A 57,671-nucleotide genomic window follows, 5' to 3' on the forward strand; every position below is an offset into this window, starting at 1 on the left:
TCGTGGCGATTTTCCTGATGCGCAGTGTTGCTCGCAATTTGGACTCTTGATATGGCAACTAAGCAATCTCACCGCTGGTGGATTCCCCTGCTGGGCTGGCTGGTGGCCTGCCTGCTGTTCTTCCCAATTTTCTGGATGTTCATTACCAGCTTCAAAACCGAGGTGGCGGCGGTCGCCACGCCGCCCCAGCTGTTCTTTCGGCCCACCCTGGAGAACTATGTGGCGGTGCAGACCCGCGCCTCTTACTTCAACTTTGCCTGGAACAGCGTGGTGATCTCCCTGGGGGCGACGATTCTGTCGCTGCTGCTGGCGATTCCGGCGGCCTACGCCATGTCGTTTTTTCCCACCAAGCGCACCAAGGGCACGCTGCTGTGGATGCTCTCGACCAAAATGCTGCCCGCCGTGGGTGTGCTGGTGCCGATCTACATTTTGGCGAGGGAAACGGGGCTGCTCGACACCCGCATCGGTTTGATCATCATTTACACCTTAATTAACTTGCCGATTGTGGTGTGGATGATCTACAGCTTTTTCAAAGAAGTGCCGAAGGAAATTCTCGAAGCCGATCGCATGGATGGCGCTTCCACCTATCAGGAACTGGTCCATGTGCTGCTGCCTCTGGCCCTGCCGGGGATTTTCTCCACTGCCCTGCTCTCGATTATTTTGTCGTGGAATGAAGCCTTCTGGAGCCTCAATTTAACCACCTTTGATGCGGCTCCACTGACGGCGTTTATTGCGTCATTTTCTAGCCCTCAGGGTTTGTTTTGGGCCAAGCTGTCGGCCGCTTCTAGCATGGCGATCGCCCCCATTTTGATCTTCGGTTGGGTCAGCCAGCGGCAGCTGGTGCGAGGTCTCACCTTTGGGGCCGTTAAGTAACCGATCCGCCGTAGGGTGGGCACTGCCCACCAACCAAAACCGTAGGTTGGGTTAAAGCGCCAGCGTAACCCAACAGGCCCAATTCAAAGTTGGGTTTCACTCCGTTCTACCCAACCTACTAGAGTGCAGTGTTTAAATTTTTCACTTAGTAAGGTGAGCCAGCCATGTCAACCGTCACGTTAAGAGACATTCATAAAACCTACGTCGATAACGAAGTTATCAAAGGCGTCAATCTCGATATTCATGACAAAGAATTTGTCGTCTTTGTCGGCCCCTCCGGCTGCGGTAAATCGACCCTGCTGCGCATGATCGCCGGGCTCGAAGACATCACCTCCGGCGACCTGCTCGTCGATGGCGAGCGCATGAACGATGTGCCGCCTGACCAGCGGGGGCTGGCCATGGTGTTCCAAACCTACGCCCTGTACCCGCACATGACCGTGGCCGAGAACATGGCCTTTAGCCTGCGCCTGGCCGGGGTGTCAAAAGAGCGGCGAATGGAGCGGGCGCGGGATGTGGCGCGAATTTTGCAGCTCGAACCGCTGCTCGATCGCAAGCCAGGTAAGCTCTCCGGTGGTCAACGGCAGCGGGTGGCGATCGGTCGTGCATTAGTTCGTAACCCGAAGGTATTCCTGTTTGACGAGCCGCTGTCAAACCTGGACGCCTCCTTGCGGGTGCAGATGCGCATTGAGCTGGCGGGGCTGCACGAAAGCCTGCAATCCACCATGATCTATGTCACCCACGACCAGGTCGAAGCCATGACCTTGGCCGACAAGATCGTGGTGCTCCAGGGCGGCGTGGTCGAGCAGGTGGGGTCGCCGCTGGAGCTGTACCACCATCCCCGCAACCTGTTTGTAGCCGGGTTCATCGGCTCACCCAAGATGAACTTTTTGGCGGTGCAGACCACCGGGGTGCAGGACGGCGGCACCACCGTGCGCCTGCCGGGCGATGCCACCGTCACCATTCCGGTGCAGCCGAGAACGCTGATGGCAGGCGATCGCGCCACCCTGGGCATTCGCCCCGAGCACCTGCGGATCGATGCCACCAACCCCACCCTGATGGGCGAAGTCCTGGTGGTGGAGCGCCTCGGTGGCGAAACCTACCTCTACGTCAAGGTCGCTGGGGGCGACACCTTTATTGTGCAGACCGATGGCGACAGTCGGGCCAAGGTACGCGATCGCGTCCCCGTCACCATCGATGGCAATCTGTGCCACCTGTTTGACGGCGCAGGCGAAGCCATTCCCAAGGCCGAGCGCCATCCCCTCAGCCTCACCCACCATCCCGAAGTCCCGCTACAAACCGAAGCCCCGCGAGAGCAGACCTATGAACAGCCCATCCAACCCCGCGAAGTCCCTCGTCAAGCTGAATGAGCGATCGCTCGGCCAGCTGAGCGATCGAGTACGCCTGCCCCGGTACGATCGCAGCACCGTCACTCCCGGCATTGTCCACATCGGCGTTGGCGGCTTTCACCGAGCCCACCAGGCGCTCTACATAGACAACTACCTGGAGCAAAACCCCGGCAGCGACTGGGGCATCTGCGGCGTCGGCCTGCTGGAGTTTGACCAGAGAATGCGCGATGCCCTGGTTTCTCAGGACTGTCTGTACACCCTGGTGGAGCGATCGCCCGCCGGGGACAACGCTCGCGTCATCGGCTCAATCACCCAATACCTGTTCGCCCCCGAAAACCGCGAGGCGGTGATTGAAACTCTAGCCGATCTCCAGTGCCGCATCGTCACCCTGACTATTACTGAAGGCGGCTATTACGTCGTCGAGGGCACGGGCGAGTTCGACGTGAATCATCCGACGATTCAGCACGATTTGCAGCATCCAAACGAACCCCACGGGGTCTACGGTTTTCTCACGGCGGCATTGGAGCGACGGCGGCAAAGGGGAATCACTCCGTTCACCGTGCTCTCCTGCGACAACATCCAGGGCAACGGCGACATGGTGGGCAGAATGCTCACTAGCTTCGCCGATCTGCAAAACCCCGATTTGAGCGGCTGGATTCGGGAAAATGTTGCCTTCCCTAACTGCATGGTCGATCGCATCACCCCCGCCACCGCCCCCGGCGACCTGCAAATGGTCGCCGACCAGTTCGACATTGACGATGCCTGGCCCGTGGTGGCCGAGCCCTTCTTGCAGTGGGTGGTCGAAGATCGCTTCAGTGCCGGACGTCCCGACTGGGAGAGCGTCGGTGTGCAGATGACCGACGACGTGCACCCCTACGAGATGATGAAGATTCGGCTGCTCAACACCAGCCACCTGCTGCTGGGCTACCTGGGGTCGCTGAAAGGCTACACCTACGCCCATGAAGCGATGGCCGACGACCAAATTCGCCAGGCGATCGAGCGGCTGATGGATGAAGTCACCCCCACCCTGCGGCCCGTGCCCGGTATCGACGTCAGCCAGTATAAGCAAACCCTGGTCGAGCGATTCTCGAACCCCAAGATTCAGGATCAGCTGGCTCGGCTGTGCCTCAACAGCTCGGCCAAGCTGCCCAAGTGGGCACTGGGTTCCCTGCGGGAACAGCTGGAGCAATCTGGCCCCATTGACCACCTGAGTCTCACCATTGCCGCCTGGTTCCGCTATCTCAACGGTAACGATGACCAGGGCCATGCGATGGCGATCGATGACCCCATGGCCGATACGCTGACAGAACGGGCCAAATTGGGCGGCACTGACCCCATGCCGCTGCTGAGCCTGACGGAGCTGTTTGGCGATCTTCCCCAATCCGCTCGATTCGTCGAGGCCGTCACCCAGTATCTGCACCAGCTCCATGAGCTGGGCACCCAGGCCACCCTGGCCAAGCTGCTTGAGGCTGTTCCCGCTCAATAAAGCTAGAACCTTTCGACAGGGGCATTGCAGTGCAATGTCCTTATATCAAATCCGAATCCCATCGCCCCGATTCGAAACAGGAGGCTTGCGTAGGGGCAAACGGTGTTTGCCCAGCCCAACCGGGGGTAACCGAGGCGAATTCAGTATTAGCTGCCCTCGGTTGATGAGGGCAAACAACCGTTTGCCCCTACAGGTTGGCCCGTCGGGAGCCAGGGGTATGGAATTCGGATCCGGTATTACTTGTCCTGATCCTATGGCGGTGGCAAAACAACCGACGAACCTGGCTTAGTCTCGCTCTAGCACTCCCGCCTGGCGAAACCCAGCCAAACTGTCTTGCCCAGTGCAGAACAGCACGGTTTTAATTTCGGCCATTAGCACCTCGGCCAGGGCCGCCACGGCCTCCTCTGACTCGCTTGCCGCCTGCAAAAACGGCATCGCCAACCCCGCCAGATCGGCTCCCAAAGCTAAGGTTTTGGCCACATCTAGCCCGTGGCGCAGCCCCCCAGAGGCGATCAGCGGCAGGGTTGGGGCCGTGCGTCGCGCCTGCACAATGCAGTCTGCCGTAGGCAAACCCCATTCCCCAAAGGTCTGCCCCAGCCGTCGCTGGTGGGCATCGATCGCCCGCTCGCTCTCCACCCTGGCCCAGGAGGTGCCCCCGGCCCCGGCCACATCCACCGCCGCGACCCCGGCCTCCACCAGCCGCCGCACCATGGGAGCCGAGATGCCGTTGCCGACCTCCTTGGCAATCACCGGCACGGGCAGCGCGGCGCAGAGCTGCTCTATTTTTTGGAACAGTCCTTTGAAATTTGTGTCGCCCCCGGTTTGCACTGCCTCCTGCAACGGGTTGAGGTGCAAGATCAGCGCGTCAGCGGCTAGCTTGTCTACCACGCGGCGGCACTGGTCGAGGCCGTAGCCGTAGTTAAGCTGCACCGCCCCCAAATTCGCCAGCAGGAGAATGTCTGGAGCCTCTGACCGAACCGCAAACGTTTCCATCACGTCAGGATTTTCGACCCCGACCCGTTGGGAGCCGACCCCCATCGCCAACCCATAGCGCTGGGCCACCACCGCCAGCCGCCGGTTGATCTGATGCGCCGCCTCGGTGCCCCCAGTCATGGACGAAATCAGCAGCGGTGCCTCCAGCCGATGCCCCAAAAACACCGTGCTCAGGTCGATATCTTGATAGTCGACCTCTGGCAGACAGCAGTGAGTAAACCGATAGTGCTCTAGCCCAGTGGTGACTTGGGCACACTGCACCGGCCCCTCCAGGCAAATGCGCAGGTGGTCGGCCTTACGGGCCTGGGTCTCGTGGGTGACGGGCAGTAGGGTCACAGGGGTTTCGCCAAATCAACGCCCCCTATCCTAGGAAAAATCGGGCCGCTTTTGGCGCGATCGCACACCAGACGTAACACCCTCAAGATCGCTTCAGCAGTTCTACCCCATCCCGCCCGTCTGGATCCTGCAAAAACACCTTCACCGCTTCATCCTTCGCCGTGGGCAGGGTTTTGCCCACAAAGTCAGGGCGCACGGGCAGTTCCCGATGGCCCCGGTCGATCAGCACCGCCAGGCGAATGGCGCTGGGCCGACCGTAGTCAATCACCGCGTTGAGAGCGGCGCGAATAGTGCGCCCGCTAAAGATCACATCGTCCACCAGTACCACCACGCGATCGCTGATGTCGAAGGGTATCTCGGTACGGGCCGGGGTGCGGGTGCTGATTTTATCCAGGTCGTCGCGGTAGAGGGTGATGTCGATCGCCCCCACCGGCAGATCTACCCCCTCCAGCCGCTGAATCTGCTGGGCCAGCAGGTGGGCCAGGGGCACGCCGCGCGTGTAAATTCCCAGCAGCACCAGACGGCTCAGGTCGCCGCCCCGCTCCACCACCTCCGACGCCAGCCGGTTGAGCGTGCGGCGCATTTCCTCCGCCGACAAAATCTCGACGACGCTGCTGCTTGTGTTCATGCCCGACCTCCTGGCAGCCGTAAAGCCCCACTATACCTGACCTACAGGGGTCACTCGTGAAACCCATTCGTGGTGGGTAGCCGGAGAAAAGCCGCAATAATTCAAAGTTCAAAATTGAAAATTCAAACCTCTAGCAGGCTGTTAAAGCGTTGGCCCATTTTGCTTAGTAGATAGCAGAACAGAAGCAAACCTGCCGCTCAGGGAGCTTGAAACGCTAACGCCCTGAAATTTTTCATTTTTAACTTTGCATTTTGAACTCCGCGTAGCGGCACTAGGCCCGATTTTTGATCGTCATTACCTGCACAATCTGCTGGGCCAGGGGGCCGGGAATCTCCAAAATTCGGTACAGGTCTTCTAAAAACGCCTGCTCCTGGGGGGTAACGGTGCGGTCAGACAGCACTAGATCGGTGGCGATCGCAAAGGCCGTCTCCCGCAGATCCTGGGGCAAAATGGCCTTGGCCTGGTCAACCATCGCCCCCGGTCCCTCGGTCTTGAGGCGCGTCAGCAGCAGATCGAACAAGTGGTGGACGGCATCTTTGGAGTAGCTGCTAAACAACGCCATGCGCGACAGCAGCATGGTCATATCCTGCCCCTCCTGATCGGCCAGGTAGCCGTCGGCGGCGATCGCCACTAGCGCAATGCTGGCCAGCGCCTCTGCGGTGCCCATGGATGACTCGGTCATGGCGATTTTTCCTGGTATCCTTGGCACAAAGCCCTGTATGCCCCTATTTTTGCCCTAAAGCCGACGCGACGCAATCCCGTTGTGAGGAGTCTTTACCTGGAATCGTGTTTCGGCTGATCCCCTGTGCCTCTGCGTGGCATCCGCCAAAATACGTAACTTTGTGATCAAACTCACCGTTAGCCGTGATAAATTCGCTAGGTTTTCAGGAACCTTCCAGAGATACTGAAATTGACTCAACTTTAGCCGAGTCATCTACAGGGAACACACAACCAACCGACAAGCCCGCAAGGGACTGTCGGTTTTTTTTGGCCTTCCCCTACTTGCCCGACGCCCGCTGGTAAAACCGCTGCATGTCCTCAAACCAGAGCTGTCGCGACTCATCCCAGGTATAGAACATGTGGCCCCCCTGAAAATGCCGCAGGGTGAGGTTTGGCTGTAGCTCCGGGTTGAGGTTCATCAAATCCCGCAGGTGCTCTGACGAAAAGTAGGGCGTCACCAGGTCGTAGATGCCGTGGGTAACGTAGACCTGGAGGTAGGGGTTGAGGGCCATGCCCACCCGCAGGTCGTCTACCGAGCCCACAAAGCCCTGGCGATACTCGCTTTCAGGCAAGAACTCCCAGGCTTTAAACACCTCAAAGCTGAGCAGGTTATAGGTCAGAGTGGTGTTTACGCCCAAAGTCGAGCGCAGGTGGCTGTTGATAGCGCCGGTAAACAGGCGATCGATGCCCTCTAGGGTAGGGTCGGTGCCTTCATGCATCAGGCGATCGGGGAAGGGGTCGATCGCAGTAACCGAGCCATCGTAAAGACCCAAAATGCGCTGCTGATGGCGCAGCAGCTCGCGGGCAAACACCACAATGTCGATGCGACCCCGGTGGCGCTGCACCACCTCCAGCGGCAGGCCAATCAGATGGGCCAGCTGACCAAAGACTCGCTGCTGGTCTTCGCCAGAGGCGGTGCTGCCCAAGGCCAACAGTGGAATCAGGGATTTGCGGGCAAAGTCGGCGGCCTTGGCCCCATGGGTAATGGGGCTATCGGTGGTATCGACCTGCCCGTGATGGACCGCCGTGGCCGCCATCGACGGAATTACCGTCGCCCAGCCGCTGAGGCTGTAGTCGTTGCCCTCTAGCAGCATAAACTCCATCACCGGCGAAATCAGAATGGCCCCGCACAGGCCGACCCCATAGTCCTGCTGAAGCTTGCGGCAAAGCTTCGCCACCCGAAAGCCACCATAGCTCTCCCCGGCAATGAAGACCGGCGACAGCCAGCGGTGGTGAGCCGAGAGGTAGCCCTGAATGAACTCGCCTAGGGCGTTGAGATCGCGATCAACCGTCCAGAATTTTTTGGCCTTTTCGTCGGGTTTGTCCGCCCCTTTGTCGGCGGGCTTATCGTCAGATTTCTCAGCTTTGTCGCCGTCCTGGGGCAAAACGCGGCTAAAGCCAGTGCCCACAGGGTCAATAAAGACTAAGTCGGTGAAGCTCAGCCAGCTTTCGTCGTTGTCGGCCACCTCTACCGGCGGGCGCGGCAGGCTGCCGTCGGCGTTAAACACCACCCGGCGCGGACCCAGCGCCCCCACATGCAGGTAGGCCGATGCCGCCCCTGGCCCGCCATTAAACACAAAGGTAATCGGTCGCTGGGCTGAGTTTTGGTCGGCAACGGTGTAGGCCACGTGAAACAGCTCGGCCACGGGCTTGTCATGTTCGTAGAGGGTTTGCCACTGGGCTGAGGCGGTGTAGGCTTGGTTACCCAGCATGTGCTCGGTGGTGTTGCCCTGACGTTGGGTGTGATCTGGCATGAAGATGCGGGGTTGAAGACTCTACTTGTTATAGCGCGGTCGGTCGCCTTCAGAATCGCGCATCCCCCTCCCCGTAGAAGCAGACACATGGCCCACTAACGATTAAATTGGATTAAGCCAAATCTGCCTTAGGAGTTACCCCACGATGAGATGGCTCCTGCTCGACATCGCCAGCGCCTTTAACAACGTCTACAGCGGCTGGATTTTGTGGAACCTATTTTTAGCCTTTGTTCCGCTGCTGCTGAGCTTTGGTCTTTTCCGCCGCCAGGCCATACCAAAGCTATGGTGGTGGGCGGCAGGGGTCGTGGTGGGCGGCTGTGGGGTGGTGGGGCTGCTGCCTCGCCTGCCCCGCGTAGGGCGAGGCCTGTTTAACCTGCTTCAGACCAGCGGCGCAGCCACCCTGCTGTGGCTGCTGGTGGTCATCGCCTTGACCGCTGCCCTTACCATCAGAATCTTTAAGAAACAGCAAACTCCCAAGGGCTGGCTCTGGTGGGTGGGGCTAGTGGTGTTCTTCGCCTTTTTGCCCAACGCTCCCTACGTGCTGACCGATGTCATTCACCTGATTCGCGGCACCAGTTCTGGGGAAATCCCGGTCTGGGTGGTGGCCCTGGTCTTTATTCCCCTACACGCAGCAGCCATTCTATTGGGGTTTGAGGCCTACGTGATCTCCATTCTCAACCTGGCTAGCTATCTCAAGCAGTGCGGTGCCAAAGCGTTGATTTTACCCATTGAGCTCACCATCCACGCCCTGTGTGCCGTAGGCATTTACCTAGGGCGATTTCTGCGACTCAACAGTTGGGATATTGTCACTGCCCCCACTAGCGTGCTTGCCGACACCCTAGATGCGCTCACGTCAAAACGGCCAGCGGCGGTTATCTTTGTCACCTTTATCATTTTGGCCAGCCTCTACTGGGTGCTAAAGCAGATCACCCTGGGGCTAAAACTGCGCATTCGCTACGCTCGTCAGGGTATTGACGTGCTCGATTAAGCCTGATCAACCTCAACCAGATGGCCCAGTGCGGACATTGCCGGTAGAAGCGGGCACATTAGCCCTAACGTTACTTCTGCCAACCATGTCTTTTAAGGCCAGCGTGCAGCATTTTCAAACTCTGGTGACCTCCTTTCACCCGGTCATAGTCATCGACACGGTAGAAGAAGAACGGGTACAGGGGTTGATTAGCGCCGCCTGCACTGACATGCAGATGGCCGTATTCGAGTGGAGCGTTGCCCAGGGGCTGATGCGATCGCCCGACAGCCCCGACCACCGCTGGCAAAACGAGTATGCGCCCCCCGGCACCAAGCGCGGTCAGGCCCTGCCCAAAACCACCGAACCCCTCGACCTGCTGCGCCACGTTCAAGAGATGAGCTTCAAGGCCGTCTTTTGGCTCAAAGACTTCGCTGAACACCTCAAAGATCCGGTAGTTGCCCGTCAGTTTCGAGAAGTATCCCAACAGTTTTCTTTCAACAGCTCAACGCTGGTTCTCAGCGGCAGCGGCTATGCTCTACCGCCAACCATTGCGCAAAACGCCGTCTATTTAGATATCAAACTGCCCGAACCTGAAGAACTCTACAAAGCTATTTCTGAGACAGTGAAGACCCTCCAAGGTCAAGTCGCAATCAACTTAAATCCGGATGATGTGCGCGCCCTGGTATCAGCTCTCCAGGGCATGACCCTACACCAAGCTCGAAAAGTCGTATCCTATGCGGCTCGGCATGACGGCAAACTCGACGTCAGTGATGTGAAGTGGGTACTGGAGCGCAAGGCCCGAGTCATTCACGAAGAGGGTCTGCTCGACTACTTCCCGCCCGAAACCAATCTGGCCGAGCTAGGTGGGTTTGAAGGGCTCAAGCGCTGGCTAACCTACGCCAAAGTGGGCTTCACACCCCAGGCTCGTGAATACAACCTGCCCGCTCCCAAAGGCATTTTGATCGTGGGCATTCAGGGCTGTGGTAAATCGTTGGCCGCCAAAACCATCGCCCGGCAGTGGAGTCTGCCCCTGCTCAAGCTCGATGCCGGCCGCCTCTACGACAAGTACATTGGCGAGTCCGACAAAAACTTCCGCCGCGCCGTCACCATGGCCGAAACCATGGCCCCCTGCATCCTGTGGATCGACGAGATCGAAAAGAGCATGGGTCAAACCAGCAGCGAATCCGATGGCGGGCTGAGCCGTCGCCTTTTCGGCTACTTTCTCACTTGGCTACAAGAAAAATCCCAGGAAATTTTTGTGGTGGCCACCGCCAACGACCTTTCAGCCATTCCGCCAGAACTGCTGCGCAAAGGTCGCTTTGATGAAATCTTCTTTGTCGATCTGCCCGAGGGTGACGAACGCCACACCATCCTGCACATTCACCTAGAGCGACGGCAGCAGGGCCTCGACAAGTTTGATCTCAAAGAGTTGGTCATTGCCACCGAAGGCTTTAGCGGGGCCGAAATTGAGCAGGCCATCATCACTGCCCACTACCGAGCACTCTGCGAAAATCGCCGCGCCGATACCACCCTGCTGCTCGAAGAAATCAAACGCACAGTTCCCCTCTCCGTTACCCGTCGAGAAGACATTCAGCGGCTGCGAACCACGGCCAAAGAGCGCTTTGTAGCAGCACGGTAGCCATCCGAAGCGTTTGTTAGCCAACCCCTAAATAATCCAGCGCCATTTGAATAGACTCGCAGTCAACCTTAAAGGGATTTTGAGATGGCCTAACAGCCCCAGATGGCAGATCAGAAAAATCTATGGTGCTCAAAAACTCTGGGGTGACCTGACCACGCACACCGCACCACTGCCCGTTTAACCCACTAATATGACGACGATGGGCCCAGCGGCTGGCCCAACCAGGGGAGTAAAGCTCGACTACCTTAACTCCGCTGCCAGGCCGATCAGAGTTTTGCAGCCCCAAGCGATTAAAGGCCATATGACTCAGGGCAGCACCGTGAACAGCTACGACAATTTTAACGTCGCGGGTGATCGACCATTTTTGAGCACAGGTTAAATCTTCAAAGTAATAGGTTTTAAAGCCCTTCTCCCCAAGGAACTGGATGACTTCGTCATTGTTACTTAAAGAGCGACTTCCACGGCGAGGGATAAAAATCTTCTCTGCCTCTAAGGGTTCAGAACCTAAAAACTCAGTCTCATTAAATAACGCCGCATGGACGTTATAAAGTTTTGAATCGATTTCAGCCACCGGCTTTTCATTAATGATTGGAGAAAACTCGGGTTTGTCTAGACTGGCGGCATCAGGTCGAGCGACCCAGATAGAGATTACCTCCCCGTAGACACTATCATCGGTGTAAATCACAGGGATCTTCAATGTCTCAAAGACTTCGCGAGCCAGGTTTGGCGCTCGTTCTTTAAGGATCACATGAACATCGATATTTTGGCCCAGACGTTTACTCAGCATTTGTTTTGCGAGTAGAGCCGGAGCGGCTATGTTTTCAATGACGTGACCAATGTTGGTGTCTAACTCTGAGCGCCCGTCAAACAAGAACTTCTCGGAGCAATCTAAGATTTGAACTCCTTTCACCATGCTATACAGCTTTTTATAAAGCTTCCAGCGCTTGGAGCCCCATTTCCGAGGGCCGGTTTGGCCAGAGGTAACATCTATCTTTAAATGTAGGGGGTGCAAATACTCCTCAGGCATAAATATTCTCTCGATCGCAGGCCGCAGCGTATCGCCCAGCGCTGTAGGGTGAGAAAAAATCATCGACGCAGGGATATTTATGGCCGGTAAAACTTCAGCTATCGACAACCCCATAAGATGTGTTTCTCTTTTTCAAAGATGCTTAAAATTTCAAAAGAAAAAAGGTTAGCTTTTGCATCCGCGAAAACTAACGCAGCTACTTAATTTACACCGACACGTAGTATAAACGCCAGTGTTTATGGAGATTGAGGTTGCATCTTCATAGCAACCTCTACTAGGTTGATGAACCTTTAGTCGAGCGACCAGCTTTGCATTGCGCCCCTATGAGCACAATGCAAAATCATCAACTGCTCCCAGGCTGCGGTCTAGGAACAGTTTGATGGCCGCTCAACAGCGTCTACATTTGGCTCACTTTGAGGGGAATGCCCGTCGAGGAGCGCCGTGAACCCGGCAGAGGCGTGGGTCTAGATTTGCCAGTGGCTTTACGGCGCAGTAAGAGATCGACCGGGGGCAACAGTAGAAACGGATCAAAGGCACCAGCCCGCAATAACAACTTAAGCGCTTGTTTGATACTTTTAGTGACTTTCCACCGACAAAAAGCCGCCTTCCAGACGTCTTTGCGAAACACTCGGTAGGCGACCCGGCGCAGTAACCGCATTTGGCGATTTGATAAATCGTTCGATTGCAGCAGATGCTCAATCCGCATGCGGTAGTGAGACCAGCCAAACCAGATGGTGGGTAAGCTGACAAAGTTACCCGGCTCTCCGGCCACTTCTACCCGTTCTAGAAGACCATTGCGAACCATTTCAGAGTCGGTGACCGTTTCAGTGACCAATCCTTCAGGCAGGGTTGCAATAGAGCCTAGGGTCGAGAGCTTCATCACAAACGCATCGGCGTCTAGAGGCTCATCGCGGGCCTCAATTTCTAGGTGGTCAAGCGCCGATCGCCGCATTAGTACCTGGGGCAACCCGCCGGGCCAAGTGGTGAACATGTTGCGCAGGTATTCGCCCCGCGCCTCAATAGTGAAACCTGGCCGCGATATGCTGTCGAGGCTCATGTGACCATCCAGTCCACGCTTCATAATTGAAGAGGTGACCGCTACGACCTCCGGATACTCACTCATCACCTGCCCCTTCATCAGCAGGTTGCCGGGCAACATTTCTTCGTCATCGAACAAAATAGAGACGTAGTCGCCCGTCGCGGCCTTCAGCGCCGTCATAAAGTTTTGAATTCTGGCTACTCGCACGGGCTGACGAATGACCCGCACGGCAGAGTAGGCGGGCTCCGCCAACAGAGTCTGGGTATCGTCGTCGCTGCAATTGTCGATGACAACAACTTCGAGTTCACCGTCAACGGTTTGGCTAAGCACGCTATCGAGCGTTTTTCTAAGCTTATTTGAGCGATTTAGAGTAGGAATAACAACAGAATACTTAAGTGACATTGATTAAAAAGCTCCAAAGCGTTAGATATTTCAATCGCGACCTGCCTAGTCTGCCTGTGCCCTCACCACAAACCAAAGTGTTAACGACTGCTTAAAAAGCCAAACCATAGTCCGCCCAGAGCATCAGCACTTTATCAAGCCAAGATTTTTTATCTCTCTGTCAGGCATCAACGGCTAACCGTGAAGTACCTCACTGGGTTAGTAACGTAAAAGTAGTTCCTCAAAATAGTCAATAGCCGATTCTTAACCAATGAAACCCTGCGCGACTTAAGCGCTCAAGTCACCAAGGTCAGGAGTCTAGAGACCTTTAATTTTACTTAGCCGCAATTTTGGCCTATCCAGTGAATTATTTCAGCAATCAAGGCAGTCAACTACATAATTCCTTCACTGTTGGCACCCCTTCTTTAAAGAAATACTCGGCTAATTTCTTCAGCTCGATGTAAGTAATCACCATGGATCAGCTCGGTGGATCCGTAGAACCATCAAGATATTTCTAGCAGGTCGGCGCTGAGCCGAAGGGCTGGCCCACCCCACAGATCGTGGCCCCTGACTGGCGACGACCTTGACAAGTGTTTATAAATGTTAAATTGATAAAGCGTTTTCACTAAGCCCCCAGATATGCCCAAATCGGACGCTTCCGCCAAGAAAACCGCTGCCTCTAGCAAAGGCCGAGCGTCCACCAATGGCAACCAGCACACCGGCCTCGCCCACCACCACGCTGCCCTTGACGACAACGTCATTCGCATTCGCGGGGCCCGGCAGCACAACCTGAAGAATCTAGATCTGGAGATTCCCCGCAACCAGCTAATTGTGTTTACGGGGGTGTCGGGATCGGGCAAGTCATCCTTAGCCTTTGACACGATTTTTGCCGAGGGCCAGCGCCGCTACGTCGAGTCGCTCAGCGCCTACGCTCGCCAGTTTCTCGGTCAGGTGGATAAGCCCGATGTAGATGCGATCGAAGGGCTGAGTCCGGCCATTTCCATTGACCAAAAATCGACCTCCCACAACCCGCGCTCGACGGTGGGCACGGTGACGGAGATCTACGACTACCTGCGCCTGCTCTACGGACGGGCGGGCGATCCCCACTGTCCGATCTGCGATCGCAGCATCTCTCCCCAGTCCATCGACCAGATGATCGATCGGATCATGGCTTTGCCCGATCGCACCCGCTTCCAGATTCTCGCCCCGGTGGTGCGGGGCAAAAAGGGCACCCACAAAAAGCTGCTCTCTAGCCTGGCCTCCGAGGGGTTTGTGCGGGTGCGGGTCAACGGCGAACTGCGCGAACTGACCGACAATATTGAACTCGACAAAAACTACAGCCACCACATCGAGGTAGTCGTCGATCGCCTGGTGAAGAAAGAGGGTCTGCAAGATCGTCTGGCGGACTCGCTGCGCACCTGTCTGAAGCGATCGGAGGGGATCGCGGTGATCGACATTCTGGCCGAGAAGCCCCAGACGGCAGAAACCCAGGACTCCGGCAGCAATGTCGTGTCTCTGAGCGCTGGGGCAGCCTCTCCAGCGGAGCATCGCCTGCCCCAGGCCGCCGAGGCCGAAGGCAGCTACGGCCAGCCTAAAGAACTGGTGTTTTCCGAAAACTTTGCCTGCCCCGAGCACGGCGCGGTGATGGAGGAGCTTTCGCCCCGGCTATTCTCCTTTAACTCGCCCTACGGGGCCTGCCCCCACTGCCACGGGCTGGGCAGCCTGCGGACGTTTTCGGCGGAGCTGGTGGTGCCAGACCCCACCCTGCCGGTCTATGCGGCGATCGCCCCCTGGTCGGAGAAAGACAACACCTACTACTTCTCCCTGCTCTACAGCGTCGGCCAGGCCTTTGGCTTTGAAATCCAGAGCCGGTGGGATCAGCTCACCCCCGAGCAGCAGCATATTATTCTCCACGGCAGCGAGGAGAAAATTTATATAGAGTCAGACTCGCGCTACCGCGATCGCAAGGGCTATCAGCGGCAGTATGAGGGGGTGCTGCCCATTCTCGACCGGCAGTACAAAGACAGCAGCTCAGAGCTGCACAAGCAAAAGCTCGAAAAATATCTGATCGACCAGCCCTGCGAGGTCTGCCAGGGCACCCGGCTCAAACCCGAATCGAACGCGGTGCGCATTGGCCCCCACTCGATCAGCGACCTCACCAACGTCTCGATTCGCGAATGCCTCAAGCGGATTCGCCAACTGGTGGGCGAAGAGGAGTCAGGCGACGGGGCCGCCACCCCCAAACTCTCAGCTCGGCAGCTGCAAATCGGGGCGCTGGTGCTGCGCGAGATCCGTGCCCGCCTGCAATTCATGATGGATGTCGGCCTCGACTACCTGACCCTGCACCGCACCGCCATGACGCTGTCGGGAGGCGAGGCCCAGCGCATTCGTTTGGCCACCCAGATTGGCTCGGGCCTCACCGGAGTGCTGTACGTGCTGGATGAGCCCAGCATTGGCCTACACCAGCGCGACAACGATCGCCTGCTCAACACCCTGCACCGCCTGCGCGACTTGGGCAATACGCTCATTGTCGTGGAGCACGACGAAGACACGATCAGAGCCGCCGATTATTTAGTCGATATTGGCCCTGGGGCCGGGGTGCATGGCGGGGCGATCGTCGCTGAGGGCGATCTCAAAACCTTGATGACCGCTAAGGATTCTCTCACCGGAGCCTATCTGTCGGGGCGGATGTCGATTCCTACCCCAGCGGAGCGGCGACCGGGGAATGGGCGATCGCTCACCCTGAAAAACGTCCACCGCAACAACCTGAAAAATCTGGATGTCGAACTGCCCCTGGGGGCGCTGGTGTGCATCACCGGGGTCTCGGGATCGGGCAAATCGACCCTGGTGAACGAGCTGCTCTACCCGGCCCTCCAGCACCACTTCGGCAGCAAGGTGCCCTTCCCCAAGCATATGGACAAGCTGGATGGGCTCAAGGCGCTGGATAAGGTGATCGTCATCGACCAGTCGCCCATCGGGCGCACGCCCCGCTCTAACCCCGCCACCTATACCGGCGTGTTCGACGTGATCCGCAACCTGTTCACCGAAACCATCGAGGCCAAGGCGCGGGGCTACAAGGCGGGGCAGTTCTCCTTCAACGTCAAGGGCGGGCGCTGCGAGGCCTGCGGCGGACAGGGAGTGAATGTGATCGAGATGAACTTTTTGCCCGATGTCTATGTGCAGTGCGAGGTGTGCAAGGGGGCGCGCTACAACCGCGACACCCTGCAAGTGACCTACAAGGGCAAAAACATTTCCGACGTGCTGAATATGACCGCTGAAGAGGCTTTGGCGTTCTTTGAGAATATTCCCCAGGCGGCGGCGCGGCTGCAAACCATGGTGGATGTGGGTCTGGGCTACATTCGCCTGGGGCAGACGGCCCCCACCCTCTCCGGCGGCGAGGCCCAGCGGATGAAGCTAGCCTCGGAGCTAGCCCGCCGCTCGACTGGCAAAACCCTATATCTGATTGATGAACCGACCACAGGACTCTCGTTCTACGACGTGCACAAGCTGCTAGATGTGGTGCAGCGCCTGGTGGACAAGGGCAACTCGGTGCTGATGATTGAGCACAACCTGGACGTGATTCGCTGCGCCGACTGGATTGTCGATCTGGGGCCGGAGGGGGGCGATCGCGGCGGCGAGCTGATTGCGGTCGGCACCCCCGAGGTGGTGGCTCAGGTGGCTGGTTCCTACACGGGCAAGTACCTGGCCAAGGTGCTAGAGCAGCATCCGCCTGCAAGCCAAACTGCATCCGTTGGATGATAAGTCCACGGTATTCAGAGGCTATGATGTGGCTAAATCATAGCGATTAGTCCATGAATTCTCTGCCGACGACTTCCATGCAGACTGAGGTGCCCACTAGCTTAGTTGCTTAAGCCCAAAGACTGATCGACGCAGGCTGGTTTAGCAGCATGGATGATCTTATGCTCAGCGCATTGCGTCGTTTCCTCGATTCCCACCGAGAGGATCTCATGCAAGACTATGTTCGCCAGGATATGGAACGGGGACTGCGAGGGAATGACTGATGCCGCTGTCCTTGTAAATAACAAGCAAGGGTGAGGGAAGTTAACCTTCTCTCACCCTTGCTGTTGTGTTGAATTTTAGAGAACGGCGGCTGAGCGGAGTTGTTCGGTTTGCGTCTCCCCAAGGGAGAAAGCCGCCATTTTGGCGTTACGCCGCCAGCTTAGGTTTGCGGGTGGGGCGCTTGCGATCGCTCTTTCGCACACCCCCGGCCATTTCGTATTCGTTGCTGTCTTTGCCGTAGCGGGTGGCGACCCCCAGCAAAATGCGCTCAGAAAAGTCACGAACCACTTGCTCAGCATCTTGAACGGCGTTGGCAGCCTGGTCAAGCAGAGAGAGGGATTCGTTGTAGTCGTGGAGCTTCTGTCGCAGGTCTTCGATCGCCTGGGTGTAGGCGGTGGTGGTGATGCCGTTGCCCAGGTCGAGGTCTCTTTCAATCGACTGGGCACCCGCGTTCCGTTTTTCGGCCAGGGTGAGGTATTTGGAGGTGCGTTTTTGGCGCGGCATAGGTTAGATGACCCTATTGAAACTGCTCTTTGACTGTAGCGATCGCCGTAAGCCAGCGAGACCAGGGTTTTCGCGGATTTGGGTTGGATAGTCTGTGTTGTTTTGGCCTCAGTTGAGCGGGGTTGTGTAAAGGGAGTGACTTTTTGCCGACAGGGCAGGCGCAAAGGCTGGCGGCAAGGGCGTTTTGATGGGTCAGTGGCAGTACGGAGGGTGTCACCCCTGAGGGCGATCGCTGCTGTTTGAGAGAAAGCTTTGGGTGTAGTGGTGCCGAGTAACGGGAAGCCGATATAGAGTAACAGCAGGTTGTGCAAAGAAACGAGAGGCTGCTGCAAAGGAACAAGGGGCCGGTGCAGAGTAACGGGAGGCCGGTACAGAGTAACGGGAGGCCGGTACAGAGTCACGGCAGATCGGTACAACGAGACAGGGGGCTGTTACAGAGCAATAGAAGGCTGGTGCAAAGGAACCCGAGGCCATTGCCAAGAAACAGCTATAGGTTCCCTCGTCTCCACGCTCCGCGTGGAGACGCCGCCCCTGGCGCTCCTGCGCCCCAGCTTCGGATGACGCTGGAGCGTCTGGGGATACGTCCCGACGCTGGAGCGTCGGGGCGATATGAGTAATCAGCCGCTTTAGTACCAGGGGTCGATGGCAATTAGGCCTGGCTCACCGAGATAGTTACGGGCGCTGGAATAACGCCAGTGCTCGGGGTTATCCACATAACCCCGCTTGACCGGATTGTTGTGAATGTACTCTAGCTTTTGCCGCATTATGGTCTCGCTGAAGACTAGCTCTGCATGCACGCCTGCTTGCCAAAACTGGTGATCGCGATCGCGCTTATAAACCGGTTTAGCCTCGTGCAATCGCCGCAGAATGGGGGTGGCGCGATGACGGGTTAAAAGCTCAATGAGTTTAACCGCTGTGAAGGATTTGAAGCTGGCGATGCATTTGTCTAGCCTCGGCGCTTGAGCGACTAGGTGCAGGTGGTTTTCTAGCACAACATAGCCGTGCAGACTGAAATTGCTGTGCTCTCGCAGGTAGGCCCAACTGTTCAACAGTATCGCTACGGCTTCGGGCCGGGTGAAGACTGGTAGCCACTCGACTACGGTGCAGGTGAGAAAGTGGGGAGCATCGAGTTCGGTGATGACGTAGCGACTGCGACCCATGAGGAGTGCTCTGATTCAGCTTCCTTAGGTTGCCCACCCTCCCACCTCTCGTTCCCACGCTCCGCGTGGAGACGCCACCCCTGGCGCTCAAGCGCCCAGAGCAGATGACGCTGGAGCGTCTGAGGGCACGTCTCGACGCGCTAGCGTCGGGACGATGAGCCTTTGGCAGTATGCCTCTACCGGAGGGATTCAAGCACTTCAGGAGTAAAGGGGTTCTTGCCTTGCTCTAGAGCTTCAATCCATCCCTGACGTTGCTCTTTCTCTTCTTCGTCATTATTCCACTCAATGTAGGCTTGGAAGTCGGCGATAGCCCCCTCAGTATCGCCGGTCAGGGCGCGGGCTAAGCCTCGACTGTCGATGATGCCGCCATCGTTAGGGGACAGGGCGACGGCTTTGTCGCAGGCAAACATGACGGCCTCTGCCTGGTTATAGGTACTGCCATCCCAGCAAAGACTATTCCAGTCATCGGCTGAGATACTATTTTTCAGGTTCAGGGCATCGGCTTGGCGGTAGGCTGCTACGGCTTCTGCCACGTTTCCGTCATTAAGGAGTTGGTCGCCGTTAGCTAAATATCCCTGTACCGCTAGTTCTTTGGCTCGGGTTTCGGGCTCAAAGTCTAGGGTAGAATCTAGCGGCTTAGCTGCGGCTAACTTAGCGGTTGCTTCAGAAATTTTTCCCACCTGGGCAAGTTCATCTGCCTCATCTACTAAAGTCTGAGCCTGAGCGATATTTTGGGCTTTGGTCTTCGGGTCAATGTCAAGACTGCTATCCCAAGCGATCGCTTGCTGAAATAGCTCTCTGGCCTGTTTTAGGTTGCCATTGCGGGCTATTTTTTCACCCTGAGTCACTAGCATGGGTGCTGCCGCCACCCGTAGTGAGGGGTCACGTTCTTGACATGTTGGTAATTCTATGAGTAACTCTGGGGATTGCTTGATGAAGTACGTGCTTAGCCAATCACAACCTTTAGCGGTTAAATCTGCTAACTGAAAGTTCCATAACTTGACTGTCCGATCTCGACTCGCGGTGGCAAGGGTCTCACCATCAGGGCTAAAGGTTACATGAGAGACATCATCGCTGTGCCCCTCCAGGGTCTGGAGCTCCTCACCTGCTTTATTCCAAAGCTTCACGGTATTGTCCTTGCTTGCGGTAGCAACCGTTTGGCCGTCGGGACTAAAGGCTACACTCCAAATCACGTTACTGTGGCCTTTGAGGGTTTGCAACTCCTTACCTTCCAGACTCCACAAGGTCGCATTATTGTCCACACCAGTAGTAGCGATTATCTGGCTGTCGGGACTAAAAATCACACTATAGAGCAAACTGCTATGGTCTTCGAGGGTTTTCAGCTCCTTCCCACTACGATTCCATAACTTCACTTTGTTGTCCCAGCTAATGGTAGCAATCATCTGATTATCGGGACTAAAGGCTATATCTAAGACCCAGTTATCGTGACCGTTGAGAGTTTGCAACTCTTCTCCCTTTACGCTCCACAGCTTCACTGTATTGTCATCACTAGCGGTGGCAATCGTCTGGCCATCAGGACTAAAGTCAATGCTGTTGACGACATCACTGTGGCCCTTGAGGGTTTTTATTTCTTCCCCATTACGGTTCCACAGCTTCACTGTATTGTCCCGACTAGCAGTAGCAATCGTTTGACCGCTTGGGCTAAAGACCACATCAGAGACCGCCCCATCGTGACCGTTGAGGGTTTTTATCTCTTCCCCATTACGGTTCCACAGCTTCACTGTGTTGTCCCGACTAGCAGTAGCAATCGTTTGGCCATCGGGACTAAAAGCCACACTCCAGATCGCATCACTATGGCCCTTAAGGGTTTGCAGCTCTTGGCTCTCTCGGCTCCATAACTTTGCTGTACGATCATTACTAGCGGAAGCAATCGTCTGGCCATCAGGGCTAAAGGCTACACTGTAGACTGAGCCATTATGGCCATTGAAAGATTTCAACTCTTTCCCCTCAAGATTCCATAGCTTCACTGTATTGTCCCCACCAGCAGTAGCAATTGTCTGGCCATCGGAGCTAAAGGCTACACTGTAGACTGAATCACTATGGCCATTGAAAGATTTCAACTCTTTCCCCTCAAGATTCCATAGCTTCACTGTATTGTCCCCACCAGCAGTAGCAATCGTTTGACCGCTTGGGCTAAAGACCACATCAGAGACCGACCCATCGTGGCCCTTGAGGGTTTTTATCTCTTCCCCATTACGGTTCCACAACTTCACTGTACGGTCATCACTAGCGGTAGCAATCGTTTTACCATCGGAACTAAAAACTATGCTGTTGAGACCATCAAGGTGGCCGTTAAGGGTTTGCAACTCCTTTCCCTCTAGGCTCCATAGCTTTGCTGTACGATCATTACTAGCGGTAGCAATCGTCTGGCCGTCAGGACTAAAGGCTACATGCCAGATCGCACCACTATGGCCATTGAGTGTTTGCAGCTCTTCTCCCTTTACGCTCCACAGCTTCACTGTATTGTCATCACTAGCGGTAGCAATCGTCTGGCCGTCGGGACTAAAAGCCACACTCTTAACCCAACTGCTATGGCCATTGAGTGTTTGCAGCTCTTCTCCCTTTATGCTCCACAGCTTCACTGTATTGTCTCCACTAGCGGTAGCAATCGTCTGGCCGTCGGGACTAAAAGCCACACTCCAGATCTCACCACTATGGCCAATCAACCGCTCCCGTTCCTTAACGCCGTATATAACTTCGCGAACCGACGATATCGCACGAAATCGGGTATGAGGCTTCAGACGGGTTGCATTACCACTCTGCAAAGCTTGCCCTGTGAGCATAGCCTGGGTTACGGCGACTTCTTCAAAACCTGCTTCTAAATAGGTTTCCATGGCTAAGCTGTCGGCCAATGTTTGAGCATTAATTTTGTCCGTTAGCCCCTGCTGCTGCTGTACCCAGGCAAAGGCTCCAATTCCCGTTGATACGGCTGCCAAGGACCCTAACCCTATCGCCGCCAAGCGAGTCTGCCTGAGTTTTTGCCGCTCTGCCTCAATCCGCTTACGCTGTTCTTCAATCCGTTGCTGCTCTGCCGCCACCCGCATCTGCCGCTCTTGGGCCAACTGGGCCATCAACGGCTGCTGCGACGATCGCAAAAACGCCGCTAGGTAGTCGTGCACCAGTTGGTAACGGTCGTCGGGGGCATTGGGCACCTGCACCACCAGTCCCGATTGGGTCAGAACTTGCAGCACCAACCCAAAGGCTTCGGCATCCAGCTCGGTGTGGTTGGTAAAGGTATGGAGGTCATTCAGCAGCTCAGTCTGTGTCTTCAATGGGCGGGTGCCTCTTTCATCCGTCAGCAGATACAGCACCAGGCTCGCCAACTGCTGGTGGGTCACCGGCCCACAGTCTCGCACCACATCGTTGAGATACTGCTGCACCAGGGCCGCTTTAATGCTGGTTTGGGTATGAGGCCAGCCCTGGTAGTCCGCCAGAGTCGCAATCCCCTCCGACTGAAGCTGAGACCCCACAATTTGCAGCTCAATCGGGCGCACTTCCCCCGCCTCTGCCGCTAGGTCAGCCACTACCCGCTCCACCAAGTCAGGGGCCGGGGCATAGGGCGTGGGCTGAGTCAGGTCGTCAATCACCCCCCTGGCATCTGCGGGGCTAAAGTTGCCCAGGTAGTAGATCCACTTTTTATCGAGAATGTTGTCGTCAATAATTGCCAGGTTCGTCAGGCGATTGCACTCCAGCAGGTAGTGGGTATAGTCTTCGCGCAGCGACAGCACCACCTTAATAAACGGCATCGCCAAACAGTCGCCCAAAAACCTGTAAAAGCGCAGCCGCTCCGCTGGCTGATCGCAGGCAAAAAAGAACTCCTCAAACTGGTCAAAAATAAGGACAATGAACCGGTTAACCTGAGTCTGCTGGCGCAATAGATCCAACAACAGGGTCTCTAAGTCAGCGGCCTTCTCCCCCACAGATTCGGCTAGAGCAGCTGGCCTTGGCATAGCGCTCAGCACCTCTTCCACCCAGTTGCCATAGCTTCGCAGCCGCACCGGCACCACCTGACGCCCGCCAAACCGCTGCTGCTCTAGAGTCGGCACCAACCCCGCCTCAATCAGCGAGCTTTTGCCCACCCCCGATGGCCCATAGACAACCGTAAGCACAAATTCATCCTGCTCCAGCCGAGTGACCAACCGGCTCACATCCTGCCTACGGCCCGAGGCTATAATCAAGTCGGGGCCATGGTCACCCGTGGGCAGCGCCGGGTTAGTAATCTGTTGCTTGGGCTGTAGCCGCCCCGCCCCCACAAACGCGCGAAAATTAAATCGGCTCTCGATCGCCTCTTTCTCTCGCCGCGTCTCAAACGCTTGTAGATAGTGGCCCTGCTCAAAATAGCCCCGGCGCAAATACTCCAGCGTTTGGCTATAGAGCAGCGGGTCATACTCCTGCTGGGTAATGGTTGGCACCTGCTCTAGGGTTTGCACCGCCGCATCCACCTGCCCCTGCCCCATCTGGGCCTTGCCCAGCGAAAACACATACCAACTGCGATGAAAGCTATTCACCCAGGCGTAGAAATCGCGATCTGCCACCGAGGCTTCAGCATTGCTGTCGGCAAACGGCTGAATTAACGCCAGGGCGGCTTCGGCGTGGCTCTGGGCAGCACCATAGTTCTCATGAGCCAGGTCAACCTCTGCCAAAAACCCCTCGGCACGAGCCTGACGAACCGGGTTGGCCTGGGCCTGGTGCAGCAACCGCGCCCTATTGGCAACGCTCTCCAGAGCTTCCCACGCTTCCAGGCGGTGCAGGGCTCCGGCCCAGTAGTTAATGTAGAGAGCCATTAGCTCTGGCCGCTGGGCCTGGTCAAAGGTTTGTACCGCCTGCTCAAAATAGCGGCACGCCTGCTGGCAGGCCGGTTCAAACTCGCGGTGGTGGCGCACCGAATAGTTAAGCCACCACAGCCCTAGGTAAAACTGCCCGTGGCCCACGTTTTCTTGCCACTGGGCGATCGCGCTAGCGTTAGGGTTTTGGGCAACCAGCGCTTGCCACTGGGCCAGGCTATCTTCGTAGTGCTCGCGAGCCTCTGGGGTGTTGTTGTCGGCAATGCGGCCCTGCACAAAGGCCAGCCCCGCCGACTGCTCTGGGGTGAGGGCCATACCTTGCGTCGCTAGCACCTCAAGGCTGGCCTCTAGCTCACGGCAGCGGGCCGAGCCGGGGGTCAGCCCCAGCTCCTGGTTGCTGAGAAAGCGGTTTTCCCGCGATTCCACCACCTGCCGCCCCACGTCGGCAATCAGCTGATCTAAAAAGGCGAGAAAAAACTCGGGCGGCGTAGCAAAGGTAATTGAGTTGGCCCAGGTATAAAAGTCTGGGGCCGTGCGAATCAGCTGCTTGAGGCCATCATCGGTGAGCCACAGCACCAGCGGAAACGGAAACTGGCGAAACTCTTCGCGAATTTGGTTGGTGGCGGTGAGCAGCTGTTGCAGGTCGTGTACCCCATCCAAGCCATAGACCATCAGTGCCTCGGGGGGTGGGCTACCGATGGCGCTGCGAATGGTGGTGAAGAGAGTTGTGGTGCTCGGGTCGAGGGTGATTTCGGCAAAGGAAACACTGCACTGCTGTCGCAGCTGTTGCACCAACCCCTGCCGCTGTCGAGTCGAGTTGCACACCGCCAAAATCAGCTCAAACTCACCCTGCGAAAAACGCAGCAGACGGCAAAGCTCCTCCAGCGCTTGCTGGTTGTGGCGATCGATCTCAGAGGGCGAAACGTCAGGCATCGGGCGTGAGTTCCTTGGCAGCCAGTAGCGCGGGGTTGAGGTCAAACCAGGTTTGCCCCGCATCCCGATATTCAAACACAAACAAACTGCGCAGCAGGGCCTGATATTCACCCTCGCCCCGCACCGCCTTGGTGCGATGCACCTCCCGCAATAGGCCCCACTCTTCGACCTCGATCGCCTTAGTCAGATCGCTCAGCCGCAGGCTAATCACCTGGCCGAGCAGAGCCTGGGTGAGGGGCGGGTCAGCCTTCTTGAGGCAATCGTTGACTAACACCAGCAAATTCCGCACGTGACCACCGCTGGCCAAACACAGGCGATCGAGAGTTTCAGTAGAGTCAAAGACTTGCCCCAGCTGCTCCAGGCGCTGGTCAGCAGGCACCTCCGGAAAAGCGCGGGCTAAAATCATCTGGCGAAGCGCCTCTAGCCCCGCTTCGCAGGCGCTGCCGTCGCGGTTTTGGGTGCGCACCATGGGCAGCACCTGGGGGCTAGCCCCAAACCGATTGGTCAGGTTCTCTTTTTCATTAGAAAACGACAGCACCAGGGGAATGGTGTAAATCACATGGCAGCGCAACTGCTTGAGCTGGTCGCCCCGATCAACAAATAAGTACTCAGGCTGACGGCGATCCTGCACCCGGGGCTTGTTATCGATGCGATCGAGGTTGTCCACAATCACCACCAGGCCAGCCTTGCCCTGGTCGAGCAGCTGCCGGTTGGCGGTATCGATCAGCTCGCCATTGATGATGTCGAGAATGGTCTTGATGCGCGGCTCTAGATGCTGACGCAGCAGGGCGCGCACGTCTTTGCTGTCTTTGGCCTTGGTGGTAATTTCGCCAATGCCGAGCGAGAGCGAATAGGTTCCATCCGCAGCGCTGAGGCCTAAGTCACCGCCGACCTTGATACCGCCGATTTCAGGCCCTTTAACCTTTAGCCCTGTGACCTCAGAGTTGAGCAGATCGGCGGTGCTCTTAATTAGCTGTTGAAAGCGGCTGGGGGTCAAACGCAGCTTGGCATCCTCTAGACTTTTGCTGACCTGTTTGGCGATCGCTAGCAAAATATCGCTGATGTCCACATCCCCCATGTCTAAATCGTCGGTCGACTCAAAATAGACCACATGGTAGCCCGCCGCCTCTAGATCGCCTTGTAGACGAGAAAGCTCTGTCGACTTGCCGCAGCCAATGTGGCCCGTAAACAACTGGCAGGTGGGCTCTTCTCCCGACAGGGTAATAGTGCGCTTCAGCTCTTGCACCAGATCGCTGCCCCGCACCGCCGAGAAGTCGATATAGTACTGTTTGTCAGCGGGGGAAGAGAGGTTTAGGGTCTTGCTAGGGTTACAGGCCCGAAAAAAACGCCCTGCATCAAATGCCATGGTTTGCCGCTGCCCTGTCGTTACGCTCCAACTGCCCAAACTATGGCGTATTTTCTAAAAATGGGCGATAGAAGTCCTGAAAATTTAACGGATGCGGGGGCATGGGTTCTTTGGAAGCATGAACCACTAAAAAAGGCAGGAGCGATCGCTCCTGCCTTTTTCCTTGATTAAAAGTTTTAGAGCAATCTAGCGATCGCCCTTCCCTTAAAACCCAGCGTCCGAGTCAGTCCAGGTGGCGCAGGGTTCGACGCTACAGCTCGCCATCACCAGCTCGATCAAGAAGTTGCCCTCGTAGGGGGCGACCACTCCAGGCACTGCGTCAACCAGCGTATCGGAAGCTACTAGTTCCCCTGATTCAGCATCGTAGAGAAACATATCGAGATCGCTACAGTCGTCGTCGCAGCTAGCAAACACGGCCTCATCCGCCAGCAGATAACCTTCGTAGGTAATGGTTTCGCCAGTGCTCAGCCAGTCTGAGCGAGACTGAGCCTGGGCCATCGTTGCTGTAGTTGCGATCGCGATCGCCCCTAGGGCCACCGTCGCCGTCATCTTCACCCCAAATTTCGCCATGGTTTACCTCTCAGGGCAATAAAGAATTAAGTCAACACACGGCATCGCAGCCGACTGTTAACTCTGCCTCCAGGTTGCCTTCAGTAGTAGCGAATAGAACGTAAATTTGGACGATCTACACGGAGACTTGACAGAAAAGACCGGGATTTTTTTGGGGTATTCACAGACCTGATACCCCTTTTATCCCTAAAGGCCCAACAGACGCTTAGTCCAAAAAGCAATCGCCCCTAGCGTCAAAATTGCCCCTCTATCTCCGCCTTTGGATCGGTCTGGGGGTCTGGCTACCGCCATCAACTTTCAGGTTGACGGTCTGATATGCTCGTTATGACAAATTGGGAAAAGACGACACTATGCAGAGTCGCAGTGATCGAGAACGACAGCACTTTGACCAGCTCGCAGAGGAGTTGGGCTCCGTATGGTGGGGATCTGTCACCAAGGCCGGTCAGCTGCGTATTGATGAGCGGGCTGATTTAGCCATTCAGCATGGTCGTCTTGCCCCTGGCAAACGGGTTTTAGAGCCAGGGTCAGGCAACGGCGAATTTACGCTACGACTGGCTCAGTCGGGGGCAGACATTACCGCCGTAGAGATTTCTCCACGGCAGGTTGATATTGCCAAAAACAGGTTAGCTAGTTTTCCTAACGTCACTACTATAGTAGGCGATGTAACTCAGCTACCCTTTTCCGATGGGAGTTTTGATGCCGTTGTCGGTAACGCCGTACTGCATCACTTTGACCTCACTACAACGCTGCCAGAGCTATACCGGGTGCTAAAGCCGGGGGGGCATTTTTTCTTTACTGAGCCCAATATGCTCAACCCTCAGATTGCGGTAGAGAAAAACATCAAATTTATTGGTCGTAAGCTGCAAAACTCCCCTGACGAAACCGCCTTCTTTCGCTGGAGAATTACCCGTCGACTTCGAGGCTATGGGTTTCAGAACCCGTGGGCCAAACCCTTTGACTTTTTGCACCCCGGCATTCCCGACGGATGGATTCCGGTAGTACGGGGGTTGAGCAATTTGCTCAGCAATACGCCAATCATTCAAGAGATTGGTGGCTCACTCCAAATCTACGGTAGACGGTAGTTTCTGCACCAATGCCCAGCCTCTGGTAGTACCGAGCTGTTGATAAGTTGCGGCGGGTGCAGCCGTCAGATCTGCAACCAGGTCGGGGGCAACCCAGGCGTACTGCCCAGCCCCCAAATCCTCTAAGGTCAGAAATCTTTTACCCCACTGGGATGAGCAAAAGGAGGTCAGAATCCACACTTGATGATCGGGGCGGCTGACGGGGTCACCGAGCACTACATTGACGGAATGCTGCGCCAGAACGGGGGCGATCGCCGGTTGTCGGCAGAAATCTTTGATGTCGCTGCTGTAGTTGCCAATCAGCCCCGATGTTCCGGCGAGACCGATAGCCAGCCAAGGGCCAATCAGCAAGCTACTGAGCCACACGTGAGGCTGCGATCGTCCTTTGCCCAGCCCACTAATGGCATAAACTAGCCAAAGCCCGCTGAGTACCAGGGCCGGAATACTATAGACAGAGAGTTCCTGCTGGAGAGCCGCATCGAATAGACCCAGCTTTGACCAGGTACCCGTCAGCAATCCCAGACTAAGCACCAGGGCCACCAGAGCGATGAGGCCATAGAACCCGCTCAGCGCTGTAGCGATCGCCGGTCGCCGGTTTGTAGATTGCCAGGTATGCAAAATTCTGTGGAGCGCATAGCCGCTGTAAAGGCCCAGAAAGGGATAGATTTGAAGCGGATAGTAGATGGTTTTAGTGCTAAATAGCTGTAGCAGTAGTAGCAGCCCCGCTGGATATCCCAGCGTTAGCAGGGCCCGGTGGTTGGGTGGCGATTTAATGAGATAAAACAGCCCCAGCAAGACTAAGGGTGTCCAAGGCAAAACGTTGGCCGGAATATTCCACAGGTAATACCAGGGCCCAACGCCATGGTAGTCTTCGGACGCGGCGAGAACCAAAATGCCAAATAGCTGGTTAAAGGGCTCGCTGCCGTGGGCCTGCCAAAGGTGCAAAAACCAGTAGGCTACCAACCCCAGACCGAGAACAAAGCCTAGATACAAGCCAGGGTTGAAAAGGTGTCGGTGACGCCTATGGTTGAGCACCAGGTAGGGCAGCAAGGCCACGGTAGGCAGGGCAACCATAAAGCCCTTAATCAAAAAGCCTAAGCCGAAACCCAAACCGGCTAACGTTCCCCACCAAAGTCTCCGCCGAGGTTGTTGCTCGGCCTGCAACAGCGCCCAGATCACAGTGAGTTCAAGGGCCACCAGGGGCATGTCTTGGGTAGCCATCTGACCATACTGGGTCCAAATCACAATTGTGCTGAGGCACAGCGCCCCCAGCAAAGCGGCACGGCGGTGGAGCAGCGTAGAGCCGATCGCATAGAGCAAAAAGGTGCTCGCCAGGCAGGCAATGCCCGAGGGCAGACGGGCAGTGGTTTCGCTCACCCCAAATAGTTGGTAGGCAGTGGCAATCAGCCAATGGACTCCGGAGGTTTTGTCGTAGACTAGCTGGCCCCACCAGGTCGGGCTGAGCCAGTCTTGCGATCGCACCAGACCTAGGGCCAGAGTGGCATACCAGCCCTCATCGTGGGCCATGAGACTGGTTTCTACATTGCTGGCGGCTAAGAGTAGCCCCTGCCACAGCCCCAGTAGAGGGTAGGGTAGCCATCTGGCATGCTGATCGATGGCAAAAACCTTGGGTAGGCGAGAGAGATAGGACATGGCGGCGAGAGCGTCTCCGTTTACCCAAACTAGGGTCGCACAATAAACGGATTGTCAATCCTCGACGCCCGCAGCTGTAGCACCAGCGCCTGATACACCGCCGCACAGACATCGGCGCGGCTGGCCACCCGGTTGGGATGGAGTTGGGCAATGTCGGGCACGTTGACCACCAAACCGAGTTGCGTGGCCTTAGCGATCGCATTCACCGCATAGTCGGGAATGGTGGCGCGATCGCGGTAGCGCTCCAGCAGTCGCAGGTTGCCGGGCTGGTTGGGCAGCAGGGCCAACCCCGACACCAGCGCCACCCACACCTGGGCTCGCAACAGCGAATTGTCTGGCCCAAAAGTTTGATCGGGGAATCCCGAGAGAAACCCGCCCCGGTAGGCAGTTTGGATGGCGCTGGCTGCCCAGTGGCCCGAGGGCACGTCACGAAACAGCTGGGCCGGTCGGCGGGGAGCCGGGGCAAAGGCACGGCTCATCAACGCAGCGAACTGGGCCCGACTCATGGGCTGGGCGGGGTTGAAGCGACCAGCCTGATCTCCCTGCACCAGGCCAAGGTTTAATAGGCCTTGAATAAAGTCCAGCGCCCAGTGGGTTTGTATATCGGAAAACGATCCTTGAGCCATGGCAGCGGGGGGGTTAGCGACGGTAGTTAACGGTGGAGCCTTGCCCTGGGCCACCAACCCTTGGTAGATCAGCACGGCAACCTCGGCACGGGTCACAGTTTCTAGGGGCCGCAGCAGTTCTGGGTCGGGATGGTTGACCACTAGGCCAGATCGGGTGGCGCTGGCCAGAGCATCGATCGCATAGCTGGGAATCTGGGCGCGATCGCGGTACACCCCCAGCCCACTGGCCGGGGCCGGAGGCAGCTTCAGCCCGGTAGCCACCGCCACTATCGCCTGCACCCGCACCATGCCCTGGGTAGGGCGAAAGGTTTGATCGGGGTAGCCGCCCAAAAAGCCCTTGCGCTGGGCCTGGTCGATGGCGCTGGCGGCCCAGTGGGTCGGCGGCACATCCACAAAGGTGATGGGTCCCCGCACCGGGTCAAGGTTGCTATAGCTGGCAGCCACCAGCGCCGCAAACTGGCTCCGATTGATAGTTTCTTGAGGGCGATAGGTGCCGTTGCCGTAGCCCTTCACCAGACCGCGATCGGCCAGAGCCTCAATGTAGGGCGTGGCCCAGTGGCTGCCCAGGTCAGTAAAGCGGCTGGGCACCGGGGCGGCTGGAGCGAGAGGCTTGTCCGACGGCGTGGGGGGTAGGGGTTGGGGGGGCGCAGGGGAAACGGTGGGGCGATCGAGCAGAACCGGGGGTACGGCGGCTGGATCAGGCCACTGGCTGGCCACCAGATTGACCGTCCCCACTAGCCCTGTGGGGATCACGTCGTTGCCCACCAGCGTCAGCTCCTGACGGGTGTCGTTGCGCAGATCGCTCTGGCGGTTGTAGCGCAGAATGTTGCCCGCTGGGTCGTCAGGCTGGCCCAGGTCGGGGCGACCGGTGTCTTGCACCACCAGGCCAGCGGTTTGGTTTTGCACCAGTCGATTTTGCCGTAGCACTGGGCTAGCAGCTCCGGCAATCTGCATCCCTACCTGGTTGTTTGAGCACTGGCAGCCACGGATCAGCGGCGCAGCGTTTTGGCCGAGATAAATGCCGGTGCCGCAGCGCTCTAGGGTGCAGTCTTGCACCTCGCCCCGAGATTGCTCGACAAAGCTGAGGCCGCGATCGCCGCAGTCAACTATCCCCGTTTTAGCCACCAAGGGGCGGCTCGCCCCTGCCACCTGAAGCCCCACCTTGCACTGGCTGAGGCGGCAGGCTCGTACCAGAGGCGCGCCCGAGTCAATTAGAATGCCGATGCCCTGAGGGTTTTGCACCGTCACCCCCCGCAGCTGGCCCTGGCCTTGAATGATTAACCCCACCGAGGTTGCCCCTGGCCCCGACCCACCGCCTGCGATCGCAATCCCCTGGCCCTGGGTCGATTCCTGACCGGCAACCATCACGCCGTCTGGCACAGTAATGGGGAAGCGTTCGCCCGTAGCAGCACTGTAGGTGCCGGGGGCGAGCCGAATCAGCGTGTTGCCCTGGGCAGCACCGAGGGCAATCGTCAAGGTCTTGTAGGGCAGGTGGGGACGGCCCGAGGGTTCATCGATCCCACGCTTGGGATCCACATCGAGGGTTTTAGCAATGGTATCCAACGGGGAGATCTCCTAACGGCAGCAGGAAATACGGCGGTTGGCCCAGAATGTCGTTATGATTTAGCCAGTTAAAGGATAGGGCGAAAGTTGTGATTGCGGTTGCCGTTAGCCTAAATCTAGTCATTGCGCTGTTTTGCTTCTACGTGGCCTGGCAAGTATGGCAGTTGAGCAAGAGCTTAGGGGCCGTGGCCGACGCGCTGACAGCCTGGGAGCGCAATACCCACAACACCCTCAATCCGATTGTTACTCCTCCCGCTATTTTGCGCGGCCAGGCAGGCACGGTCTACCTCCGGCAGCGCTACAGCCTACTCCAGCTCCAGCTTCAACGCCTGCAACAGCTTATGGCAATGGTGGGTCTACTGCCCCAGGCCAACCGTTGGCTAGGAATGGGCCGCCGGTTCAGCCCCAGGGCCAACGTGGCTTCTGCTAAAAGGCGGTAGGATTGCCTTAGCTCCAGCTAGTCAGGCGATTGGAGCAGAGGTTGGGGTAACGGTTTGGCAAGCACAGGATAAACACACTATGAGTGAGAAACAGTCAGGGGGATTTGTTGGCGGAGTACTGCTAGGGGCCGCGATCGGCGCAGTAGCAGGGCTATTGGTGGCTCCCCGCACCGGGCGCGAAACCCGCCGCATTCTCAAAAAATCTGCCGATGCCCTACCTGAGCTAGTCGAAGACTTGGCCACCAGCGTCAATCTCCAGGCCGATCGCCTGTCGGAAACCGCCCTGGTCAACTGGGATCACACCCTGACTCGGCTGCGGGCGGCGATCGCCGCCGGTCAAGAGGCCAGCCGCCAGGAGTATGAGCAGCTTCGCCAGTCTGCACCCGTGGCCAGCAACGGGTCTACCCAGGAGTAGGAGCACCCATTTTGGCCGACCCGCTGTTTTGGCTAGCTCTATCATTTTTGCTGGTTGTCATCAGTTTGACGGCGGTGCTGATGGTGGCCATACCCGCCATGCGCGAGCTGGGTCGCGCCGCCCGCAGCGCTGAAAAATTCTTTGATACCCTGGGTCGAGAGCTGCCCCCCACCCTAGAGGCCATTCGTCTCACGGGGCTAGAAATTGTGGAACTCACCGACGATGTCACCGAGGGCGTACAGAGTGCTGGCCAGGTAGTGCAGCAGGTTAACCAGAGTATTGCCACCGCCCAGACCGGAGCCAAGCGCCTCAACACCGGCACCAAAACGTTTATGGCCGGAGCCCGCGCTGCCTGGCAAGCCTGGACGAAAGAGCCATCGCCTCAGCCGCCCCGCCGCCCCGCCAAATCAGCTCAGACGACCCAACCCGCTATTCAACCTGGCGATCGCGCCCCCATCCCCAACCCAGATCGCCGATTGATGGAGCTTGAGGGCCGCCTGACTGAGGAGGGCCGCAGGGAACACCAGAGCGATGGCACGGCCTCCCCGGTGGGGAATCGCGGGCTTTCTGAAAACCTGGATGCCCCGCTTCCCCAGCTCGAAGAAACTACTCTTCACGCACTTCCCGAGGCTGGGCTAGAGGCCGCTCCCACCGCCGATCCCGAGCTATTGCCCAGTCGGTCGACCCAGCCAGCCCAACGCCGTCCCAGCGCCGAGCAAGACTAAGGGCTTCTAGCGATTGAAATGCTTCAACTGACCAGATGAGCTGTCAGATTCACCTCAAACACCTGCTCAAAGTAGGTCTTTTTGTAGTCTAGATTCCACAGTTCTGAAGCGCAGTCATCGTTGGGGTTGGCGGCTTTGACCTCTATAGTCAGCAGGTGGGCGTCAGCGTCAAAGTTGCAGTGAATGCTCTCAACGGCCCCAATTCCACGGCGATCGAGGGCCACCGCCAGGCGCAGCAGGGCGCTGAGGTGAGTAATCATCTGCCGGTGGTAGCGGGTGGGCAGACTGCGGTAGTTCTCGTGCTTCTTTTTGGGGGCGCTCTTGCGGTGATAGCGGGCGATGTTGGCGATCACCTCCAGCTCGGTTTCGGTATAGCCCAGTAGCTCACCGTGGCGAATTAGATAATAGGAATGCTTGTGATGCGACGAGTGGCTAACAAAGTGGCCGCAGTTGTGCAGAATGGCCGCAGCCCAGAGCAGTTCTTTTTCTAAATTGCCCCAGGTGTGCAGGCTGCCTCGGGTTTGCTCAAACAAATCCATCGCAAACTCGGCCACCCGCTTTGAGCGGTCAAGATGCACTTTATATTTCTTGGCGGTTTTGAGAATGTTGCGCTGCCGCACCGACTTTTGAAACTGCATCCGGTCTTCGATCAGACCGTGGGTGAGCATCCAGTCAACAACAACCCCCTCTCGCAGGGCACGCTCGCAGATAGTAATGCTGTCAGCATTGAGGAGCCCCATGGTCTCATGCAAAATCACCGCTCCCGCTACGACGATCTCGGCACGGCGCGGCGACATCTCTGGCAGGGCCAGCCGTTCGGCGTAGGTGGCCTGGCGCAGGGTTTCGACCAGCCGCGAGATCTCGTCGTAGCTCATCTGAAACCCGTTGAGGGGGTTGGGCACCAGGCCCAGGCGCTCAGCGGCAATGACCGCCGCTAGACACTCAATGGTGCCCGAGGTACCCATGAGCTGCATCGGCTCTCCGTCTTGGAGATGGTGCTTAAGCTTGGTGGTATTGGGTTCTACCATGCCCCGCACGTAGGCTCGCAGAGAGCTAAACTCGGCATCTGAAATGGGGTCAGTGGAGATAAACTGGGCCGTGAGCCGCACCGCCCCCACCTTGGTGCTGCTGAGAAAGCGGTGGGGTTCGCCGGTGCCCAAAATCAGCTCGGTGGAGCCGCCGCCAATGTCGATGATGGCGTGGGGCTGGCCGTTAAACTCTACGCCCGAGAGCACGCCCAGGTAGATGCGCCGCGCTTCTTCGGTGCCCGAGATCAGGTTGAGGGCCAGGCCAACTTCTGTGTAAACCCGCTCAACAAATTCTTGGCCGTTGCTGGCCTCCCGCACAGCGCTGGTGGCTACCGCTACGATATCTTCGGCCTGGAGGCTGGTGGCGATCGCACAGCAGCGTTTTAGCGCCTTGATCGCCCGCTCCATAGCGGCCTCCGACAGCCCACCCGTGGCTGCGTTGAAGTCGCCCAGGCGCACGGTCTCTTTCTCGCGATCAATGATGCTAAAAGCAGGTAGATCGGGCTGAATTTTGACCACCACCATGTGAATCGAGTTAGTGCCGACGTCGATGGCCGCCAAAACGCGATCGCTGGTAATTTCTGGCGGAGCAAAGTCAGAAAAATCGGTGATCGATGCGATTTCACGGGTCGTGGTGGTGCCTGTCATAGTCGCCCATACTGCGTTTGTTTCAAATCTTACCTGCCCCGCTGCAACCCATCAGGACGGGGAAAAAACTTTACTGAGACTAAATGGAGGAGGCCGGGGAGGTGAGGAAGATGGAGGAGATGGGGAAGATAGGGAGCTAAAGAGATCCACAGAAACCAACAAGTCCTCACCCCTCACCCCCCACTCCCTACCCTCCTCATCTCCCTCACCCTCCTCATCTCCCGGCTAGCACTGGCGCTAAACTCATGGGGACACAAGGTGGATAAACCATGACCGTTGACTACGACGCAGTGATTCTCGGCGGCACGGTGCAGGGGCGTGAGGCCGCTGCCCTGGCGGCGCGGGAGAGCGCGCGGGTAGCCCTGGTTGAGCCTCCGGGCGAGGTAGAACGACAAATTCGCTGGCAGATTGTGCTTACTAGCCTAGCTCAAGCTGGAACCTCTCAGAGCCAGACCTGGGAGTCGCTGAAATCTCAGGTCAGATCGATAGAGGCGATCGCCTACCCCCACCTGAGTCTCGATGGCCTAGCCACCAGCGGTGTGGATGTAGTGCTGGAGCCCGGCCAATTTAGCCCTCGGCCAAATTTGGCAGTGACAACGTTGACGCGGCGACTGCGATCGCGCGGCTACCTGCTTGCCCCCAGTACCGCCGTTACCGTCCCCGATATTCCTGGACTGGCCGAAACCCCTTACCTCACTCTCGACACGCTGTTAGACTTGGCGGCGCTGCCAGAATCGGCGATCGTGCTGGGGCGGAGTGCGGCGGCGATCGCCCTGGCCCAAGCCCTGGCCCAACTCGGTTGCTCCACCACCCTAGTCACCCGAGGCGACACCCTCCTCGCCACCGAAGACCCTGATATGTCTGCTTTTGTAGAAGCGCTGCTAGAGGCGGCAGGAGTAACCCTCAAGCTCAACACTCGCTTAGACGCAATTCATTACAAAGATAGCTTTGAAGTTTTGCTGGCCAATGGTGACTTACTCAAAGCTCAAACCCTGGTGCTAGCTACCGCCTCCCACCCTGCCTTGGGGCCGCTGAACCTCAGCAGCATTGGCGTTCAGCCTCAAATAGTTCACGGCGTCGCCACCGCTCTATCGGTGGACGATCGCCTCGCTACCGCCCATCCCCGAGTATTTGCCTGCGGCCCAGCCCTGGGCGGCTACTGGGCCGAATCAACCGATCGCCAGGAGGTGGCGATCGCCCTGCACAATGCCCTTTACCTTCCCTGGCGCAAGCTGTCTTTTTTGCATCGCCCGGCTCTGCTCCACACCAGGCCGGAATATGCGCGGATTGGGCTCACCGCTGACCAAGCCCGCCGCTGGTACGGCAGCGAAGCGACTGCGGTGCAGGTCGCTTTCGGCCAAATTATTAAACCCCACTACGGTGGCGACATCACAGGCTTTTGCCGGTGGATAGTGCGGGCCGATGGGCAGCTGCTCGGTGCTCAGATCTGCGGCCCCGGAGCCAGCGAACTCACGCATACCGTAGCGCTGGCGATCGACCAGAATATTTCGCTGCCGCAGCTCAATCGGGTACCGACGCTATCCCCCAGCCAGGCGGAAATCATTCCTCTGATGGTGAGCGAGTGGCAGCGGCAGCGCTGGCAGCACGGCACCTGGCGACGCGACTGGGCCGAGAACTGGTTTAACTGGCGGCGATCGCGGCGACGGCGGTGGTAAGGGGAAGAGTGGGGAGTAAGGGGGTGGGGGAGATGGGGGAGATGGGAAAGATGGGGGAGAATTTAACGGAGACTTTCGCAGGCAACACCGTCGCTATCACCATCCAGGCCGTGGGGGTCGCCGGGGGAGGCGTTGAGCACCGCCTGAGCCTGTTCCCAGGTGGCGAAGTCGCCGCAGTCGCAGTCGCTAGAGACGCAGGCTGGCAAACTGCCTGTGGTGGGTGATGGGGTAACGGGTGATGGAGTGGCGATCGGGGGAGGAGCGGTGGGGGTGGGGGATGACCCGCCTCGGCGAAAATCCCAGGGCAGGGTGGGGTTGGGCTGGCTCCAGAAGTTGCGGCGGGCGTTGCGGGCGGCAGACTCCGCCTGGCGGTAGTCATCAGCGGTGGCGGCGCAGCCCGAAATGTACTGTTCGTAGACCACGGCATAGCCCTCGCGCACCAGTTGCAGCCCCACCGATTGGCCACCGCTGTAGATTTCGGCCACAGTTCTGCCGTAGCGATCGCGCTCAATCGCCCGTACCTCGACCGGCTGCCCGGTCGAAACCAACTGCTGTAGCCGCAGCGTCGCCTCTGGGCCAAAGGCCTGGTTACTTTCAGGCGCATCTACACAGGCCAGACGAATCGTGACTGGGCCATCCTGCCCCTGCACGCGTAGGGTATCGCCATCGCCTGTAGAAACTACCGTTGCGGTAGGCAGGGTTTTAGCGGCAGCTTGGTGCGTGTTTTGAGCAGTGACGGCTGGTAAGGAATTTTGCTCACTGGTTGAAGCCTCGGCATTCTCCGTTTCGCTAAACTGGGCACCAATAGCCCCTACCTCAGGCAGGGCCGAGCACCCAGAGAGCACGAGTAACAGTCCCAAACTAGACAACCCCTCAATCAGGGCCGTCACATATCGACTTCGGGTTAGGGGCATCATTGGGGCCGGTTATGCGATCGCTGGTTTCACAAAGAATGTCACCTTGTATACCAAGGATACCTATCCGAGTGATGCAGTTCAGGACAAAAACCTCCCAAGCCCAGCTCTACCCCATCAACATAACGGTGTCGAGCACGTGGATGATGCCGTTGTCGACCTCAATATCGGCGGCGAGCACCGTGGCATTTTTTACCTCAAACGCCTCATCGTTAGAAAGGTCATGAATGGGTATGGGCGCACCTTCAAGGGAATCTACTGTGCCGAGTTTGATCAGCTCATCCTTGGTGTATTTGCCCGCCACCACGTGAAACTTGAGAATGCGGCCCAGCTGGGGCGGATTTTGCACCAGGGTTTGTACCGTGCCGGGGGGCAGCTTGGCAAAAGCGGCATCATTCGGCGCAAAGACCGTAAACGGGCCAGGGCTTTGCAGCGCTTCGACCAACCCAGCGGCCTGAACGGCGGCGACTAGGGTAGAAAAGCCTTCGGTGTTGACAGCGATATCGACGATGGTAGGCATAGGGGTGGATGGGTGAAGGGGGTGGATGGGTGAGGGGTGGGGAGAAAGTTTTGAATGTTGAGTTTTGAGTTTTGAATTCAAGACCTACAGCAAGAACTCAAAACTCAAAACTCAAAACCAAGAACTCAAAACTTTTCTAACGATAGTCCTGCCGCTGAATATCCCGCAGCCGGGCTTCGGGGCGCACAAAGCGATCCATTTGGGCTTCGAAGAACTGGCGGTTGGCCATCAGGTGGCGGGGGTTTTGGTCATCTAGGGGATAGAGCAGTGCGGCGCGGAGAGCTTGGATGACCGCTGAGGTGACGTTATACATCGATCGCTGAAAAGTGATCCCCAGCTGAATCAGCATGTCGTCTTCGCCGCGACAGTGCTGCTGGTAATACTCCAACAAGTAGGGCGGCAAGAAGTGGAGCATGTCCTGCATTAACAGGGTGGGGGGAATACCCGCGCTACCCACGGGGAAGACATCGGCGTAGAGAATGCCGTAGTGGAAGTCGTTTTGATCCTGCGGCACCTGACCAGCTTGGGCGTTGTAGGATTTGGTGCCACGGAAGGGGGCGGTGCGGTAAAACACGGCTTCGACGTAGGGCAAAGCCGCTTCATAGAGCCAGGTGAATCCACAGGATTTGGGGATCAGCTCGAAGCATTCGTCGCCCACGTAGACGTGATGGTAGATGGGGCGACCGGCCACGGCAAAAATGCCGTTGACCAAAAAGTCCATAGCAGCAGGCACGCCTGCGAAGCCGCCTTCGTCGTAGATGTCGCTCATCTCGAAGAAAACCGGGGCCATCACTTCCCAAAACAGGCCGAGGTTGGAGTAGTAGGAGAGTTCGCGGCACTTTTCGTAGAACATCTCGGGGAAGAGTTTGTGCAGCCCTAGCATGGCGGGGTTGCCCTTGAAGTAGGCGCGAATGGCGCGATCGCACGCCCCCTTATACTCCTCGGTATACAAATAGTCGTTGAACCGCCCGCCCATATCCTGGTGCCAGAGCATGGCCCGCATGCAGGCTTCGGCAAACTCCATGTTGACGCGATCGTGCCACAGGTGGAGCAACAGCTTGGGCAGCTTGCGCTTCGTCTCGCCCTTGGCCATAAAGTCCAGCAGTTCCGGATGGGCCGTAGCTTCCCCCCGCCAAATCCGTAGATCGGCGGTATCTCCGGCGTAGTGGTTGGGCAGATCCAGATAGTCCTGGGGCAAGAAATACTTGAAGGCTGGTATTGGGTTCAAAAACACCCGCTCGGCAATGTAGAGCAGGTCGCGCCAGTAAAAATCCATCGGCACGGCGTAGGCCTTATAGATGCCGATGATCTGCATCAGATTTTCTGGCGTGTCAGGCAGCATCGAGCCGCCCGCCTCTAGGCGATGCACTACGTCGGCGTGGGGGTGGGTGGAGGGGGGGATCAGGGTTTGGGGTTGGGTGAGGGTGGGCATAGGGGTGGATGGGTAGAGGGGTGGATGGGTAAAAAAGAGGTAGGGGGTGGATGGGTAAGGGGTGGGGGGTGAGGGGTGAAAGCAACGCCCTACTCCCTACCCCCTACTCCCTACTTCCCCTTGCTGTAGGCTGTAGGCGTTCATGATGGATATTCACGATGGGCAAAAAAGCGCGAATTCGGCCAATTTCGATCTGTTTGCTGCGGCGGGGCGACGAGATTTTGGTGCATGAGAGCTACGACTCGGTAAAGGAGCGGGGCTTTGCGCGGCCTCTGGGGGGCGGTATTGACTTTGGCGAGACGAGCGCAGCGGCGGCGATTCGCGAAATCAAGGAGGAGCTGGGGGCCGATATTGCCGAGGTGGAGCTGCTGGGCGTCGTGGAAAACATCTTTGTCTACGAGGGCGAGCCGGGGCACGAAATTGTGTTTGTCTACGATGGGCGGTTTGTCGATGAGTCGCTCTACGGGCAGGAGAGCCTGGATGTGGTGGAGGGGAAGCGGCAGTTTAAGGCGGTTTGGCGATCGCCCGCCGACCTCCGCCATGGCCCTCACCGCCTGGTTCCCGAACAGCTCTGGGATTTCCTCTAAGTCCCACCAATCGCCCGTAGGGTGCATTAGGCGTAGGTTCCCTGTGCTGTGGTCATCGAGTCTGGCCATGCCGTAATGCACCATCGAAAGAAGTTGGGCCTTAGTGGGTTGCTTCATGGGATGGTGCATTGCTTCGCGAATGCACCCTACAGGGTTGGGGGTCAGGGCAGGGTGGGGAGGGTAGCGATGGGGAGGGCGATCCCCCCATCGGGCTGCACATCAGCGGGGATCTGCTGAATTACCTCATCGGCAACGACTTCGGTGGTAACGAAGGGCAGGTTGGCCACCATCAGGCTGGCGGTCGGTTCGCCCCACTTCACCAGCCAGTTGGGCTGAATGCCGAGGAACAAAATTAGCCCAGCGAGAATATAGGCGGGCAGTTTCTCAGAGAAAGTGACCTTGGGGAAGTAAGCGATCGCATTATCCAGCCGCCCAAAACACGTCCGGTTGAGCAAAATCACGAAGTACACCGCTGTCAGGCCCGTGCCGATTACCCCTAGCAGGGTCTGCACCGGGTAGGCCGCATAGCTGCCCTGGAACACCAGAAACTCAGTCACGAACCCCACCAGACCGGGGATGCCCGCGCTAGCCATACCGCCCAGCACAAGCAGCGCGCTGACCATGGGTAGCCCCCGCACCGGGTTCATCAGCCCGTTGAGCACATCCAGTTCGCGAGTGCCGACTTTGGTTTCAATCACACCCACCAGGTGAAACAGAATGGCCAGAATAATGCCGTGGGAGACCATTTGGCTGAGGGCCCCGGTCAGGGCCAGGTCAGTCATCGCCGCGCCGCCCAGCAGCACGTAGCCCATGTGGCCGATCGAGCTGTAGGCCACCATGCGCTTGATGTCTTTTTGGGCGATCGCCGTCACCGCCCCATAGAGCACGCTCACCGCGGCCCACCCCGCCAGGTAGGGCGAAAACTGCGCCCAGGCATCGGGGAACAGTCCCAGGCCAAAGCGAAACAGACCGTAGGTGCCCAGCTTGGCCAGCACCCCGCCCAGCATCATCGCCACCGGAGTCGAGGCCGACACATAGGTATCAGGCAGCCAGGTGTGAAACGGCACCAGGGGAATTTTGATGCCAAAGGCCACCAGCAGCAGCCCCAGCAGCACTCCCTGCCACACCATCGGCAGGTCATGGCCCATCACCGCGTAGTAGGTAAAGTCCTTCGCACCGCTGAGCCAGACGGTGCCGAGGAAACCAGCCAGCATCAGTGCGCCAGAAAGTGCCGTGTAGAGCAGAAACTTGGTCGCCGCGTAGGCTTTCTTCTCGCCGCCCCAGATGGCGATCAGCAGGTAGAGCGGCACCAGCTCAATTTCGTAGAGCAAGAAGAACAGCATCAGATTCTGAGCCACAAAGGCCCCCGCCACCCCGCTGCTCACCAGCAGCAGCAGGCTGTAAAAGAGCCGGGGCCGCTCAATCTGTGGATCACTGCTCCAAATGGCGATCCAGGTAATCAGGCTGTTCAGCGCCACCATCAGCAGCGAGAGGCCATCCATACTGAGTTCGTAGTTGAGCCCCAGGGCGGGTAGCCAGGGCAAAAATTCGTGGAACTGGAAGCCGCCAAAGGCCAGGTCAAACTGGGTGAATAGATAAAGCGTCCACAGCAAGGCGGCACCGGAGGCAATCAAGGCACCGTTGCGGGCCTGCTGGCTGGGGAGGCCGGGCCAGAGCGAGATGGCGATCGCGCCGATGAGCGGAATTAAGAGGAGGGGAGTGAGCATGGTGGTAAAGAAGAGTTTTAAGTTCTGAGTTTTAAGTTTTGAGTTTTGAATTCAACATTAAGAACTCAGAACTCAAAACTTTCTTTGTCTAGAACAGCGCCGCTAGAGCCTGCCAGTTCATCAAAATCCCCAGCCCGGCGACGCCCAAGGCAATGGTGAGCACGTAGAACTGGAGCTGCCCGGTGTTGCCGTATTTGAGGGTTTCGCCGCTAAAGAGCGAGGCTAGGCCTACGGCATTGACCAAACCATCGACCACGTAGCGATCGAGCCAGTCGGTCATGCGCGACAGCACATCCACCCCCAATACAAAGGTGTTGCGGTAGAGCTTGGGGGTGTAGAAGTCGTAGGCCAGCAGGTTTTGCAGCGGCTTTTGAATCAGCTTGCTCGGGTCTTCCACCATGCGGTTGACGTAGAGCAGGGTGCCAACTGCCGCACCAAGAATGCTCGACCAAGTGAGCAGCAGGGCCATGTCTTGGCTAATCTCAGCCCAGGCGGGCAGCAGGTTGAACTGGGCCATGATCAAGGGCAGGTGCAGGGCAAAACCAGCGACGATCGCCAGCGGCAGCACAATAAACCAGATCGGCTCGGGCGATCGCATCGTCATCTGCTGGGTCTTGCCCGCAAAGATCAGACCCAGCAGCCGGGCCAGGCTAAAGGCCATCAGCCAGTTCACCAGCAGCACGATTGCGACTAACAGACCGCGATCGCTATCCCACAGCCCCGACACCAGCGAGAGCATGGCCCAAAAGCCGCCCAGGGGAGGTAGTGCCACCAAGCTCGCGGCACCCGTAATCATGGCGATCGCGGTGACGGGACGGCGACCCCATAGCCCGCCCATTTGAGTTAGGTCTTGGGTGGTGATGTTGATAATAATTGAGCCTGCGCCCATGACCAGAGCCGCCATGCCCAGGGCATAGATCAGAGCTAGCAGCAGGGCGGCACCGGGTTGATGAGCGCCGAGAGCGATAAACATCAGCCCCATATAGGCGCTGCTGAGGTACGAAAGCACCCGCTTGATGTCGATTTGGGCCGCCGAGATCAGCGTCGCACCGATCGCCGTCACCGCTCCCACCGCGATGGCAAAGGCCGAGGCCGTCGACGACAGCGCAATCACAGGCTCCATCTCCACCAGCACCCAAATGCCGGTCGTCACCACCACCGAATTGCGCAAAATGGTGCTGGGCAGCGGGCCTTCCATCGCCTCATCCAGCCACAGGTGCAGCGGGAACTGGGCACATTTGCTCATCGGGCCAGCAATCAGGCCAATACCAATTAGCGTAATCAACCCAGGATCTACATTTGCCGTCTGCGCCCAGGCCGCCAGCTCCCGAAAGTCCCAGGTGTGGGCGAGGGGATAGATGGCCAGCACCGCCATCAGCAGCACTAGGTCACCGACTCGCTTGGTCAAAAACGCGTCTCGCGCCCCGGTCACCACTAGGGATTGGTTGTACCAAAAGCCCACCAGCAGATAGGTGCCCAGGGTCAAAATTTCCAGCAGCATGTAGGCAAACAACAGCGAGTTGCACAGCACCAGGGCGCACATGCCCGCCTCAAACAGCGCCATCATGGCGAAAAAGCGGCCCCAGCCCCAGTCCATCTCTAGGTAGCCCACAGCATAGATCTGGGCCAGCAGATTCAGCGTGATAATCAGCACACAGGCCCCGAGGGTAATCAGCGACGCCTCTAGGGGAATGGCCAGGTTTAGCCCCGCCACATTCAGCCAGGAGGCAAAGAAAAACTGAGGCGACGACTTCCCCCAGAGGGCCAAAAATGCCAGCAGGGTGTGAACTAGGGCCAGGGCCGTCATCACAATATTGATGTAGCCAGCGGGGCGCGGCCCAGTGCGCCGAATAAAGGCCGGTGACCAGGGAATAGTCAGCAGCGCCCCCATTAAGGGATACAGGGGAATGAGCCAGCTCGTTTGGGCAATAATTGGAGTCATAGACGAGGCATTCTCGGGCAAAAGGACAGCGAAAGCGTTACCTGGCAAGGGTTGGCAGCAGTTTTAAGCCCCGGCATTGGTCACCCAGGACAAGATTGACAAAGGTCAATTAAATCGCTAGCTGAATAGACCTGAGCCTATTTTCAATAGAGTTTAGCCAATGCCTGCCCCAAAAAGAAAGGGGTAAATTGATTGAATACTATTTGCTTTTTGTTTCTGATTGATAATTTTCAATAATGCTTGTCTGGTTTACCGCTCCACTCCCCTACCTTCTCCCAAAAACATCCTGACGTTGCGATCGCTTCTCGAAGAGTAAACCAGTAGCGATGCAGCCCCCTGACGCCCCCTCAGGCATCGCCACGCCTCAGCGATTTTAGTCATCAGGGGAAACAACGTGGCCGATAATCATTGGTTGACCAGGGCCGAACGCGCCCTGGTTGTAGGGTCTGGCGTCGGTACTGTGGCGTCGATTGCCGCCCAAAACATGGCGCTGGCCTCGGCACCGCTCACGGTGCTGGTGGCGGTGGGGCTACTCAACCGCACCCGCGTTGAGCAGCAGCTCGAAGAAGCCCAGGAAAAGCTCGCCCGCCAGCACCGCCAAACCGGGCACCGCCTCACCAACCTGACCAAACAGGTGACGGCCATGCCTTCGCCCGAAGCGCTGACCAACTTTCAGCGAGCGGTGATGGATCGCAGCAACCATTCCTTCATCCGCTTTGCTAAGCAAATCAATGGCCTCAAGGCCCACGTTGACCAGCGGCTTGAGGCGCTGCCCACCCCCGACCTAGCTGACATCAACCAGCAGATTGCTCAGCTCCAGGAGCAGTCGGCTGCGGCCCAAGTGGGCTTCGAAAACCTCAACACCTACATACAGCGGTTGGTCACCACGCCTCGGGTAGAGGCCGCCGAAAACAAGCTCTCCCAAGTCAAAACTGACCTGATGCAGACCCGAGTAAGTCTCGAGAACCTGCGTTCAGAAACCCGCATTCTGGTCACCAACCTGCAAGACGCCCTGGGGCAAATCGATCGCCGCTGGCAGGAGTTTCCCCAGACCAGTGCCCCGGGCCAGTACCGGGCCAGCATGGGGGAGGTGGTCAAGGCCATGGCTGCCCTGGTGCCCCAGTCAGAATTTAGTCGGCTAGTAGACCACGTCAAAGACTTGACTCGCCAGCAAACCCGCCTAGAGCAAGCCCTCACCAAAATTCCGGTGGGCACAGTAAACGGGTTTCCGGCGGCACCGCCCAGCACCGCCGAGCTAGAGCGCCTGACCGCTGAGGTGCAGCAGTTGCAGCAGCAGGTCAGCCGTCAGGAAACCGCTGGCCACACCCAGGAACAGGTGCAGCAGGTGGTGTCGCAATACCTGGGCCAGGTAAAGGCCCAGGTGGCCCAGCTAGAGGGGGTGACGCGATCGCTCTCCGAACGGCAGCAGCAGCTCACGAGTCAGCTGGTCACTGCCCCTGACGACACCGCTAACCGCAAAGCCCTCATGCAGCTAGCCCGACGGGTGCAGCAGACCGAAACCGAGCTTAAAACCTCCCGCCAAGAGCCCCCAGTGCTGGCCAAGCCATTGCCCCAGCCCGATTGGATTATTGACTTTCCTGTGGCCAGCGCCACCGAACCCCAGGCCATGGCCAGCCGCCATGCCCTAGAGACTGCCCTCAGAACCGCCACGCGGCGGGTGCTGCTGGTGTGGCCCTGGGCCAGCTACGTCACCATCGACGACAGTTTATTAGAACAGTTTCGCCAGCTGCTCGATCGGGGCGGCCAGCTCGAAATTGGCTGGTGCCACCGGGGTGACCAGCATGATGGTCGCCTGGCCTGGCGTATCAGCCAGCGCTGGGGCACCGAGTCAAGCCAGCTCCAGTTGCTCAAGGCCTCCCTCAATCAGCTCTTGCCCCTGCGAGAAAACTACCCCGATCGCTTCAAGTTCAGAATTATGGGCACCGCCGAGAGCTATCTGGTCAGCGACAGCGGCAGCGCCCCCGCTGACAACACCCTGGGGAACACCTACGCCATTGTCAGCCTCAAGGCGCTGCCCACCCAGAGCGCCGTCATCCCCGACCTAGACGCTAAGCTGCGCACCGCTGAACCCGCTGTCGTCCATGCCCTCATGCAGCGCTTCCACGACCCGGCGATCCCCCCTGGAGACACCGTGGCTTTCTTTAACCGAGGCACCACCCGCCACGATCTGCGCGACCAGCCCGGCGCGATTAGCGACTACAGCCAGGTGATTAACCTTCAGCCCGACCACGCCATTGCCCTCAATAACCGAGGGGTGGCCCAGCTCGAACTCAACCAGGTCGAGGCCGCCGAGGCCGATCTGAGCGAGGCAATTCTGCAAAACGGCAAGCTGTTTGCCCCCCACTGCAACCGGGGCTGGCTGCGCCTAGAGCAGCGCCGCTACGCCGCCGCGATCGCCGACTTTACCCAGGCCGTTACCCTCAAACCCCACCTGCCCATGGCCTACGTGTATCGCGGCAGCGCCCTGCACAAGCTGGGCGACCTCAAAGGCGCAGTGCGCGACTACAGCGACGCCATTGCCTGCGGCGACCCGATTGCGCTGCCCTACTGCTACCGCAGCGCCGCCTACCAGAGCCAGGGCGATCAGGCCAGGGCGATCGCCGATCTAGAGCGAGCCAGCGCCTATTTAGAAGCTCAGGGCGATCGCCAAGGGTTGTCCTCAGTACAGCGCACCCTGAGCCGGTTGCAGAATATGACGGCGTAGGAAATGGAGGAGATAAGGGGGTGAGAAAGGTAAGGAAGATGGGGAAGTAAAGTTTGAGTGCTTAATTTTAAGTTTTGAGTTTAGGTTATACACGAAGCACTCAAAACTTAAAACTTAGAACTCTTCCCCCACCCCCATCTTCCCTATCTCCCTCATCCTCCCCATCTCCTCTTTACCCATCCACCCCCTACCCCCTACCCTCCTACTCCCTCTCTAACCGCCGTCCCCGCTTCAGCCTCAACAGACGGCCTCAGCGCTAGATACAAACCCGCGCCTATCAACGGCAGGGCCAACACCGCCGCCACCACCCAGGGCTGACTCATGCCCCGGCGGGCCATGTCGTCGCGCAGCAGCACCGGGAACAACAGCCACAGGGCAACAAAGTCTAGCGACATGACGTGGATGAAGCGGCTGGTTTGCCACTGCTGCCAAAAATCGAGCCAGTCTCCTTTAAGTAATGCAAAGGCGGCTAGGGCGATCGCCCCTGCGGCCAGCACTGCCCCCAGCCAGCGAGATTCCAGCAGGCGCAGCAGAGCGCTCTTGGGGCCGTCAAAGCCGGGGTTAGGTGGGCGCAGGGCCAGGTAGGGCAGCAGCGCAAAGGCCCCCACCGCAAACGACACCAGTACAAAGGGCCAGGCTCGCTGCCTTTGTCCGTGGCCGTCAATTAGGGCCACTGCGGCATAGACCATTGGCCAAATTCCCATGGCGTTAAACAGAGCGACAACGGCAGGGTTAATGCCCTCCCACGCGCCCGTAGAGAGCTTCAAAATCAGATCAGCAGTGTCGGGGCGATCGGGAGGAGCAAGTATAAACGTATACAGAATAAACCCGAGCCAAAGGCCCCAAAAAATTAATCGATTCATGCCTTGTCGAGTGCTAAGTTTCTCACCAAATTATCAAACAAAAGCAACGAAGTCTGTCAGGCTAGAAGAAAGCAAATAAGCTGTATTCAAGCCACGCAGCCTCCATATGTAGTGACTGTTAAAAAATAATTAAACACATTTTGAACTGTAAATTTATGTTCCTGAGTTTTAGTTAAAGAAGCATTAACCTCACTCATAAATCTTCTATTTTAAAGGTCATTTTTCATACCCTCTACACAGCCTATATGCCCCAATTTTGGGAACCTGCCGTGCCATTAGTCGCCCCCCGTGAGTCTGGCGCGTCCCCAGCTCACCACAGAAACATTATGCACATTAAATATTTCCTTGAGCTTTATGAAGCTGGCTACCGTGACTTCACCGGCATTAGCTTGGCTGGTGGCGACTTCAGCCACCACATTTTGGTAGACGTTGACCTCAGTCGCGCCAATCTCAAAGGTGCCAACCTCAGCCGATCCTTTCTCACCCAGGCCAACCTCGACTACGCCACTCTCAACTGGGCAAACCTGAGCTTTGCCAAAATGAGCGAAACTCACCTGAACCAGGCCGACCTCACCAAGGCCAACCTGCGTGGATCATTCTTAGTAAGAGCTGACCTGCGCAAGGCCAAACTCAGCGGCTGCGACCTATGCCACGCCAACTTGCGCAACGCCGATTTGCGGGAGGCCAACCTCTGTGGCGCTAACCTCACCGGGGCCAACCTGCGCGGCGCAAATCTAAGCGGGGCTAACCTATCCTGGGCGCATCTCACTGGAGCCCGACTTAGTGGAGCCGACCTAGAGCGCACCTGCATGGATGCCGTCAATTTGGAAGGAGCCTGGCTCAACGGCGTAGACCTACACGGCATGAATTTGGCCGGAGCGAACCTCAAAGAGGCCAAACTCAATGGGGCCAACCTCGACCACGCCAACCTCAGCTCAGCCAATCTCACCCACACCACCATGCGCGGGGTGAGCCTGGTAGGGGCCAACCTCAGCGGCTCTGACCTGACCGGGGCCGTACTGTGGAACGGCATGCTTGACGGCGTAGACCTATCGCGGGCTGACCTCACCCGTGCTCACTTGGGGGAGGCGTCTCTCAAGGCAGCGGTGGTGGTGGGCACTGAGTTCACCGAGTCGGTGCTGCCCGCCGAGGCCCGTGCCTACCTCTACGAAACGGTGCAGGGGGAAACCCGTTGGACCAACCGCCCAGCCCGGGAAACCCTGAACCAGTCACAGTTTGTCGATCGCATTCTCTAGCCGCAATGTCGCCCCCATCGTTAGGAGTCGTTCTAGTCACCGCTGGCTCTGAGGCCGAGGCCGAGAGCCTGGCCCGCTATCTAATAGAGGCACGACTGGCCGCCTGCGTCAGCGTGCTGCCGATCCGTTCTGTTTACCGTTGGCAGGGCAACATTCACGCCGAGCCCGAGTGGCAGCTAATCATCAAAGCCGACCTCAGCCAGTTTGATGCGATCGCCCAAATCATTACCCAGCACCACAGCTACGAGGTGCCCGAGATTATCGCTCTACCGATTGTGGCGGGTCTGCCCGACTACTTGAGCTGGCTCCAGGCCCAGGTGCAGTCGTCCTAAGCGCAAAAAAAGGACTGGCCAACGGCCAGCCCTTCAGCTACTCAAGGAGATTTGCCAACACAGTCAAGTCGATCTAGCGCCGGTAGGCCAAAGCCACCTCACTCTCAATCTCAGCTGGCTCAGACACCAAAACCGTTTCAGTCTCGGTGATCAGGCTTAGGTCAACAGCGGCATCGAGGGTGGCCACCGCTTGGGCTTGCCAGCGCTGGCGCATTAGCAGAGTGCCACCGGATAGCAAAGCAACAATTGCCCCCAAACCGCCCAGGGCTACACCCAAAGCATTGCTGTCAGTCGAAGCCACCCAAAAGCCGCTTGGCCCAGCGTCTGATGACGAAATTCCAGAATCACCCCAGTTGGACAAGGCACAGCCAGAATACGCAGTACCAGAGCCGACAGCAGATAGAAGACCAGCCGCCACTATAGAAGCCACCAGGGCAGAACGAGGCAGAAGTTTCATAACCAGATCGAGAGAACGTCACAACGTAACGCCATTATTGCGGCGCTTGCTCAATTCCACAGCTTCAGGGGCTACAGAATCTCAGGGAAATCACGGCAGGCAATGGGTCGTTGAGGAAGATAGGGAGGGTGAGGGAGAAGGGAAGCTAGGGCAGAAAGCCTTAAAGGGTTGGGGCTAAATATCAATTGTGGCTCCCCTCGTCGCCTTTACCTATCAGGGCAATTAAGACGAAATTCTGCATCGGGGGTAGATTATCGGTCGCTGGAGGTCAAGACTTCCTGGCTTTTGGGTCTCACACCTAAAGAAAACCTTTGAGAGCATGGCCATCTTGAAAAAGTTGTTTAGGCTGTTGACAGTTTTGATGGCAGCGGTATTCCTTATCACGTCCCACTCACCCGCCCACCCTACAGTTTTCCGTAGAAACCCGTTTTAGACCTCCGACCGAACTGTTAACGAGAGTATTGATATGGCACAGAGTTTTGGTGTAATTGGGCTCGCCGTTATGGGCGAGAACCTGGCGCTCAACGTCGAGAGTAAGGGCTTCCCGGTGGCCGTGTACAACCGCACTGCCGCCGTGACCGAGAAGTTTATGGCTACCCGCGCCCAGGGTAAGAATGTGGTGGCGGCCTACAGCCTCGAAGAGTTTGTCCAGTCCTTAGAGCGGCCCCGTCGTATTTTGGTCATGGTAAAGGCCGGTGCTCCGGTGGATGCGGTGATCGACCAGCTGCGTCCCCTACTGGATGACGGCGACATGATTATGGACGGCGGCAACTCCCTCTACGAAGACACCGAGCGCCGCACAAAGGATCTGGAATCCACTGGCCTGCGGTTTATTGGTATGGGGGTCAGCGGTGGTGAAGAAGGGGCGCTGCTCGGCCCCAGCCTGATGCCCGGCGGCACCCGCGCTGCCTACGACTCGATCGAGCCCATCGTCAAAAAAATTGCGGCTCAGGTAGATGACGGCCCTTGTGTCACCTACATTGGCCCTCGGGGCGCGGGGCACTACGTCAAAATGGTGCACAACGGCATTGAGTACGGCGACATGCAGCTAATTGCCGAAGCCTACGACCTGATGAAGAGCGTGCTGGGGCTAAACCATAACCAGCTATTCGATGTGTTTGCTGAGTGGAATCTCACCGACGAGCTGAATTCTTTTCTGATCGAGATTACCGCCGACATCTTTACCAATATTGATGCCGAGACAGGTGAGCCCTTGGCAGAACTGATTTTGGATGCGGCGGGGCAAAAGGGCACCGGGCGCTGGACGGTGATGAGCGCTCTGGAGTTGGGCGTGGGGATTCCTACGATTACAGCTGCGGTCAACGCGCGGATTATGTCGTCGATCAAAGAAGAGCGGGTGGCGGCGTCTAAGGAGCTGAGCGGCCCCACGGCTAGTTTTGACAGCGATGTCAAAACCATGGTCAACAAGATCCGCGATGCGCTGTACTGCTCAAAGATTTGCTCCTACGCCCAGGGCATGGCGCTGATCGGTGCGGCCTCAAAGGCTTACGAGTACGATGTCAACCTGGGTGAAACGGCCCGGATTTGGAAGGGGGGCTGCATTATTCGGGCAGGCTTCCTGAATAAGATCAAGCATGCCTATGACGAAAACCCTAGCCTGCCTAACCTGCTGCTGGCCCCTGAGTTTAAGCAGACGATTCTCGATCGCCAGACAGCCTGGCGAGAGGTGATCGCGATGGCGGCAACGTTCGGCATTCCGGTACCGGCGTTTAGTGCGTCGCTGGATTATTTTGACAGCTACCGACGCGATCGCCTGCCGCAAAACCTGACCCAGGCCCAGCGCGACTACTTTGGGGCGCATACTTACCTGCGGGTTGATAAGGAGGGCACGTTCCATACCGAGTGGACGAAGGCTCCGGCGCGAGTGTAAGGGTTTCTTGCCTTAGATACCTCGCTATAGATTTTGCCGTCGATTCCTTGGGGATCGGCGGCATTTTTTGACCCGTAGGGACAAAGGTTATTCGCCCGATGCCCCTTAAACGGGGAAACTCGTAGGGTGCATCCGCGCAGCGATGCGCCATTCTAGAGGATTTGTGCTCTGATCTCTGCCATCTCGGTATAGTGAAGGCGTCCCCTCGCTAAGAGTGTTATGGCTGGTCTGCCGCCAGGTTTGCTGATTCGCACTGCTAAGCAGGTTTGGACAACGCTGTGGCAAGCCATGATGGGGCAGATGGCTCCTAGCAGCAAGAGCGGGGATTACCAGCGGCCCGAGAGTGAGTTTCGGCAGTGGATTCAACCGGATGGCCCTTATCCGCCCACCGCAGGCCGCTATCAATTGATTGTGGGGATGGGTTGTCCGTGGGCACACCGGACTTTGGTGACGCGGGCGTTGAAGGGATTGGCAGAAGCCATTTCAGTTCTCCCCGTTATCCCCTCCCCCGACGAAGGCTGTTGGGTGTTTGAAACACCGTTTCGCGGCTGTCGCACTCTGCCGGAACTCTACCGTCAAGCGCAGCCAGGTTACAAAGGGCGCGCTACAGTGCCGGTGCTGTGGGATACCCAGACGGCCAGCATTGTGAACAACGAAAGTGCCGAGATCATTGTGATTTTGAATGAAGCCTTTAATGAGTGGGCGACTCGGCCCGAGGTGGATCTCTATCCAGAGTCCATAAAGGCAAACATTGACCAGTGGAACGATCGCACCTACCAGGCCGTTAACAATGGTGTCTACCGCTGCGGCTTTGCCCAGACCCAGGCTGCCTACGATCGCGCCGTCACCGAGCTATTTGATGCGCTGGATGCAATCGATCAAACTCTGGCTCAGCATCGCTATCTCTGCGGCGACACAGTAACCCTGGCGGACGTGCGGCTATTTACGACGCTGTTTCGCTTCGATGTGGTCTACTACAGCCTGTTTAAGTGCAACCGCCGCCGCATTCAAGACTATGCCCATCTTGGCCCCTACCTGCGGCATCTGTATCAACTGCCGGGGGTGGCGGCAACTTGCGATATTGAGGCGGTCAAGCGCGATTACTACGGCAATCTATTTCCGCTGAATCCGGGCGGCATTATTCCCTCTGGGCCAGATTTAGAGTATTTGAAAGCGACCGTTGAGGGGCTGGCTAATGGGTAGCGATCGCAGGTGTTGCCATCCGGTTGATACCCTCAAGTTATGCCATCTTGCCAATTACAAAAGGTGCTATCCCTGACAGGTGACGGCGTTCGCTGTGTAAGTAGAGCCAGGTCGGTAATTGCTGTACATACTCGCTAGGCCCATCAAAGGCAATACTGCCGGTCTTAAGGGCTTGATCCAGTCTTTCATAGCCCATCACCACATGGGTAAAGGTGCTCAGATCAGCCGCGATCACCACATCAACCCCAAAGCCCGGATCTTGAAAACAAACATCGACCCGCGCTGACTCAACCACCATCCAGTAGCTGCGTTCTTTCTGTTTTCCTTTAGTCAAACCGCGCAGGTCAAATTGCAAAACCACTTTGACCGAGGGGAACGCGTCAAGATTAACGCCCCGCCGCATGGCCCACATTAATAACCGATCATCTAGCTGATCGGGAGAGAGGCGATCGCGAGTCCAGTGGGTGGCCCAAACCCCCATTTGATCAATCAGCGGCTTCAGCGCCTCCCCCGCCGGGGTGAGTAAATAAACTGACCCTTGGCCAGTCGCTTTTTCCTGCCGCGTAATAATGCCAGCCAGCTCTAGCTCTTTGAGGCGTTTAATCAGCAGCGCCCTCGACATCAGCGGCACCCCATAGCTGATCTCGTTGAAGTGATGGCTGCCAGACATCAGCTCCCGCAAAATTAGGGGCGTCCAGCGCTCACAAATAATCTCTGCCGCCCTAGAAATTGGGCAGTACTGACCATATCCCTTTCCCATGGCGATTACCCATTATTGCAATCCGTAACGCAGGTACAGATTGTGATCTTGTACCCCAGTGACTCCAACACCAGAATAGACCCATAAACGATTTCAGTTTTCAAGGAGCCCCCATGCTTGAACTTATGAATCAACCTACCGAGCAACGGCAAAACCAAGACTGGTTAGCCCTTGCCCAGTCGTTAGGCCAGCAGTTTGCCCCCAGTGAACAAGCCGCCGACGCCTCTGACGAATTTGTCAGCGAAAATTTCGAAATGTTACGGCGATCGGGGCTATCGGCCATGGGCGTTCCCCAAGAATTTGGTGGAGGGGGTGCTAGCTATGTAGAAGTTTGTGAAACGTTAAAAACCTTAGCTCGCTATTGCAGTTCGACCGCCCTGGCCTTTTCAATGCACACCCATCAGGTGATGGTGCCGACCTGGAAATGGCAGCACCAAAACGCTCCGGTAGAGGGCTTGCTCAAACGCATTGCCCAAGAAAAAATCATCCTGCTTAGCAGTGGTGGCGGCGATTGGCTACCCGGCTCTGGCACCGCGACTCGCACCGAAGGCGGGTTTCTAATCACGGCGCGCAAAGTCTTTGCTAGCGGTGCCCCAGCCGGGGATTTGCTCATGACCAGTGCCGTCTATGACGACCCAGCTGACGGCAAAACGGTGCTGCACTTTGCCCTGCCCATGCAGACCCCTGGGGTCTCAATTGTGCCCACCTGGCAAGCCATGGGCATGCGCGGCACCGGCTCCCACGATATTGTAATCACCAATGTTTTTGTGTCCGATCAGGCGATCGCCCTGCGTCGCCCAGCCGACAAATGGCACCCGGCATTCCATTTAATCACCATGGTTGCCTTCCCAATTATTTACTCGGTCTATGTTGGGGTGGCCGAAGCGGCTAGAGATTTGGTCGTGCAGCAAATTAGCAAAAACCGCGACGATGAGCATATTTACTATCAAGTTGGCGGCTTAGACAATGAATTAACGGCGGCCAGAATTGCCCTACAACACATGATTTCAACCAGTATCTCTAGCCAGCCTGGCTTTGATACCACCAACCAAATTATGACGGGTCGAGCACTAGTAGCGCGATCGGTACTTGGGGTGGTCGATCGGGCCATGGAAATTGCTGGAGGCCGTTCCTTCAACCGCCCCTTTGGGTTAGAAAAACTCTTCCGCGATGCCCAAGGCGTTCGATTTCACCCCCTGCGAGACGAGGCCCAGCGGAAACTTTCGGGGCAACTAGCCATGGGGTACGACCGAACCTTGCTGTAGTTAATAATTCAAAAGCAAAGGTACAGGGTACCTTTGCTTTTGAGAAAGGGATCTTCTCAATCCTCTTTCTCAAACAGCTCCATTTCCCTTGCTTACTGAGAGAGAAACCCCGTCACCAATAGGGGCAACAAAATCAGCAGCGTCAAAATCACCATCAGGGTTGGCACGTCGATTTTGAGGACGTTTTTCTCTGAGGCTGAGGGGTTGCGTTTAGGAGAATTGAGATCGGTCATCGCAGTTACACCACTCCGGTTAAGGTACCTGAGTCTAGCTCTAAGGTGTCGCCCACGCCATCGCCCGTATGGTAGGCCGCCAGCAGCACATCGCTGGTTTTTCCCCAGGCGATTTGGCCCTGGTGGCTGAGGGCGATCGCGCCAAAATCTCGCTTATGGGCCGTCGCTTCCCCAAAGGATTTCTCAAAGGCGGCCAAAATATCCATACCATCGCTCACCCGCACCACAATCCGGGCCGCCAGACACTCGTCAATAATGTCTTCGCCAATGCCCGTACAGCTCACCGCCGCAAAGGAGTTGGCATAGTTGCCCGCCACGGTGGCCGAGTCACTCACCCGGCCTAGGCGCTCTAGCCCCTTGCCCCCGGTCGAGGTGCCCGCCGCCAGATGACCCTCCATATCCAGCACTACGACCCCAATGGTGCCGCGCCGACTTTCAAAGTCCTCGGGGATATCTACCGCTTCGGCTACCACCCCAGCCATTGGGCTTCGAAAGTTGTTGGCCCGCTCCCGCATCCATTCTTGCAAACGCAGGTCAGTCACCGGGTCAAAGGGCGGAATCCGCATCTCTCTCGCCAGTTCGGCAGCCCCAAAGTCAGACAGCACGCGATCGGGGGCAGGTTGCAGGTAGGCCGCCAGATCGATCGGGTGCCGCACCCGCGACACGTTGATAATGCCGCTAAAGCGTTGGGCACGGCCATCCATCAGCCCCGCACTCATGCGCACCTGGCCGTCAGATTGCAGCACTGAACCATAGCCCGCGTTGAAATGGGGCGAATCTTCCATCAGTTGGCAACCCATCACCACGCAATCGCGGGCGCTAGCCCCAGCTTCGGCTTTGCTATAGACCTGCTTGACAATGCTGTGCAGGTCTTCTCGCAGCGTCATCAACCGATCTTTATGACCGTGAGCACTACCGGCTCCGCCGTGGATGATTACCTTGGGTGAGGCCTGGGTCATGGTAGTTGTCCCTAGGAATACTTTCCCAGCTTAAGGGGTCGATCGCCGTAGAACTGTAGCGTGGGTCATGGGTTTGCCCTAACGACGACGACGACAGCGATCGCTGCAATACTTCACCTCATCCCAGCAGTCGGCCCACTTCTTGCGCCAGGTAAACGGGCGCTGGCAGACAGGGCAAACCTTAGTGGGCAGGTCAGCCTTAGCCCGCTGTTTCGGCACCTAGGCCCCCTCATTCCAGGCGGGGTGAGTCAGCAGCGACGACATCATCCGCACACCGCGCAGCTGGTTTGACAGGGGCAAGTGACCATCGGGGGCGCTCAGATCCCAGATAAAGCCGCCGGGGTAGCGCGTCCAGATGTTGTCGTCCTTCCAGGCAATGCGGGGCCAGAACTTATCCCAGTTTTGGCCCAGGCTGAGCCACAGACGGCGCTGCACCGAAAAGCCAAACTTACCCTCCGAGTAGACTCGCCACAGGTGGTCAATGGTCTGCAAATCGGTAACAGGGAACTGCTCCACTTCGGTAAAGTAAACCCACTTGCGCTTGACCGCCGTCGGCCCGGCCAGTTCACACAACTTGGCCAGCGTCAGCCGATCGGCCTCCTCAAAGTCCTGCTGAATTAACAGCTCTTGCAGCGGCCCATAGTCTACGCCCTGCGCTGAGGGCATCTCCAGCCGTCCCTGGGGCCAGTGCTGAGCCAAAACCCCGCGCAGCTCACTCTGCTCAGTGGCGTAGAGCACCTGAAAAATCTTGCCGTCTAAAATCGTGGGTGGCTCAGCTTTGCGCTCCACCAGGATAGCGGTCAACACCTCCAGCCCCTCTTGCCCCAGGGCCAACAGCTCATGCACCGCCGAAAGCTGCTTTTTCAGCGAATCGCCCTGGAGCTGAGCGCGCAAATTCACCAGTGTGTCGCCGTCCGAAACCATAGATACCGCATGAAAGTGCCCGTTCTCAATGATAGAACGTGTTGGGCAGGGAGGTGAAGTGGGTGAGTGAGTCGGGGTTAGGTGGGTAGATGCATCGACTCACCTAACCCCGACCCGACTCCTCCGGCATGCGATAGCCGTGCTCAAAGGCAAAGCGCACAATCTGCGATCGGTTCTCGAGACTGAGCTTGGCCAGCATGTTGCTGAGATGGGTTTGCACCGTGCGAGGGCTCAGAAACAGGTGTTCGCCAATCTGCTTATTGGTGAAGCCTTGGACAACTTCCCAAAACACGCGCTCTTCGGCAGGGGTGAGGGGTAGGGGGGTGGGCTGAAGGGCAGACTGGTCGAGCAGGCGCTCCAGGGTGCTGTGCAGGCGCTGCGATCGCGCGATTGCCCCCTTCACCTTGGCGATCAGCTCCTGCGCCGAGAAGGGCTTGACTAAGTAGTCGTCGGCCCCGAGCATGTGGCCCTGCACCCGGTTCGTTAGCTCTCCCAGGCTAGAGAGAAAGATAAACGGCACCATTTCTCCGGCTGGGCTAGAGCGTAGGTGGTGGCAAAACTCAAACCCATTCATGCCCGGCATCATCACGTCTGACACCACCACGTCCGCAGGTTGATGGCGCAATAGATCTAGCGCTTCTTGACCTGAGGTCGCGCTAATCACCTCAAAACCCTGGGCCTCTAAGCGCCGGGTCAACGTCATTTGCAAGACGGGATCATCGTCAACAATTAGAACCGTGTTCATACATTCAAGATCTCAACAGCAAGGCAGACTAGGGTTGAGGGCAAAAGCACAGCGATAGCCATCTGTCGCGTCACCGCCACCGCTAGACCACAACGACTACAGCCAATCAGCGCCATCTCACGGCCTAGAGGGGTTTAGGGGCCAAAGACTCTCTAGACGGTTCCTCCCCAGATTTAAATCGTTGCTCAACGAGCAAAAATGTGGGTTAAAGCGCATTAGACTATGGGATGTTTTGTCGTTTGCGGGCAATTTGCGATGTACGAACGGATCACTCCCCCGGCAGTAGGCGAACGCATCACCTTTAAAGATGGCGAACCCGTCGTGCCAGATACGCCTATCATTCCCTACATCCGTGGCGATGGAACGGGGGTAGACATCTGGCCCGCCGCCCAGCGAGTGTTTGACGCCGCGGTGACCGCAGCCTACGGCGGCAAGCGCGAGATTGTCTGGTTTAGGGTTTACGCTGGCGACGAAGCCTGCGAGCAGTACGGCACCTACCAGTACCTGCCTGACGACACCCTTAAAGCGATCGA

At 57.5% G+C, this 57,671-nt stretch carries 47 protein-coding genes (2 of these 47 only partly in view); 20 read left to right on the forward strand and 27 right to left on the reverse strand.

Translation table 11 applies throughout. The features are described from left to right. From H6G07_RS15045 to H6G07_RS15060, 4 genes are all read left to right on the forward strand, one after another. Positions 1-50, forward strand: the final stretch of a protein-coding gene (locus H6G07_RS15045; RefSeq protein ID WP_073608909.1) for a carbohydrate ABC transporter permease. It extends 868 nt beyond the left edge of the window; only the last 50 of its 918 coding nucleotides appear in the window; its start codon lies beyond the left edge, outside the window; its stop codon occupies positions 48-50. 1 nt (position 51) lies between these two features. Further along, a complete protein-coding gene (locus H6G07_RS15050) occupies positions 52-873 on the forward strand; it encodes a carbohydrate ABC transporter permease (RefSeq protein ID WP_073608908.1) in 822 nt (273 codons plus the stop codon). A gap of 164 nt (positions 874-1,037) precedes the next feature. After that, complete coding sequence (locus H6G07_RS15055) at positions 1,038-2,240, forward strand: ABC transporter ATP-binding protein (protein ID WP_073608907.1); 1,203 nt, start codon at positions 1,038-1,040, stop codon at positions 2,238-2,240. Continuing rightward, positions 2,194-3,705: a mannitol dehydrogenase family protein gene (locus H6G07_RS15060; RefSeq protein WP_073608906.1), complete on the forward strand. Its 1,512-nt coding sequence runs from the start codon at positions 2,194-2,196 to the stop codon at positions 3,703-3,705. Before H6G07_RS15055 ends, H6G07_RS15060 begins: the two co-directional genes overlap by 47 nt. A gap of 285 nt (positions 3,706-3,990) precedes the next feature. Here H6G07_RS15060 and fni read toward each other — a convergent pair whose 3' ends face one another. The 4 genes from fni to H6G07_RS15080 all read right to left on the reverse strand — a co-directional run bounded on the left by fni (position 3,991) and on the right by H6G07_RS15080 (position 8,136). Beyond that, positions 3,991-5,034 carry a type 2 isopentenyl-diphosphate Delta-isomerase gene (fni, locus tag H6G07_RS15065; RefSeq protein ID WP_073608905.1) on the reverse strand — a complete coding sequence of 348 codons (1,044 nt, stop codon included), beginning with the start codon at positions 5,032-5,034 and terminating at the stop codon, positions 3,991-3,993. Positions 5,035-5,116: 82 nt separating this feature from the next. Beyond that, on the reverse strand, positions 5,117-5,662 hold the full coding sequence (gene pyrR, locus H6G07_RS15070) for a bifunctional pyr operon transcriptional regulator/uracil phosphoribosyltransferase PyrR (protein ID WP_073608904.1): 546 nt from the start codon (positions 5,660-5,662) through the stop codon (positions 5,117-5,119). Between the two features lie 271 nt (positions 5,663-5,933). Further along, positions 5,934-6,344, reverse strand: a complete 411-nt coding sequence (locus H6G07_RS15075) for a tellurite resistance TerB family protein (protein WP_073608903.1) — start codon at positions 6,342-6,344, stop codon at positions 5,934-5,936. 316 nt (positions 6,345-6,660) lie between these two features. Further along, positions 6,661-8,136, reverse strand: coding sequence for a S10 family peptidase (locus tag H6G07_RS15080; RefSeq protein ID WP_073608902.1), 1,476 nt, complete (start codon positions 8,134-8,136; stop codon positions 6,661-6,663). 145 nt (positions 8,137-8,281) lie between these two features. Here H6G07_RS15080 and H6G07_RS15085 point away from each other — a divergent pair, with 145 nt between their 5' ends. Together H6G07_RS15085 and H6G07_RS15090 are read left to right on the forward strand one after the other, a co-directional pair. After that, the gene (locus H6G07_RS15085; RefSeq protein WP_084173202.1) at positions 8,282-9,124 is read left to right on the forward strand and encodes a DUF1361 domain-containing protein; all 843 of its coding nucleotides are present in this window, start codon (positions 8,282-8,284) and stop codon (positions 9,122-9,124) included. Positions 9,125-9,209: 85 nt separating this feature from the next. After that, a complete protein-coding gene (locus tag H6G07_RS15090; RefSeq protein WP_073608901.1) occupies positions 9,210-10,742 on the forward strand; it encodes an AAA family ATPase in 1,533 nt (510 codons plus the stop codon). A gap of 16 nt (positions 10,743-10,758) precedes the next feature. Here the strand turns inward: H6G07_RS15090 and H6G07_RS15095 are convergent, their stop codons facing one another. Together H6G07_RS15095 and H6G07_RS15100 are read right to left on the reverse strand one after the other, a co-directional pair. Continuing rightward, positions 10,759-11,832, reverse strand: coding sequence for a glycosyltransferase 61 family protein (locus H6G07_RS15095; protein WP_190740726.1), 1,074 nt, complete (start codon positions 11,830-11,832; stop codon positions 10,759-10,761). Positions 11,833-12,166: 334 nt separating this feature from the next. Next, entirely contained in the window at positions 12,167-13,210 is a 1,044-nt protein-coding gene (locus H6G07_RS15100) for a glycosyltransferase family 2 protein (protein WP_073608899.1), read from the reverse strand. 618 nt (positions 13,211-13,828) lie between these two features. Between H6G07_RS15100 and uvrA the strand changes: the two genes are divergently transcribed. Next, entirely contained in the window at positions 13,829-16,948 is a 3,120-nt protein-coding gene (gene uvrA, locus H6G07_RS15105; RefSeq protein WP_073608898.1) for an excinuclease ABC subunit UvrA, read from the forward strand. Positions 16,949-17,356: 408 nt separating this feature from the next. Here uvrA and H6G07_RS15110 read toward each other — a convergent pair whose 3' ends face one another. The 5 genes from H6G07_RS15110 to H6G07_RS15130 form a co-directional block, all read right to left on the reverse strand. Next, entirely contained in the window at positions 17,357-17,713 is a 357-nt protein-coding gene (locus H6G07_RS15110) for a hypothetical protein (RefSeq protein WP_073608897.1), read from the reverse strand. A gap of 626 nt (positions 17,714-18,339) precedes the next feature. After that, complete coding sequence (locus tag H6G07_RS15115) at positions 18,340-18,873, reverse strand: REP-associated tyrosine transposase (protein WP_073608896.1); 534 nt, start codon at positions 18,871-18,873, stop codon at positions 18,340-18,342. Between the two features lie 176 nt (positions 18,874-19,049). Continuing rightward, positions 19,050-24,611: a WD40 domain-containing protein gene (locus H6G07_RS15120; RefSeq protein WP_073608895.1), complete on the reverse strand. Its 5,562-nt coding sequence runs from the start codon at positions 24,609-24,611 to the stop codon at positions 19,050-19,052. After that, complete coding sequence (locus tag H6G07_RS15125) at positions 24,604-25,977, reverse strand: P-loop NTPase fold protein (RefSeq protein ID WP_073608894.1); 1,374 nt, start codon at positions 25,975-25,977, stop codon at positions 24,604-24,606. Before H6G07_RS15125 ends, H6G07_RS15120 begins: the two co-directional genes overlap by 8 nt. A gap of 204 nt (positions 25,978-26,181) precedes the next feature. Beyond that, a complete protein-coding gene (locus tag H6G07_RS15130) occupies positions 26,182-26,547 on the reverse strand; it encodes a hypothetical protein (protein WP_073608893.1) in 366 nt (121 codons plus the stop codon). A 350-nt stretch (positions 26,548-26,897) separates the two neighbouring features. Between H6G07_RS15130 and H6G07_RS15135 the strand changes: the two genes are divergently transcribed. After that, the gene (locus tag H6G07_RS15135) at positions 26,898-27,629 is read left to right on the forward strand and encodes a class I SAM-dependent methyltransferase (protein ID WP_073608892.1); all 732 of its coding nucleotides are present in this window, start codon (positions 26,898-26,900) and stop codon (positions 27,627-27,629) included. Here H6G07_RS15135 and H6G07_RS15140 read toward each other — a convergent pair. Both H6G07_RS15140 and H6G07_RS15145 read right to left on the reverse strand, forming a co-directional pair. Continuing rightward, entirely contained in the window at positions 27,603-29,282 is a 1,680-nt protein-coding gene (locus tag H6G07_RS15140; RefSeq protein ID WP_073608891.1) for an ArnT family glycosyltransferase, read from the reverse strand. The two genes, H6G07_RS15135 and H6G07_RS15140, sit on opposite strands and share 27 nt — an antisense overlap. Positions 29,283-29,311: 29 nt before the next feature. Next, positions 29,312-31,471 carry an S-layer homology domain-containing protein gene (locus tag H6G07_RS15145; RefSeq protein WP_073608890.1) on the reverse strand — a complete coding sequence of 720 codons (2,160 nt, stop codon included), beginning with the start codon at positions 31,469-31,471 and terminating at the stop codon, positions 29,312-29,314. Positions 31,472-31,560: 89 nt separating this feature from the next. Between H6G07_RS15145 and H6G07_RS15150 the strand changes: the two genes are divergently transcribed. From H6G07_RS15150 to H6G07_RS26920, 3 genes are all read left to right on the forward strand, one after another. Beyond that, entirely contained in the window at positions 31,561-31,911 is a 351-nt protein-coding gene (locus tag H6G07_RS15150; RefSeq protein WP_073608889.1) for a hypothetical protein, read from the forward strand. Positions 31,912-31,990: 79 nt separating this feature from the next. Beyond that, the gene (locus H6G07_RS15155) at positions 31,991-32,326 is read left to right on the forward strand and encodes a YtxH domain-containing protein (protein ID WP_073608888.1); all 336 of its coding nucleotides are present in this window, start codon (positions 31,991-31,993) and stop codon (positions 32,324-32,326) included. Positions 32,327-32,337: 11 nt separating this feature from the next. Beyond that, positions 32,338-33,051, forward strand: a complete 714-nt coding sequence (locus H6G07_RS26920) for a DUF948 domain-containing protein (RefSeq protein WP_073608887.1) — start codon at positions 32,338-32,340, stop codon at positions 33,049-33,051. Between the two features lie 23 nt (positions 33,052-33,074). On the opposite strand, the gene H6G07_RS15165 is transcribed toward H6G07_RS26920, so the two are convergent. Further along, positions 33,075-34,727, reverse strand: coding sequence for a Ppx/GppA phosphatase family protein (locus H6G07_RS15165; RefSeq protein ID WP_073608886.1), 1,653 nt, complete (start codon positions 34,725-34,727; stop codon positions 33,075-33,077). Between the two features lie 269 nt (positions 34,728-34,996). Here H6G07_RS15165 and H6G07_RS15170 point away from each other — a divergent pair, with 269 nt between their 5' ends. Continuing rightward, on the forward strand, positions 34,997-36,403 hold the full coding sequence (locus H6G07_RS15170; RefSeq protein WP_073608885.1) for an FAD-dependent oxidoreductase: 1,407 nt from the start codon (positions 34,997-34,999) through the stop codon (positions 36,401-36,403). A 62-nt stretch (positions 36,404-36,465) separates the two neighbouring features. Here H6G07_RS15170 and H6G07_RS15175 read toward each other — a convergent pair whose 3' ends face one another. The 3 genes from H6G07_RS15175 to cupA form a co-directional block, all read right to left on the reverse strand. Next, the gene (locus H6G07_RS15175) at positions 36,466-37,317 is read right to left on the reverse strand and encodes a thermonuclease family protein (RefSeq protein ID WP_084173221.1); all 852 of its coding nucleotides are present in this window, start codon (positions 37,315-37,317) and stop codon (positions 36,466-36,468) included. A 109-nt stretch (positions 37,318-37,426) separates the two neighbouring features. Further along, on the reverse strand, positions 37,427-37,837 hold the full coding sequence (gene cupS / locus H6G07_RS15180; protein WP_073608884.1) for a CO2 hydration-associated protein CupS: 411 nt from the start codon (positions 37,835-37,837) through the stop codon (positions 37,427-37,429). A gap of 136 nt (positions 37,838-37,973) precedes the next feature. After that, positions 37,974-39,269 (reverse strand): CO2 hydration protein CupA, encoded by a 1,296-nt coding sequence (gene cupA / locus H6G07_RS15185; RefSeq protein ID WP_073608883.1) that lies wholly within the window; start codon positions 39,267-39,269, stop codon positions 37,974-37,976. Between the two features lie 158 nt (positions 39,270-39,427). Between cupA and H6G07_RS15190 the strand changes: the two genes are divergently transcribed. Then, the gene (locus H6G07_RS15190; RefSeq protein WP_073608882.1) at positions 39,428-39,856 is read left to right on the forward strand and encodes an NUDIX hydrolase; all 429 of its coding nucleotides are present in this window, start codon (positions 39,428-39,430) and stop codon (positions 39,854-39,856) included. 161 nt (positions 39,857-40,017) lie between these two features. On the opposite strand, the gene H6G07_RS15195 is transcribed toward H6G07_RS15190, so the two are convergent. Beyond that, positions 40,018-41,583, reverse strand: a complete 1,566-nt coding sequence (locus tag H6G07_RS15195) for an NADH-quinone oxidoreductase subunit M (RefSeq protein WP_073608881.1) — start codon at positions 41,581-41,583, stop codon at positions 40,018-40,020. A gap of 88 nt (positions 41,584-41,671) precedes the next feature. After that, on the reverse strand, positions 41,672-43,525 hold the full coding sequence (locus tag H6G07_RS15200; protein WP_073608880.1) for an NAD(P)H-quinone oxidoreductase subunit F: 1,854 nt from the start codon (positions 43,523-43,525) through the stop codon (positions 41,672-41,674). Positions 43,526-43,919: 394 nt separating this feature from the next. Here H6G07_RS15200 and H6G07_RS26925 point away from each other — a divergent pair, with 394 nt between their 5' ends. After that, on the forward strand, positions 43,920-46,250 hold the full coding sequence (locus H6G07_RS26925; protein ID WP_073608879.1) for a tetratricopeptide repeat protein: 2,331 nt from the start codon (positions 43,920-43,922) through the stop codon (positions 46,248-46,250). Between the two features lie 194 nt (positions 46,251-46,444). On the opposite strand, the gene H6G07_RS15210 is transcribed toward H6G07_RS26925, so the two are convergent. Next, the gene (locus H6G07_RS15210) at positions 46,445-47,113 is read right to left on the reverse strand and encodes a DUF2834 domain-containing protein (protein ID WP_073608878.1); all 669 of its coding nucleotides are present in this window, start codon (positions 47,111-47,113) and stop codon (positions 46,445-46,447) included. Positions 47,114-47,382: 269 nt separating this feature from the next. Between H6G07_RS15210 and H6G07_RS15215 the strand changes: the two genes are divergently transcribed. Together H6G07_RS15215 and cutA are read left to right on the forward strand one after the other, a co-directional pair. Beyond that, complete coding sequence (locus H6G07_RS15215) at positions 47,383-48,369, forward strand: pentapeptide repeat-containing protein (RefSeq protein WP_338420703.1); 987 nt, start codon at positions 47,383-47,385, stop codon at positions 48,367-48,369. Positions 48,370-48,374: 5 nt separating this feature from the next. After that, positions 48,375-48,701: a divalent-cation tolerance protein CutA gene (gene cutA, locus H6G07_RS15220; RefSeq protein ID WP_073608876.1), complete on the forward strand. Its 327-nt coding sequence runs from the start codon at positions 48,375-48,377 to the stop codon at positions 48,699-48,701. Positions 48,702-48,774: 73 nt separating this feature from the next. Here cutA and H6G07_RS15225 read toward each other — a convergent pair whose 3' ends face one another. Continuing rightward, entirely contained in the window at positions 48,775-49,158 is a 384-nt protein-coding gene (locus tag H6G07_RS15225) for a hypothetical protein (RefSeq protein WP_139297053.1), read from the reverse strand. Between the two features lie 466 nt (positions 49,159-49,624). Between H6G07_RS15225 and gnd the strand changes: the two genes are divergently transcribed. Both gnd and H6G07_RS15235 read left to right on the forward strand, forming a co-directional pair. Further along, positions 49,625-51,049, forward strand: coding sequence for an NADP-dependent phosphogluconate dehydrogenase (gene gnd, locus H6G07_RS15230; RefSeq protein WP_073608874.1), 1,425 nt, complete (start codon positions 49,625-49,627; stop codon positions 51,047-51,049). A gap of 219 nt (positions 51,050-51,268) precedes the next feature. Continuing rightward, entirely contained in the window at positions 51,269-52,252 is a 984-nt protein-coding gene (locus H6G07_RS15235) for a glutathione S-transferase family protein (protein ID WP_073608873.1), read from the forward strand. 37 nt (positions 52,253-52,289) lie between these two features. Here the strand turns inward: H6G07_RS15235 and H6G07_RS15240 are convergent, their stop codons facing one another. Beyond that, entirely contained in the window at positions 52,290-53,012 is a 723-nt protein-coding gene (locus H6G07_RS15240; protein ID WP_073608872.1) for an HxlR-like winged helix-turn-helix transcriptional regulator, read from the reverse strand. 113 nt (positions 53,013-53,125) lie between these two features. Between H6G07_RS15240 and H6G07_RS15245 the strand changes: the two genes are divergently transcribed. Beyond that, positions 53,126-54,277, forward strand: a complete 1,152-nt coding sequence (locus H6G07_RS15245; RefSeq protein ID WP_084173200.1) for an acyl-CoA dehydrogenase family protein — start codon at positions 53,126-53,128, stop codon at positions 54,275-54,277. A gap of 92 nt (positions 54,278-54,369) precedes the next feature. Here the strand turns inward: H6G07_RS15245 and H6G07_RS15250 are convergent, their stop codons facing one another. The 5 genes from H6G07_RS15250 to H6G07_RS15270 all read right to left on the reverse strand — a co-directional run bounded on the left by H6G07_RS15250 (position 54,370) and on the right by H6G07_RS15270 (position 57,138). Then, on the reverse strand, positions 54,370-54,510 hold the full coding sequence (locus H6G07_RS15250) for a hypothetical protein (protein WP_171973026.1): 141 nt from the start codon (positions 54,508-54,510) through the stop codon (positions 54,370-54,372). 5 nt (positions 54,511-54,515) lie between these two features. Beyond that, on the reverse strand, positions 54,516-55,469 hold the full coding sequence (locus H6G07_RS15255) for an isoaspartyl peptidase/L-asparaginase (protein ID WP_073608870.1): 954 nt from the start codon (positions 55,467-55,469) through the stop codon (positions 54,516-54,518). Positions 55,470-55,547: 78 nt separating this feature from the next. After that, complete coding sequence (locus H6G07_RS15260; protein WP_071527445.1) at positions 55,548-55,688, reverse strand: DUF2256 domain-containing protein; 141 nt, start codon at positions 55,686-55,688, stop codon at positions 55,548-55,550. Continuing rightward, complete coding sequence (locus H6G07_RS15265; protein ID WP_073608869.1) at positions 55,689-56,393, reverse strand: GUN4 domain-containing protein; 705 nt, start codon at positions 56,391-56,393, stop codon at positions 55,689-55,691. Positions 56,394-56,496: 103 nt separating this feature from the next. Next, positions 56,497-57,138: a response regulator transcription factor gene (locus H6G07_RS15270; protein ID WP_073608868.1), complete on the reverse strand. Its 642-nt coding sequence runs from the start codon at positions 57,136-57,138 to the stop codon at positions 56,497-56,499. Positions 57,139-57,393: 255 nt separating this feature from the next. Between H6G07_RS15270 and H6G07_RS15275 the strand changes: the two genes are divergently transcribed. Beyond that, positions 57,394-57,671 carry the beginning of an NADP-dependent isocitrate dehydrogenase gene (locus tag H6G07_RS15275; protein WP_073608867.1) on the forward strand. The gene runs 1,150 nt beyond the window's last position, so the window shows 278 of its 1,428 coding nt (coding positions 1-278); it begins with the start codon at positions 57,394-57,396; the stop codon falls past the right edge of the window.

The sequence above is a fragment of the Phormidium tenue FACHB-1052 genome, assembly GCF_014696675.1.
GTDB classification, from domain to species: Bacteria; Cyanobacteriota; Cyanobacteriia; order Phormidesmidales; family Phormidesmidaceae; genus Nodosilinea; species Nodosilinea tenuis_A.

Excerpts from the sequence above, each read along its gene's own strand:
- H6G07_RS15050 (WP_073608908.1), top strand. The coding sequence starts at position 52 with ATGGCAACTAAGCAATCTCACCGCTGGTGGATTCCCCTGCTGGGCTGG.
- H6G07_RS15055 (WP_073608907.1), top strand. The coding sequence starts at position 1,038 with ATGTCAACCGTCACGTTAAGAGACATTCATAAAACCTACGTCGATAAC.
- H6G07_RS15060 (WP_073608906.1), top strand. The coding sequence starts at position 2,194 with ATGAACAGCCCATCCAACCCCGCGAAGTCCCTCGTCAAGCTGAATGAG.
- pyrR (WP_073608904.1), bottom strand. The coding sequence starts at position 5,662 with ATGAACACAAGCAGCAGCGTCGTCGAGATTTTGTCGGCGGAGGAAATG.
- H6G07_RS15075 (WP_073608903.1), bottom strand. The coding sequence starts at position 6,344 with ATGACCGAGTCATCCATGGGCACCGCAGAGGCGCTGGCCAGCATTGCG.
- H6G07_RS15080 (WP_073608902.1), bottom strand. The coding sequence starts at position 8,136 with ATGCCAGATCACACCCAACGTCAGGGCAACACCACCGAGCACATGCTG.
- H6G07_RS15085 (WP_084173202.1), top strand. The coding sequence starts at position 8,282 with ATGAGATGGCTCCTGCTCGACATCGCCAGCGCCTTTAACAACGTCTAC.
- H6G07_RS15090 (WP_073608901.1), top strand. The coding sequence starts at position 9,210 with ATGTCTTTTAAGGCCAGCGTGCAGCATTTTCAAACTCTGGTGACCTCC.
- H6G07_RS15095 (WP_190740726.1), bottom strand. The coding sequence starts at position 11,832 with ATGATTTTTTCTCACCCTACAGCGCTGGGCGATACGCTGCGGCCTGCG.
- H6G07_RS15100 (WP_073608899.1), bottom strand. The coding sequence starts at position 13,210 with ATGTCACTTAAGTATTCTGTTGTTATTCCTACTCTAAATCGCTCAAAT.
- uvrA (WP_073608898.1), top strand. The coding sequence starts at position 13,829 with ATGCCCAAATCGGACGCTTCCGCCAAGAAAACCGCTGCCTCTAGCAAA.
- H6G07_RS15110 (WP_073608897.1), bottom strand. The coding sequence starts at position 17,713 with ATGCCGCGCCAAAAACGCACCTCCAAATACCTCACCCTGGCCGAAAAA.
- H6G07_RS15115 (WP_073608896.1), bottom strand. The coding sequence starts at position 18,873 with ATGGGTCGCAGTCGCTACGTCATCACCGAACTCGATGCTCCCCACTTT.
- H6G07_RS15120 (WP_073608895.1), bottom strand. The coding sequence starts at position 24,611 with ATGCCTGACGTTTCGCCCTCTGAGATCGATCGCCACAACCAGCAAGCG.
- H6G07_RS15125 (WP_073608894.1), bottom strand. The coding sequence starts at position 25,977 with ATGGCATTTGATGCAGGGCGTTTTTTTCGGGCCTGTAACCCTAGCAAG.
- H6G07_RS15130 (WP_073608893.1), bottom strand. The coding sequence starts at position 26,547 with ATGGCGAAATTTGGGGTGAAGATGACGGCGACGGTGGCCCTAGGGGCG.
- H6G07_RS15135 (WP_073608892.1), top strand. The coding sequence starts at position 26,898 with ATGCAGAGTCGCAGTGATCGAGAACGACAGCACTTTGACCAGCTCGCA.
- H6G07_RS15140 (WP_073608891.1), bottom strand. The coding sequence starts at position 29,282 with ATGTCCTATCTCTCTCGCCTACCCAAGGTTTTTGCCATCGATCAGCAT.
- H6G07_RS15155 (WP_073608888.1), top strand. The coding sequence starts at position 31,991 with ATGAGTGAGAAACAGTCAGGGGGATTTGTTGGCGGAGTACTGCTAGGG.
- H6G07_RS15165 (WP_073608886.1), bottom strand. The coding sequence starts at position 34,727 with ATGACAGGCACCACCACGACCCGTGAAATCGCATCGATCACCGATTTT.
- H6G07_RS15170 (WP_073608885.1), top strand. The coding sequence starts at position 34,997 with ATGACCGTTGACTACGACGCAGTGATTCTCGGCGGCACGGTGCAGGGG.
- H6G07_RS15175 (WP_084173221.1), bottom strand. The coding sequence starts at position 37,317 with ATGCCCCTAACCCGAAGTCGATATGTGACGGCCCTGATTGAGGGGTTG.
- cupS (WP_073608884.1), bottom strand. The coding sequence starts at position 37,837 with ATGCCTACCATCGTCGATATCGCTGTCAACACCGAAGGCTTTTCTACC.
- cupA (WP_073608883.1), bottom strand. The coding sequence starts at position 39,269 with ATGCCCACCCTCACCCAACCCCAAACCCTGATCCCCCCCTCCACCCAC.
- H6G07_RS15190 (WP_073608882.1), top strand. The coding sequence starts at position 39,428 with ATGGGCAAAAAAGCGCGAATTCGGCCAATTTCGATCTGTTTGCTGCGG.
- H6G07_RS15195 (WP_073608881.1), bottom strand. The coding sequence starts at position 41,583 with ATGCTCACTCCCCTCCTCTTAATTCCGCTCATCGGCGCGATCGCCATC.
- H6G07_RS15200 (WP_073608880.1), bottom strand. The coding sequence starts at position 43,525 with ATGACTCCAATTATTGCCCAAACGAGCTGGCTCATTCCCCTGTATCCC.
- H6G07_RS15210 (WP_073608878.1), bottom strand. The coding sequence starts at position 47,113 with ATGAATCGATTAATTTTTTGGGGCCTTTGGCTCGGGTTTATTCTGTAT.
- cutA (WP_073608876.1), top strand. The coding sequence starts at position 48,375 with ATGTCGCCCCCATCGTTAGGAGTCGTTCTAGTCACCGCTGGCTCTGAG.
- H6G07_RS15225 (WP_139297053.1), bottom strand. The coding sequence starts at position 49,158 with ATGAAACTTCTGCCTCGTTCTGCCCTGGTGGCTTCTATAGTGGCGGCT.
- gnd (WP_073608874.1), top strand. The coding sequence starts at position 49,625 with ATGGCACAGAGTTTTGGTGTAATTGGGCTCGCCGTTATGGGCGAGAAC.
- H6G07_RS15235 (WP_073608873.1), top strand. The coding sequence starts at position 51,269 with ATGGCTGGTCTGCCGCCAGGTTTGCTGATTCGCACTGCTAAGCAGGTT.
- H6G07_RS15240 (WP_073608872.1), bottom strand. The coding sequence starts at position 53,012 with ATGGGAAAGGGATATGGTCAGTACTGCCCAATTTCTAGGGCGGCAGAG.
- H6G07_RS15245 (WP_084173200.1), top strand. The coding sequence starts at position 53,126 with ATGCTTGAACTTATGAATCAACCTACCGAGCAACGGCAAAACCAAGAC.
- H6G07_RS15250 (WP_171973026.1), bottom strand. The coding sequence starts at position 54,510 with ATGACCGATCTCAATTCTCCTAAACGCAACCCCTCAGCCTCAGAGAAA.
- H6G07_RS15255 (WP_073608870.1), bottom strand. The coding sequence starts at position 55,469 with ATGACCCAGGCCTCACCCAAGGTAATCATCCACGGCGGAGCCGGTAGT.
- H6G07_RS15265 (WP_073608869.1), bottom strand. The coding sequence starts at position 56,393 with ATGGTTTCGGACGGCGACACACTGGTGAATTTGCGCGCTCAGCTCCAG.
- H6G07_RS15270 (WP_073608868.1), bottom strand. The coding sequence starts at position 57,138 with ATGAACACGGTTCTAATTGTTGACGATGATCCCGTCTTGCAAATGACG.